Origin of the sequence: Rhodococcus sp. Q, from assembly GCF_005503035.1 — a bacterium.
Classification (GTDB): domain Bacteria; phylum Actinomycetota; class Actinomycetes; order Mycobacteriales; family Mycobacteriaceae; genus Rhodococcus_G.
In genome coordinates, this window is record NZ_SCOY01000002.1 from 288,358 (window position 1) to 346,028 (window position 57,671).

51 protein-coding genes (2 of these 51 only partly in view) are annotated in these 57,671 nt (G+C 69.0%); 11 read left to right on the forward strand and 40 right to left on the reverse strand.

From position 1 onward, the window contains the following. The 5 genes from FFS72_RS03635 to FFS72_RS03655 form a co-directional block, all read right to left on the reverse strand. Nucleotides 1–793 carry the 5' portion of an endolytic transglycosylase MltG gene (locus tag FFS72_RS03635; RefSeq protein WP_137872650.1) on the reverse strand. Its footprint begins 437 nt before the window's first position, so 793 of the gene's 1,230 nt are visible here — the first part of the coding sequence; the start codon lies at nt 791–793; the stop codon falls past the left edge of the window. Beyond that, nucleotides 790–1,317 (reverse strand): Holliday junction resolvase RuvX, encoded by a 528-nt coding sequence (ruvX, locus tag FFS72_RS03640; protein WP_050066021.1) that lies wholly within the window; start codon nt 1,315–1,317, stop codon nt 790–792. The genes FFS72_RS03635 and ruvX overlap by 4 nt, the downstream gene beginning before the upstream one ends. Then, on the reverse strand, nt 1,314–3,980 hold the full coding sequence (gene alaS, locus FFS72_RS03645) for an alanine--tRNA ligase (RefSeq protein WP_137872651.1): 2,667 nt from the start codon (nt 3,978–3,980) through the stop codon (nt 1,314–1,316). The genes ruvX and alaS overlap by 4 nt, the downstream gene beginning before the upstream one ends. Nucleotides 3,981–4,118: 138 nt before the next feature. After that, nucleotides 4,119–5,135, reverse strand: a complete 1,017-nt coding sequence (locus FFS72_RS03650; RefSeq protein WP_249353095.1) for a cytochrome P450 — start codon at nt 5,133–5,135, stop codon at nt 4,119–4,121. Between the two features lie 173 nt (nt 5,136–5,308). Then, complete coding sequence (locus FFS72_RS03655; protein ID WP_137872653.1) at nt 5,309–6,745, reverse strand: replication-associated recombination protein A; 1,437 nt, start codon at nt 6,743–6,745, stop codon at nt 5,309–5,311. Nucleotides 6,746–6,872: 127 nt separating this feature from the next. On the opposite strand from FFS72_RS03655, the gene FFS72_RS03660 reads away from it, so the two are divergent. Next, the gene (locus FFS72_RS03660; RefSeq protein ID WP_249353096.1) at nt 6,873–8,513 is read left to right on the forward strand and encodes an alkaline phosphatase D family protein; all 1,641 of its coding nucleotides are present in this window, start codon (nt 6,873–6,875) and stop codon (nt 8,511–8,513) included. Between the two features lie 53 nt (nt 8,514–8,566). On the opposite strand, the gene FFS72_RS03665 is transcribed toward FFS72_RS03660, so the two are convergent. Together FFS72_RS03665 and aspS are read right to left on the reverse strand one after the other, a co-directional pair. Next, entirely contained in the window at nt 8,567–9,763 is a 1,197-nt protein-coding gene (locus FFS72_RS03665) for a phosphotransferase family protein (protein WP_137872654.1), read from the reverse strand. Nucleotides 9,764–9,950: 187 nt separating this feature from the next. Continuing rightward, complete coding sequence (aspS, locus tag FFS72_RS03670) at nt 9,951–11,804, reverse strand: aspartate--tRNA ligase (protein ID WP_137872655.1); 1,854 nt, start codon at nt 11,802–11,804, stop codon at nt 9,951–9,953. A 163-nt stretch (nt 11,805–11,967) separates the two neighbouring features. Here aspS and ypfJ point away from each other — a divergent pair, with 163 nt between their 5' ends. Then, a complete protein-coding gene (ypfJ, locus tag FFS72_RS03675) occupies nt 11,968–12,894 on the forward strand; it encodes a KPN_02809 family neutral zinc metallopeptidase (protein WP_137872656.1) in 927 nt (308 codons plus the stop codon). Here the strand turns inward: ypfJ and FFS72_RS03680 are convergent, their stop codons facing one another. The 3 genes from FFS72_RS03680 to FFS72_RS03690 all read right to left on the reverse strand — a co-directional run bounded on the left by FFS72_RS03680 (nt 12,895) and on the right by FFS72_RS03690 (nt 17,923). Continuing rightward, nucleotides 12,895–15,516 (reverse strand): multicopper oxidase domain-containing protein, encoded by a 2,622-nt coding sequence (locus FFS72_RS03680; RefSeq protein ID WP_137872657.1) that lies wholly within the window; start codon nt 15,514–15,516, stop codon nt 12,895–12,897. Nucleotides 15,517–15,582: 66 nt separating this feature from the next. After that, on the reverse strand, nt 15,583–16,815 hold the full coding sequence (locus FFS72_RS03685; RefSeq protein ID WP_137872658.1) for an AI-2E family transporter: 1,233 nt from the start codon (nt 16,813–16,815) through the stop codon (nt 15,583–15,585). 70 nt (nt 16,816–16,885) lie between these two features. Beyond that, on the reverse strand, nt 16,886–17,923 hold the full coding sequence (locus tag FFS72_RS03690; RefSeq protein WP_137872659.1) for an Rv2578c family radical SAM protein: 1,038 nt from the start codon (nt 17,921–17,923) through the stop codon (nt 16,886–16,888). Nucleotides 17,924–18,013: 90 nt separating this feature from the next. Here FFS72_RS03690 and FFS72_RS03695 point away from each other — a divergent pair, with 90 nt between their 5' ends. Continuing rightward, nucleotides 18,014–19,630, forward strand: coding sequence for an FAD-dependent oxidoreductase (locus FFS72_RS03695; RefSeq protein WP_137872660.1), 1,617 nt, complete (start codon nt 18,014–18,016; stop codon nt 19,628–19,630). 1 nt (nt 19,631) lies between these two features. Here the strand turns inward: FFS72_RS03695 and FFS72_RS03700 are convergent, their stop codons facing one another. From FFS72_RS03700 to FFS72_RS03725, 6 genes are all read right to left on the reverse strand, one after another. After that, a complete protein-coding gene (locus FFS72_RS03700) occupies nt 19,632–20,198 on the reverse strand; it encodes a TetR/AcrR family transcriptional regulator (protein WP_137872661.1) in 567 nt (188 codons plus the stop codon). Continuing rightward, nucleotides 20,195–21,655, reverse strand: coding sequence for an MFS transporter (locus FFS72_RS03705; protein ID WP_249353097.1), 1,461 nt, complete (start codon nt 21,653–21,655; stop codon nt 20,195–20,197). The genes FFS72_RS03700 and FFS72_RS03705 overlap by 4 nt, the downstream gene beginning before the upstream one ends. A 103-nt stretch (nt 21,656–21,758) precedes the next feature. Next, entirely contained in the window at nt 21,759–23,774 is a 2,016-nt protein-coding gene (locus FFS72_RS03710; protein WP_137872662.1) for a 5-oxoprolinase/urea amidolyase family protein, read from the reverse strand. After that, nucleotides 23,771–24,433: an urea amidolyase associated protein UAAP2 gene (locus tag FFS72_RS03715; RefSeq protein WP_137872663.1), complete on the reverse strand. Its 663-nt coding sequence runs from the start codon at nt 24,431–24,433 to the stop codon at nt 23,771–23,773. The genes FFS72_RS03710 and FFS72_RS03715 overlap by 4 nt, the downstream gene beginning before the upstream one ends. Next, nucleotides 24,433–25,296, reverse strand: a complete 864-nt coding sequence (locus FFS72_RS03720) for an urea amidolyase associated protein UAAP1 (RefSeq protein WP_137872664.1) — start codon at nt 25,294–25,296, stop codon at nt 24,433–24,435. The genes FFS72_RS03715 and FFS72_RS03720 overlap by 1 nt, the downstream gene beginning before the upstream one ends. Nucleotides 25,297–25,299: 3 nt before the next feature. Further along, entirely contained in the window at nt 25,300–26,820 is a 1,521-nt protein-coding gene (locus tag FFS72_RS03725) for an amino acid permease (protein WP_137872665.1), read from the reverse strand. Nucleotides 26,821–27,012: 192 nt separating this feature from the next. Here FFS72_RS03725 and FFS72_RS03730 point away from each other — a divergent pair, with 192 nt between their 5' ends. Both FFS72_RS03730 and FFS72_RS03735 read left to right on the forward strand, forming a co-directional pair. Further along, nucleotides 27,013–28,428 (forward strand): putative nucleotidyltransferase substrate binding domain-containing protein, encoded by a 1,416-nt coding sequence (locus FFS72_RS03730; protein ID WP_137872666.1) that lies wholly within the window; start codon nt 27,013–27,015, stop codon nt 28,426–28,428. After that, a complete protein-coding gene (locus FFS72_RS03735) occupies nt 28,425–29,285 on the forward strand; it encodes a Fic family protein (RefSeq protein WP_249353098.1) in 861 nt (286 codons plus the stop codon). The genes FFS72_RS03730 and FFS72_RS03735 overlap by 4 nt, the downstream gene beginning before the upstream one ends. Here FFS72_RS03735 and FFS72_RS03740 read toward each other — a convergent pair. After that, complete coding sequence (locus FFS72_RS03740) at nt 29,263–30,024, reverse strand: DUF6544 family protein (RefSeq protein ID WP_249353099.1); 762 nt, start codon at nt 30,022–30,024, stop codon at nt 29,263–29,265. The two genes, FFS72_RS03735 and FFS72_RS03740, sit on opposite strands and share 23 nt — an antisense overlap. A gap of 44 nt (nt 30,025–30,068) precedes the next feature. Between FFS72_RS03740 and FFS72_RS26735 the strand changes: the two genes are divergently transcribed. The 4 genes from FFS72_RS26735 to FFS72_RS03760 all read left to right on the forward strand — a co-directional run bounded on the left by FFS72_RS26735 (nt 30,069) and on the right by FFS72_RS03760 (nt 32,407). Beyond that, the gene (locus FFS72_RS26735) at nt 30,069–30,758 is read left to right on the forward strand and encodes a TetR/AcrR family transcriptional regulator (RefSeq protein ID WP_137872667.1); all 690 of its coding nucleotides are present in this window, start codon (nt 30,069–30,071) and stop codon (nt 30,756–30,758) included. Further along, nucleotides 30,748–31,173 (forward strand): HIT family protein, encoded by a 426-nt coding sequence (locus FFS72_RS26740; RefSeq protein ID WP_249353100.1) that lies wholly within the window; start codon nt 30,748–30,750, stop codon nt 31,171–31,173. The genes FFS72_RS26735 and FFS72_RS26740 overlap by 11 nt, the downstream gene beginning before the upstream one ends. A gap of 161 nt (nt 31,174–31,334) precedes the next feature. Beyond that, nucleotides 31,335–31,946, forward strand: coding sequence for a DJ-1/PfpI family protein (locus FFS72_RS03755; RefSeq protein ID WP_137872669.1), 612 nt, complete (start codon nt 31,335–31,337; stop codon nt 31,944–31,946). Continuing rightward, on the forward strand, nt 31,943–32,407 hold the full coding sequence (locus FFS72_RS03760; RefSeq protein ID WP_249353101.1) for a MarR family winged helix-turn-helix transcriptional regulator: 465 nt from the start codon (nt 31,943–31,945) through the stop codon (nt 32,405–32,407). Before FFS72_RS03755 ends, FFS72_RS03760 begins: the two co-directional genes overlap by 4 nt. A gap of 15 nt (nt 32,408–32,422) precedes the next feature. Here the strand turns inward: FFS72_RS03760 and FFS72_RS03765 are convergent, their stop codons facing one another. The 3 genes from FFS72_RS03765 to FFS72_RS03775 are packed head-to-tail and all read right to left on the reverse strand — an operon-like array spanning nt 32,423 to nt 35,017. Then, the gene (locus tag FFS72_RS03765) at nt 32,423–33,055 is read right to left on the reverse strand and encodes a hypothetical protein (RefSeq protein ID WP_502704071.1); all 633 of its coding nucleotides are present in this window, start codon (nt 33,053–33,055) and stop codon (nt 32,423–32,425) included. Beyond that, the gene (gene hisS / locus FFS72_RS03770; RefSeq protein ID WP_137872671.1) at nt 33,042–34,322 is read right to left on the reverse strand and encodes a histidine--tRNA ligase; all 1,281 of its coding nucleotides are present in this window, start codon (nt 34,320–34,322) and stop codon (nt 33,042–33,044) included. The genes FFS72_RS03765 and hisS overlap by 14 nt, the downstream gene beginning before the upstream one ends. 14 nt (nt 34,323–34,336) lie before the next feature. Continuing rightward, complete coding sequence (locus FFS72_RS03775) at nt 34,337–35,017, reverse strand: MBL fold metallo-hydrolase (RefSeq protein WP_137872672.1); 681 nt, start codon at nt 35,015–35,017, stop codon at nt 34,337–34,339. A gap of 188 nt (nt 35,018–35,205) precedes the next feature. On the opposite strand from FFS72_RS03775, the gene FFS72_RS03780 reads away from it, so the two are divergent. Beyond that, on the forward strand, nt 35,206–36,078 hold the full coding sequence (locus FFS72_RS03780) for a peptidylprolyl isomerase (RefSeq protein WP_137872673.1): 873 nt from the start codon (nt 35,206–35,208) through the stop codon (nt 36,076–36,078). Nucleotides 36,079–36,089: 11 nt separating this feature from the next. After that, nucleotides 36,090–36,881 (forward strand): peptidylprolyl isomerase, encoded by a 792-nt coding sequence (locus tag FFS72_RS03785; protein WP_137872764.1) that lies wholly within the window; start codon nt 36,090–36,092, stop codon nt 36,879–36,881. 29 nt (nt 36,882–36,910) lie between these two features. On the opposite strand, the gene FFS72_RS03790 is transcribed toward FFS72_RS03785, so the two are convergent. The 20 genes from FFS72_RS03790 to pdxS all read right to left on the reverse strand — a co-directional run. Beyond that, a complete protein-coding gene (locus tag FFS72_RS03790) occupies nt 36,911–37,714 on the reverse strand; it encodes an enoyl-CoA hydratase/isomerase family protein (protein ID WP_137872674.1) in 804 nt (267 codons plus the stop codon). After that, nucleotides 37,711–39,249, reverse strand: coding sequence for an AMP-binding protein (locus tag FFS72_RS03795; protein WP_137872675.1), 1,539 nt, complete (start codon nt 39,247–39,249; stop codon nt 37,711–37,713). Before FFS72_RS03795 ends, FFS72_RS03790 begins: the two co-directional genes overlap by 4 nt. A 5-nt stretch (nt 39,250–39,254) precedes the next feature. After that, nucleotides 39,255–40,622 (reverse strand): MFS transporter, encoded by a 1,368-nt coding sequence (locus FFS72_RS03800; RefSeq protein ID WP_249353102.1) that lies wholly within the window; start codon nt 40,620–40,622, stop codon nt 39,255–39,257. 44 nt (nt 40,623–40,666) lie between these two features. Continuing rightward, entirely contained in the window at nt 40,667–41,896 is a 1,230-nt protein-coding gene (locus FFS72_RS03805) for an acyl-CoA dehydrogenase family protein (RefSeq protein ID WP_137872676.1), read from the reverse strand. Nucleotides 41,897–41,923: 27 nt separating this feature from the next. Then, nucleotides 41,924–42,985 (reverse strand): phosphotransferase family protein, encoded by a 1,062-nt coding sequence (locus FFS72_RS03810; protein WP_137872677.1) that lies wholly within the window; start codon nt 42,983–42,985, stop codon nt 41,924–41,926. A gap of 187 nt (nt 42,986–43,172) precedes the next feature. Then, a complete protein-coding gene (locus FFS72_RS03815; RefSeq protein ID WP_137872678.1) occupies nt 43,173–43,763 on the reverse strand; it encodes a TetR/AcrR family transcriptional regulator in 591 nt (196 codons plus the stop codon). A gap of 35 nt (nt 43,764–43,798) precedes the next feature. Continuing rightward, nucleotides 43,799–46,111, reverse strand: coding sequence for a RelA/SpoT family protein (locus FFS72_RS03820; RefSeq protein WP_050066051.1), 2,313 nt, complete (start codon nt 46,109–46,111; stop codon nt 43,799–43,801). 78 nt (nt 46,112–46,189) lie between these two features. Continuing rightward, nucleotides 46,190–46,747: an adenine phosphoribosyltransferase gene (locus tag FFS72_RS03825; protein ID WP_137872679.1), complete on the reverse strand. Its 558-nt coding sequence runs from the start codon at nt 46,745–46,747 to the stop codon at nt 46,190–46,192. Then, complete coding sequence (locus tag FFS72_RS03830; RefSeq protein ID WP_137872680.1) at nt 46,744–48,456, reverse strand: ABC transporter substrate-binding protein; 1,713 nt, start codon at nt 48,454–48,456, stop codon at nt 46,744–46,746. Before FFS72_RS03830 ends, FFS72_RS03825 begins: the two co-directional genes overlap by 4 nt. A gap of 3 nt (nt 48,457–48,459) precedes the next feature. Further along, nucleotides 48,460–49,686, reverse strand: a complete 1,227-nt coding sequence (gene secF / locus FFS72_RS03835) for a protein translocase subunit SecF (protein ID WP_171018545.1) — start codon at nt 49,684–49,686, stop codon at nt 48,460–48,462. 2 nt (nt 49,687–49,688) lie between these two features. Further along, entirely contained in the window at nt 49,689–51,395 is a 1,707-nt protein-coding gene (gene secD, locus FFS72_RS03840) for a protein translocase subunit SecD (RefSeq protein WP_137872681.1), read from the reverse strand. A gap of 120 nt (nt 51,396–51,515) precedes the next feature. After that, on the reverse strand, nt 51,516–51,914 hold the full coding sequence (yajC, locus tag FFS72_RS03845; protein ID WP_137872682.1) for a preprotein translocase subunit YajC: 399 nt from the start codon (nt 51,912–51,914) through the stop codon (nt 51,516–51,518). Between the two features lie 70 nt (nt 51,915–51,984). Further along, nucleotides 51,985–53,058 carry a Holliday junction branch migration DNA helicase RuvB gene (gene ruvB, locus FFS72_RS03850; protein WP_502704074.1) on the reverse strand — a complete coding sequence of 358 codons (1,074 nt, stop codon included), beginning with the start codon at nt 53,056–53,058 and terminating at the stop codon, nt 51,985–51,987. Between the two features lie 14 nt (nt 53,059–53,072). Then, nucleotides 53,073–53,672, reverse strand: coding sequence for a Holliday junction branch migration protein RuvA (gene ruvA, locus FFS72_RS03855; RefSeq protein WP_137872684.1), 600 nt, complete (start codon nt 53,670–53,672; stop codon nt 53,073–53,075). Continuing rightward, nucleotides 53,669–54,253, reverse strand: a complete 585-nt coding sequence (gene ruvC / locus FFS72_RS03860; RefSeq protein WP_084734337.1) for a crossover junction endodeoxyribonuclease RuvC — start codon at nt 54,251–54,253, stop codon at nt 53,669–53,671. Before ruvC ends, ruvA begins: the two co-directional genes overlap by 4 nt. Nucleotides 54,254–54,351: 98 nt before the next feature. After that, a complete protein-coding gene (locus FFS72_RS03865; RefSeq protein WP_137872685.1) occupies nt 54,352–54,762 on the reverse strand; it encodes a hypothetical protein in 411 nt (136 codons plus the stop codon). Between the two features lie 10 nt (nt 54,763–54,772). Beyond that, nucleotides 54,773–55,525 carry a YebC/PmpR family DNA-binding transcriptional regulator gene (locus FFS72_RS03870; RefSeq protein ID WP_050066061.1) on the reverse strand — a complete coding sequence of 251 codons (753 nt, stop codon included), beginning with the start codon at nt 55,523–55,525 and terminating at the stop codon, nt 54,773–54,775. A gap of 83 nt (nt 55,526–55,608) precedes the next feature. After that, on the reverse strand, nt 55,609–56,271 hold the full coding sequence (pdxT, locus tag FFS72_RS03875; RefSeq protein WP_050066256.1) for a pyridoxal 5'-phosphate synthase glutaminase subunit PdxT: 663 nt from the start codon (nt 56,269–56,271) through the stop codon (nt 55,609–55,611). A gap of 33 nt (nt 56,272–56,304) precedes the next feature. Continuing rightward, on the reverse strand, nt 56,305–57,132 hold the full coding sequence (locus tag FFS72_RS03880) for an acyl-CoA thioesterase (protein WP_137872686.1): 828 nt from the start codon (nt 57,130–57,132) through the stop codon (nt 56,305–56,307). Between the two features lie 91 nt (nt 57,133–57,223). Further along, nucleotides 57,224–57,671, reverse strand: partial view of a pyridoxal 5'-phosphate synthase lyase subunit PdxS gene (pdxS, locus tag FFS72_RS03885; protein WP_050066063.1) — the final stretch only. It continues 467 nt past the right edge of the window; the window shows 448 of its 915 coding nt (coding positions 468–915); its start codon lies beyond the right edge, outside the window; it ends in the stop codon at nt 57,224–57,226.

Genomic DNA, 57,671 nt, shown 5'->3' on the forward strand with positions numbered 1-57,671 from the left:
TGATGCCGGTCGACTGGTACTTCGCGGCGCTTCCGCCGACGAGGCCGCTGAGGATCTCGGTGGCGTCGGCGGCGGGATCGAAGTCCCAACTGCCCGCGGCGATGAGCCCTTCGAGTTGACGAGACGCATCGGGCACCCTGCGCACCTGTTCGATCGCCCAGGCGGGTACCCCGAGCCCGGCGAGGTCGGGGCTCGCGCCCGCGGCGTCGAGCTCGTCGACGGTGACGCAGTCGAGCCCGCCGGAGGCTCCCGGTAGGCAGCTCGCCTCCGAGATGAGCGTGTAGATGCCGCGTTTGACGGCGCCGGTGTTGACGTCGCGGGTGTCGTGCAGCTGCCTGCCCTCGGAGATCACCAGGGATCCGACTCGCGACGACGGGTCGACGAGTGTGGCGACGGCTTCGGAGGCCGGCAGTCGCGACTGCAGGTGGTAGTAGCCGGGCTGCAGCGATTGCATGTCCGGGTTCGCGATCGCGGCCTCGTAGAACGCGGAACTGCTTGCCACGACGTCCTTCTCTGCCATCTGCGCGCCGATCTGGGTGGCGGTGTCGCCTGCGTTCACGACGACGACCACCTCGGGGCCGGCTTCGCCGGACGCGTAGTCGGGGGCGGCTTTGCCACCGAGCATGTCGAACGCCACGTACCCGACACCGCCGACGACGGCGAGGCCGACGACGACCGCCAGTGCGAGGAAGACCCCGCGACCGCGCTTGCGGCGGGTCACCGCCGCCTCCTGGGCTTCACGTGCGCGACGGGCCTCGGCCCGGCTCACGTACTGCCGCTGGTCGTGCGTCACTCCGCGCCCTCCGGTTCGGTCACGTCCGGTCCCTCCGGTTGTGCGGCCTGCGCCGACCGCAGCGCCGCGCTTCGCTGATCGAGCCACCCCTGGAGGATCGCGACAGCTGCTGCCTGATCGATCACCGACCGCTGGCCCTTGGCCTTGACCCCGCTTTCACGCAGGGATCGCGACGCGGTGACCGTCGTGAAGCGTTCGTCGGTCATCCGGACCGGGATCGGAGCGATCCGTTCCCGGAGCTGGTCGGCGAACTTGACGGCCAGACCTGCTGCGGCGCCGCGTTCCCCACGCAGGGTCTGCGGCAGACCGACGATAACCTCCACCGCCTCGTACTCCTCGACTATCGCGGCGAGTCGCCGGAGGTCGGAGGTGTCGGCCCTGCTCTTGGACCTCGGTACGGTCTCGACCGGCGTGGCGAGGATGCCGTCGGGGTCGCTGGCGGCGACGCCGATGCGGACGCTTCCGACGTCGATCGCGATGCGGCGACCCCGACCGGGGTCGCCGCTTCCGTCCAGGTCCGTCACCCGGCGATCTCGGCGACGCGGGCGCGGACCGCCGCGAGCGCTGCGGGAATGCCGGACGCATCGCTGCCCGACCCCTGCGCCATCTCGGGCTTGCCGCCGCCGCGGCCACCGATCAGCGGCCCGAAGGCGCCGACGAGGTCGCCGGACTTGACGCCCAGATCCAGTGCGGCCTTCGTGGCTGTCACGACGAACGGAACCTTGCCGTCGGCGGAGCCGAGCAGGACGACGACGGCGGCCTCGGTGCCGAACCGGCCGCGGATGTCGGTGGCGAGGGTGCGCAGATCGCCTGCGGGCACGCCGTCGGGTGCCTGCTCGGCGACGAGCAGCAGCCCACCGACGCGCTGCGCCTTCTCGACGAAGCCCGCCGCGGAGGCGAGCACCGCCGCTGCCTTGGTGGCCTCGAGTTCCTTCTCGGCGACCTTGAGCCGCTCGACGAGCTGCTCGACGCGGCCGGGCACCTCGTCCGACGGCACCTTCAGGGCGGTCGCGACGCCCGCGAGCAGTGCGCGTTCCTTGGCGAGGTAGCGGTACGAGTCGAGGCCGACGAACGCCTCGACGCGGCGCGCGCCCGAGCCGACGGACGACTCACCGAGCAGCGTGATCTGACCGATCTGCGCCGACGACTGCACGTGCGTGCCGCCGCAGAGTTCCATCGAGAACGGTCCACCGATCTCGACGACCCGGACCTCGTTGCCGTAGTTCTCGCCGAACAGCGCCATCGCGCCCATCGACCTGGCCTTGTCGAGATCGGTGACGAAGGTGTTGACGGTGTGGTTGGCGGCGACGGCCTCGTTGGCGACGGCTTCGATGTCGGCGAGCTGCTGCGCTGACAGCTGGTTCTGCCACGCGAAGTCGAACCGCAGGTAGCCGGGCTTGTTCAGCGAACCCTTCTGCGTGGTGTTGGGGCCGAGCACCTGCCGCAGCGCGGCGTGCACCATGTGGGTTCCGGAGTGGCCCTGGGTTGCACCGGACCGCCACGCCGGGTCGACCTGCGCGAGGATCGCGTCACCCTCGGTCAGCTGGCCTTCCTCGACGGTGACCTTGTGCACCCAGACCTTCTTGGCGATCTTCTGCACGTCGCGGACCCGGACCCGCAGACCCGGTCCGGTGATGACGCCGATGTCGGCGATCTGGCCACCGGACTCCGCGTAGAGCGGGGTGCGGTCGAGGATGACCTCGACCTCCTGCCCCGCGGTCGCGGTCGGGACCCGGACTCCGCCCGAGATGAGCGCGAGAACCGTTGCCTCGGTGGTCAGTTCGGCGAAACCGGTGAACTCGGTCTCGCCGCGGTCGACGAACTCCTTGTAGATGCTCAGGTCGGCGTGCGCGTGCTTGCGGGACTGGGCGTCCTCCTTCGCGCGCTTGCGCTGCTCGGCCATCAGCGACCGGAACCCGTCCTCGTCGACCGAGAGGCCCGCCTCGGCCGCCATCTCCAGCGTCAGGTCGATCGGGAAGCCGTAGGTGTCGTGCAGGACGAACGCCTCGCTGCCGCCGAAGACCTTCTTGCCCGCCGCCTTGACCTCGCCGGCCTCGGCCTCGAACATCTTCGACCCCGACGCGAGGGTGCGCAGGAACGCGGTCTCCTCGCCGACCGCGACACCGAGGATGCGGTCGAAGTCGGTCGCCAACACCGGGTACGACTCGGACATCGTGTCGCGGACGACCGTGACGAACTCGGCCATGCTCGGCTTCTCCGCGCCCAGCAGTCGAGCGGAACGCACGATGCGGCGCAGCAGGCGGCGCAGCACGTAACCGCGGCCCTCGTTGCCGGGGTTCACGCCGTCCGCGATGAGCATCACGCCGGTCCGGGCATGGTCGGCGATGACGCGGAACCGGACGTCGGACTCGTGGTCGGCGCCGTAGGAGCGACCGGTCAGTTCCTCGGCCTTCGTGATCACGGGACGCACGAGGTCGGTCTCGTAGACGTTGTCGACGTCCTGGAGCAGGAAGGCGACGCGCTCGACGCCCATGCCGGTGTCGATGTTCTGCTTGGGCAGCGGCCCGAGGATCTCGAAGCTGTCCTTGCCGGAGCCCTCGCCGCGCTCGTTCTGCATGAACACGAGGTTCCAGATTTCGAGGTAGCGATCCTCGTCGGCTTCGGGGCCGCCCGGGGCGCCGAACTCGGGTCCGCGGTCGTAGTAGATCTCCGAGCACGGGCCGCACGGTCCGGGGACGCCCATCGACCAGTAGTTGTCGGCCATGCCGCGGCGCTGGATGCGCTCGTCGGGGATGCCGGCCTCTTCTTTCCAGATGTCGCGGGCTTCGTCGTCGTCGAGGTAGACGGTGACCCACAGGCGCTCGGGATCGAAGCCGTAGCCGCCGTCCTCGATGCTGTTCGTCAGCAGCGCCCAGGCGTGCTTGATCGCGCCGCGCTTGAAGTAGTCGCCGAAGCTGAAGTTGCCTGCCATCTGGAAGAACGTGTTGTGCCGCGTGGTGACACCGACGTTCTCGATGTCGCCGGTGCGCACGCACTTCTGGACGCTCGTCGCGGTGTCGTAGGGCGGGGTCTGCTGACCGAGGAAGTACGGCTTGAACTGCACCATGCCCGCGTTGACGAACAGCAGGTTCGGGTCGTCGAAGAGCAGCGAGGCGCTGGCCACCTCGGTGTGACCCGCCTTGACGAAGTGGTCGAGGAATCGCCTGCGGATCTCGTGGGTCTGCACCTTTGTTGCCCTTCGCGAGTGAACTGAACCTTGCCGTCGACGCCGCCGGGTGGGGCGAATCGACCATTCACAAGCTTAACTGTCGAGTCTGCGGGTTTTCTCCCGGCGGGTTTCCACCGGGCGGGCTCGCGCCCCGGTTCAGGTCAGCCGGACCGGCAACCGTGACCAGCCACCTGCCGGATAGCGAGCAGGCACGGGCGCCTGCGCTCCCGGTGCGATCGCGGTCGTGCCGGAGAACAGTTCCTCGAACAGCACCCGCAGTTCCAGTCGCGCCAACCGAGCACCCGGGCAGTAGTGCACGCCGCGTCCGTAGACGAGATTGTCGGCGGGATCGCGGTCGAGACGGAACTCGTCGGGGTCTCCGAACACCCGCGGATCGCGGTTCGCCGATGTCCACACCACGTACACCCGGTCCTCGGCCTCGAGTGGAGTGCCTGCGATCTCGGTGGCGACGGTGACACGTCTGCGACTCGCGACGAACGGCGAGTTCATCCGCTGAATCTCGTCGGTGGCGACGTCGAGCCGTCCGGGGTCGGCGCGCAACTGCTCCTGAACGTCGGGGTGCCGCGCGAGGAAGCCCGCGACGACGCCCGCGCTCGCCGCGATCGTGCCCAGTTCCGCGACCGACCAGTTGCGGATGATCGACACGATCTCCTCGTCGCTCAGCGGCCGACCGTCCAACCGTTCCTCGAGCAGCGCACCGGTCGGGTCGGTGGCGGGCCGTCCCCGTCGGGCGTCGAGTTGGGTCCGGATGTGGCCGTCGAACTCGACGGCGATCTCGGCCATCGCCGTGCGGTCGACGGCGAGGGTCGCGCGCCGGTTCTTCTCCGTCCACTCCCGCATCGGCGCACGCAGCGAATCCGGCCAGCCCATGAACGCGCAGGTCGCGTCGTTCGCGAACGGTTCGGCCAGTTCCGCCATCAGATCCACGTCCACTCCGCGCGGCACGGCGGCGACGAGATCGGCGCAGATGCTGCGCAGCGTCGGTTCGAATCCGGCGATCGCGTCGTCGGTGAAATAGCGGTCGATCATCGTCCGGTAGTCGCGGTGGGCGGCGCCGTCGAATCCGTTGGGAACCTGCAGGTGCCGCGACACGGCGTTGGAGTACGTCGCGGTGTCGTCGGCGACCGCGACGGCGTCGGCGTGCCCGAACACGGTCCAACTGTCGTTGCCGTCATAGGCGATCGGACACCGCTCCCGCATCGCGTCGTACGACGCGATCTGGTCGGATGCACCTCGTCGGACCGAGGCTGCCAGTCCGGTTCACGCTGTCGCGTCATCACGGGGTCCCATCGCCGAGAGGTGAGCCCAGTATCACCCTCCCGAGGTCAGCCGCGCACGATACGACGCAGCTTTCCGACCCGCGTCGCGAGTTCCCGTTCACCACCGTGCGTGGTCGGCTCGTAGTAGTCGACGCCGACCAGTTCGTCGGGCGGATACTGCTGCGCGAGGACACCGTCGGTGGTGTCGTGCGGATACCTGTATCCGATTGCGTTGCCGAGTTTCTGGGCGCCCGCGTAGTGCCCGTCCCGCAGGTGCGCCGGAACGGTGCCCGCCTTACCGGCCCGAATGTCGGCCATCGCGGCGCCGAGCGCGGCCGTGACCGCGCCGGACTTGGGTGCGGTCGCGATGTGAATCGTGGCCTGCGCCAATGCGAGTTGCGCCTCGGGCATGCCCACCAGTTGCACCACCTGGGCGGCCGCGGTCGCGGTCTGCAGCGCGCTCGGATCCGCCATCCCCACGTCCTCGCTGGCGTGGATCATCAGTCGACGCGCGATGAACCGCGGGTCCTCCCCCGCGACGATCATGCGGGCCAGATAGTGCAGTGCGGCGTCCACGTCCGAGCCGCGGAGCGACTTGATGAAGGCACTGGTGACGTCGTAGTGCTGATCGCCGTCGCGGTCGTAGCGCACGGCCGCCCTGTCGACGCTGGACTCGACGGCGGCGAGGTCGACGACGGTGCCGCCGTCGCGATGCGGGACGGCGCCGCCGTCGCGGTCGAGGACGGTCCCGGCTGCGGCCTCCAACGCCGTCAGCGCGCGGCGCGCGTCACCGCCCGCGAGCCGCACCAGGTGGCCCATGGCTTCCTCGGTCAACGTCACCGCTCCGCCGAGCCCGCGCGGATCGGTGACGGCCCGATCGAGCAGCGTCCGGATGTCGTCGTCGGTCAGCGATCTCAGCTGCAGCACCAGCGAGCGTGAGAGCAGCGGCGACACGACCGAGAACGACGGATTCTCGGTGGTCGCGGCGACCAGGAGCACGATGCGGTTCTCGACGGCGGCGAGCAGGGCATCCTGCTGGGTCTTGGAGAACCGGTGTACCTCGTCGATGAAGAGGACGGTCTGTTCCCCTGCCGTGAGTCTGCGGCGGGCTAGGTCGATGACGGCGCGCACATCCTTGACGCCCGCGGACAGCGCGGACAGCGCCTCGAACCGGCGGCCCGTCGCGCGCGAGATCAGTGATGCGAGCGTCGTCTTTCCGGTGCCGGGCGGCCCGTAGAGCATGACCGACGCGGCTCCGGAACCCTCGACGAGACGCCGCAGCGGCGCACCCGGTTCGAGAAGGTGCCCCTGCCCGAGGACCTCGTCGAGGGTTCCGGGTCGCATCCGGACGGCGAGCGGCGCGTCGGGGCGGGTCGGAGCGAGCCCACCGGTGACCCCCGCGGAACCGGGCGGGGATTCGGGACGGGTGGTGTCGAACAGTCCGTCCTCTTCGGACCCGTGCGGTCCGTCCGTGCCGTCGCGGGGCCCCAGCCAATCGCTCACGGGTTCGAATCTACCCGGCGGCATGAACGACCCCGGAGGCGACGAGATGCCGAACACTCGGCGAACATCGGGCGTTCACCGCGAATCTGGATTGAACGGGCGTCCAGATTCATATGTCATCCGAGGTATGCCGCAATTGAACCGTCGCGCGATGCTGCGCGGAACCACCCTGGCGACCGGCGCCGCACTGCTCGCTCGCCCGGCTGCCGCTGCCGCGCAGTCCGGAACCCCGTTCGTTCACGGCGTCGCCTCCGGTGACCCACTCCCCGATCGGGTGATCCTGTGGACCCGAATCACTCCCACTCCCGATGCCGTTCCCGGCTCCGGACTCGGGGGTCCGGTGACCGTGCGCTGGGAGGTGGCGTCCGACGCCGGGTTCGGTTCCGTGGTCCGCTCCGGGTCGGTGACCGCGACGGCGGATGCAGACCACACCGTGAAGGTGGACGCCACCGGATTGCAGGCCGGCCGGTCGTACCACTTCCGGTTCGTCGCCCCCGACGGATCGCGGTCCCCGGTCGGGCGCACCCGCACCGCACCGGCCGAGGATGCCGCGGTGTCGTCGCTGCGCTTCGGTGTCGTGTCCTGTTCCAACTGGGAGGCGGGCTGGTTCGCCGCGTACCGGCACCTGGCCGCCCGTGACGACCTCGACGCGATCGTGCACCTCGGCGACTACCTCTACGAGTACGGCCGCGGCGAGTACGGCACCCGGGGCCGGTCCGTGCGCTGGCACGACCCCGCCCACGAGATCGTCTCCCTGTCCGACTACCGGATCCGGCACGCCCAGTACAAGACCGACCCCGACCTGCAGGCGCTGCACGCGCGGTTCCCGTTCATCGTCACGTGGGACGACCACGAGACCGCGGACAATGCCTGGATCGGCGGCGCGGAGAACCACGACCCGGCGACGGAGGGCGACTGGGCAGCTCGGTTCGCCGCGGGCAAGCGCGCCTACCTGGAGTGGATGCCGATCCGTGTGTCGGGAACCGAGCAGCCGCTGTATCGGCGCCTGCGTTTCGGCACGCTCGCCGAACTGTCGATGCTCGACCTGCGCAGCCACCGCGACCTGCAGGTGTCGGCAACGTCGAAGAACGTCGATTCCCCGGATCGGAGCCTCACCGGTCGCGCCCAGTTCGACTGGCTCCGATCGGGCATCGTGTCGTCGCCGACGCAGTGGAAGCTGGTCGGCAATCCCGTGATGATCGCGCCGATCCTGTTCCCACCCTTGGACACTCGCACGACGCAGGCCCTGACCGACATGGTGGGGCTGCCCGACTCGGGCATCCCGTTCAACGCCGACCAGTGGGACGGGTACACCGCCGACCGGCGTCGTCTGTTCGACGCGATCGCGGGCGACGCGGTCACCGACACCGTCTTCCTCACCGGCGACATCCACTGCTCGTGGGGTGCGGAGTTGCCGCTGAACGCGGCCGCGCAGCCCGCGGGTGCCACCGTCGGAACCGAGTTCGTGGTGCCGTCGGTGACCTCGCCGAACATCGACGACAGTCTCGGTGTTCCGCCGCGTTCGACCTCGCCCGCCGTCGAGGCTGCGTTGCAGACGACGAACCGGCACCTGCGATACGTCGAACTCGACTCGCACGGGTACGGCGTCCTCGACGTCGACGCGTCCCGGGCGCAGATGGACTGGTGCTTCCTCACCGATCCGACCGATCCGGGCGCGGGTGTTCGGGTGGGCGCGAGCTTCGCGACGCCGCGCGGCAGTCAGCGTCTGGTGCCGGCCGCTCCGCTTGCTCCGGGAGCCGCGCGGTGACCCTCGGGTCACGCTGACCTGCACTCGGGGCCGCCTGCAGCGGCCCCGGGTGCTCAGCCCCAGTTCTCGGTGAACCTCGCGGCAACCTCGTGCGCGTGCTCGGCGACCGCGGCGTTGCCGACGTGCTCGGCGAACTCGGCGAGTGCACGCCATCGGGAGATCAGAGCCCTGGAACGCGGCGCCGACAGCTGGTGCTCACGCACCGCGGCGATGCGCGCGTGGTCCTCGGGCAGGAACCAGTAGGTGGACAGCCACACCCACACCAACTGCGCGTCGAGCAGGCGCGAGTGGAGGGTGCGGTCGTCGGCGAGCGCGGGCCAGATCCCGACGACCTCGGCCCGCCACGCCTCGATCATCGCCAGCGAGCGGTCCAAGGACAGTGAGAAGCTGCAGAGGCAGCCGGGGAACGAGACGAGCGCGTACGCGACGTCGAGGGTCGCGTCGCGGAAGCCGCCCCACTCGTAGTCGAGGAACCGAACGCCCTCGTCGTCGACGATGATGTTGTCCGGGCACAGGTCGGACGGGCTGAACGCTCGGTGACGTCCACCCGAGAACAGTGCGACGCCACGCTCGGCGGCCTCGGTGACCTCCGGTCCGGGCGTGACACCGATCTCCTGGCTGAGCATCGTGGGCAGGCGAGGGATGCTGGAGGTGACCTCCGACGACACGAGGTTTCCGTTGTGGGAGACGCCGGAGCGTCGCAGCAGCGCCGAGAAGTCCTCCTCGCGTCCGACGGTCGCCGCATGCATCCGGCCCATCGCCTGCGCCAGTGCCATCAGGGAATTGGTCACCGCGGCCTCGTCCGGTCGCACGAGCAGCCGGGCGATCGGGGCGGCGTCGCCGAGGTCGGTGAGGATGAGCAGCCGGGCTTCGAGGTCGTAGGCGATGAGCGACGGCCCGGGCCGGTTCTCGGTGGCCAGTGCGGTGGCGAACTGGTAGGACACCGCTTCGCGGAGGAACGCGGAGTCGACGCCGTCGCCCTGGATCCCGTCCGGGAACGCGCTGTCGGAGTGCGGGCTCGCGCTGAGGGCGTGTGCCGCCTCGGACAGCTCGCGGACCTGTTTGACCACCAGGGTCCGGGGCAGCGAGAACGGATTCGCCGCGCACCGGACGCGGAGGACGACGGTGCGCCCACTACCTCCGAGGTCGACGGGATCGACGAGGGACACCGGGGCTCCGGTGCGTCGCTCGAGCAGCCGTTCGGCTGCGGCGACCACGTCGGAGACTGGATCTGCCAAGAGTGTGGTCATAGCGCCCAACAACCTACCTGTCCGCTGTGACACTTCGGGTGCCGTCGGCAATGCCGACCGCACCGAATCGAGGATCGATCACCCCCGATTCGCCCCCTTCTCCCGGGCGGACCAGCGACAACAGACCGTACAGTCCTCATTGTTGCGAAACGGTCACGGCCGCCCGGGATCGGGAGGTCAGAGGCGATCAGCTGTCGCTGTCGCCCTCGTCGGACTTCTTCGACTCGGCCTTGGCATCCTTCTCGGCCTTCGGCTCGGGCTTGGCATCCTTCTCGGCCTTCGGCTCGGGCTTGGCATCGATGCCCGACTCCTTGCGCTGGAGCGCGGTGATCGGGGCGGGCGCCTCGGTGAGCGGGTCGACGCCGCCACCGGACTTCGGGAACGCGATGACCTCGCGGATCGAGTCCATTCCCGCGAGCAGTGCGGTGATGCGGTCCCAGCCGAAGGCGATGCCGCCGTGCGGCGGCGCGCCGAACGCGAAGGCGTCGAGGAGGAAGCCGAACTTCTCCTGCGCCTCCTCGTGGGAGATCCCCATGACCTGGAAGACGCGTTCCTGAATGTCCTTGCGGTGGATACGGATCGAGCCGCCGCCGATCTCGTTGCCGTTGCAGACGATGTCGTAGGCGTACGCCAGTGCCGAGCTCGGATCGGTGTCGAAGGTGTCCATCGACTCCGGCTTCGGGGAGGTGAAGGCGTGGTGCACCGCGGTCCAGGCGCTGTAGCCGAGCGCGACGTCGCCGCCCGCGACGGCATCGGAGGTCGGCTCGAACATCGGCGCGTCGACGACCCACACGAACGCCCACTCGTTGGGGTCGATCAGGTCCTGCTTGCGGGCGATCTCGCCGCGTGCCGCGCCGAGCAGTCCACGCATCTGCTTGGTCGGTCCGGCGGCGAAGAAGATGCAGTCGCCGGGCTTGGCACCGACGTGCGCGGCGAGGCCGGCGCGCTCGGTGTCGGTGAGGTTCTTGGCCACCGGACCGGTCAACTCGCCGTCCTCGGCGATGAGCACGTACGCGAGACCCTTGGCGCCGCGCTGCTTGGCCCATTCCTGCCAGCGGTCGAGCTCACGCCGCGGCTGACTCGCACCGCCTGGCATGACGACGGCGCCGACGTACTCGGCCTGGAACACCCGGAAGGTGGTGTCCTTGAAGAACTCCATGCACTCGACCAGTTCGATACCGAACCGCAGGTCAGGCTTGTCGGAGCCGTAGCGGCGCATCGCATCCGCGTAGGTCATCCGGGCGATCGGGGTGGTGATCTCGTGCCCGATCAGCTTCCAGACGTTGGTGAGGATCTCCTCGGCCAGCAGGATGACGTCGTCCTGGTTGACGAAGCTCATCTCGATGTCGAGCTGCGTGAACTCGGGCTGCCGGTCGGCGCGGAAGTCCTCGTCGCGGTAGCAGCGCGCGATCTGGTAGTACCGCTCGATGCCGCCGACCATGAGCAGCTGCTTGAACAGCTGCGGCGACTGCGGCAGCGCGTAGAAGCTGCCGGGCTGCAGGCGGGCGGGGACGAGGAAGTCGCGGGCACCCTCGGGGGTGGAGCGGGTCAGGGTCGGGGTCTCGACCTCGACGAACTCGTGGTGCGCCAGCACCTCGCGGGCCGCGGCGTTGACCTTCGACCGCAGCCGGATCGCATGGCCGGGACCCTCACGTCGCAGGTCGAGGTAGCGGTACTTGAGGCGCGCTTCCTCACCGGCGTTGTCGTCGAGCTGGAACGGCAGCGGGGCGCTCTCGTTGAGCACCTCGAGCACGGTGGCGTTCACCTCGATGGCACCGGTGGGGATCTCGTAGTTCTGGTTGCCCTCGGGGCGGACCTCGACGACACCGGTCACCTTGACGCAGTACTCGGCGCGCAGTCGGTGCGCCTGCTCGAGAACGTCGTCGCTGCGGAAGACCACCTGCGCCACGCCCGAGGCGTCGCGCAGGTCGATGAAGATGACGCCGCCGTGGTCGCGTCGCCGCGCAACCCAGCCGGTGAGGGTGACGGTCTGGGCGGCCTGCTCGGGTCGCAACGAGCCGGCGAGATGGGTGCGCAGCACGGGGTTCCTTTCACACTTCCAGTCACACAGGATCTGGGACTTGTTGTCCTGTGATCCTACGGAGGCGCGGATTCGATGACACATCGCACCGGAACCATCGGCAATGCAGGTCCGCGTGCCAAGCTGTGACGGGACGGAGCCGGCCAACTGACGAGAGGTGCCGATGACCTTCAACGAGGGCGCGCGAATCGACCCGAACCGGGTCAAGGTCGGTGGCGGCGGTGGCCGCGGCGGCAAGGTCGCGATCGGCGGCGGCCTGGGCGGACTGGTCGTGGTGATCCTGGCGCTGCTCCTGGGCGGGGACCCTGGATCGCTGCTCGGAGCCACCTCCGGGACCGACGACGGCACGATCGGCAGCGGCCCGATCGGCGGCCTCGAGAACTGCGAGACGGGCGCAGACGCCAACCGTGACGTCGACTGCCGAGTGGTCGGCACCGTGGCCAGCCTCGACTCCGTGTGGGGCGCCGAACTGGCCGACCAGACGGGCACGCCGTACGTCCAGCCGGAGGTCGTCCTGTTCTCCGGGGCGGTCGCGACGGGCTGCGGCAACGCCACCAGCGAGGTCGGGCCGTTCTACTGCCCGGCGGATTCGACCGCCTACTTCGACACCAGCTTCTTCCAGTTGCTCGTCGACCGGTTCGGATCGTCGGCGGGTCCGCTGGCGCAGGAGTACGTCGTGGCGCACGAGGTCGGTCACCACATCCAGAACCAGCTCGGCGACCTCGGCCGCGCGCAGGCCGATCCGCGGGGCCCCGAGTCGGGCGCGGTCCGCACCGAGTTGCAGGCGGACTGCTACGCAGGCGTCTGGGCGCACTACGCCGACAACCAGGCGGGGCCCGACGGCGGTGCTCCGTTCCTGAAGCCGCTGTCGACGTCCGACGTCGAGGACGCGTTGTCGGCGGCGGCGTCGGTCGGCGACGATCGCATCCAGAAGGCCGCGACCGGCCGCGTCAATCCCGAAGGGTGGACGCACGGTTCGGCGGAGCAGCGGCAGAAGTGGTTCCTGACCGGGTACCAGACCGGGCAGGTGTCGGCCTGTGACACCTACCGAGCCCGCGACCTCGACAACCCGTCCGGGCTGACCCGCTGACTACTCCACGACGATCAGGCCACGGGCACCGCGATCCGCGGCCGCCATCCGGTGGTTGAGGAACGTGTAGGTGCCGGGTTCGACGAACTGCATCTCCACGAATCCGCCCTGCGCGACCGCCAGGTCGAGAGCCTGCGCTCCCCCGCGGTCCGCATTGTCGGGACGTAGCAGGTGGGCGCCCTCCTTGTAGACGGCGTCGAACTGACTGCCGACGACGTGGAAGGACAGGTCCTCGTTGGGCCCTGCGACGAGCACCCAGATCCTGATCCGATCGCCGACGCGGGCCCGGAGCGGCTTGTGGAGGTACTGGTCGGCGAACCCGTTGAAGAGCACCAGGTCCGGGGTCGCGGCGGCGACCTTGTCCGCGTCCACCGCGCCGTCACCGAGGTAGGCCTCGGACTGCACCATCAGGTACTCGGCGTCGACGGGCGTGAGCGACGGCGGGTCGATCACGACCGCACCGAACATGCCTGCGGCGATGTGCACGGCCATCGGCGTGGTGGCGCAGTGGTACAACCAGATTCCGCTGCGGACGGCGGTGAACCGGTAGATCAGCGAGTCGCCGGGGTTGATGGTGCGCATGGGTTCGTCGGGTGAGATCACGCCCGCGTGGAAGTCGATGGAGTGCCCCATGCTGCCGTTGTTGACGAGGGTGATCTCGAAGGTGTCGCCGAGTTTCCCGCGCAGCGTCGGACCCATCGGGGACCCGTTGTAGGTCCACATCGTCTGCGGGGCCCCGACGGCGTACTCGCCGGGCACCTCGGTGACCTCGAAGGTGTAGCGATGCACCGATTCGCTTGGCGCGGGCGGCAATCGAGGGTCCCGTGCGACGAAACCGGCGTCGGGTTTCCGCGAGAGGTCGACGGCCAGTGGTGCGGGACCGGACCCGGCGTGCGCGGAGTGACCACCTCCACCGGTGTCTCCGCCCGTGTCACCGTTGTCCGTCTCACCGTCGACGACGATGTGCAGCACCATCCCCTGCTGACGGTGCCCGACGATCGAGCACCAGCCCTCGACTGGTTCGCCGATCACGCCCACGTCGAGGGTCGCGCCCGCACCAGGAGCGAGGCGCCCGGAGCTCTGCCCGGAGGCCAGGACGAGGTCGTGGACCTGATCGTCGGTGTTGGTGACGTCGATGACGAGTCGGTCGCCCGTGGGCACGGTGATCGTTCCGGGAGTGAAGCGCATGTCCTTCGCCTCGACGCTGACGGTGGTGGTCTGCCCGGTGGGTGTCACCCCGGCCGACGCGTCGGAGCCGACGGAACCGCCGCCACCGAGGCCGGAGGTGACCGCCGCGACCAGCGCAAGGCAGGCGAGCGCGGCAACGGCCTGCGTGCCGCGCTGCTGCGTCGCGGGCGTGAACGTGGGCGGCGTCTGCCCCGCCGCGACCGCACGCCGTCCCGCGACGGAAATCCGGGCGCTGCTGATCATGATCGGAAGGAATGCGGCGAACGCGAGCATCACCGCCGCCGACACTCCGACCTTGGTCCAACTCGGCAGGGGCAGCAGCCACATCAGCAGCCCGAGGTTGATGACGACGAGACGGAACACCCACCAACGGTTCATCGCGTCGAAGGCCGCGGCGGCGGATGGGCCGCCCATCGTTCCGGGAAGTATCTGGCTCATGACGCCGAAGAGCAGTTGGGCGGCGAATCCCGCGAGGAACGGGATGGTCATGAGAGTGGCGCGGTCCGGCGTCATCGGCCCGGTCGCGAGGACGACGGTCAGCGCAGCGAGGCTGCCGAGCAACCACAGCAGTGCGGCGGTGATCGACGACGCGGCGTAGCCCTGCGGCGGATGGGACACCGCCCCGCGAAGCATGGGCAGTGCCACCACGAGCCAACCGACGAGGTAGACGGCGACACCGAGTGCGGCAACGAGGTGCAGGTCCGCGAGCGCACCCCCGGTGAGCACGGCGATACCCACGAGCAGCACCGCGAGCGCGACCGGGCGTCGACGCGCGCTGGTGTTCTCCATGCCGATCAGCCGGGAGTACATGACGGTGAGCACGCCCGCAGCGGCGAGGCCGAGGAAGCCGAGCAGGTTCATCGCCTGATGCGCGAGCAGGAAGCCGGCGTGCGCGGTGTCGGTGAGGCCGTACGCGAGTGTCGCTCCGAACGCCGCGCCGATCGGCAGCAGCGCCGACGACGCGATCAGGAACCAGACGCTCTGCGCCTGTTCGGCCGGTTGCTGCCCGTCGGCGGCACGCCACCGCTGGGCGCGGCGCAGCAGGAGCAGCAGCGCGATCGCGTGCCAGGCAACCATCGAGGCGACGACGACCGCACCGACGAGGACGACCGGGAACCACGCTCCGAGGACCCCGGCGATCGTGAGGACGATGCCGGCGTTGAGCAGGTAGATCCGGACCAGTTGGGGTCCGCGTTCGGTATCCGGCAGGTGGTAGCCGAGGAATCTCTCCGTGAACGTGTACGACCACACGATGATCGAATTCGTCACGGCGCCCAGGGTGAACAGGTGAATCAGCAGCCACCGCGACTCCGGCAGGAACGGGTGGGCGAGGCCCGCGAGGATCAACACCACCAGCCAGATCCGGACGGGCATCCCCGCACGCTGATGCCAACTCCGTGGCCGCTTCGCCGGCCGCTCCGCCGTCGTGCTCATGGGTTGAGCGTAAACGGGAGCGCCACCGAATACTACGAATTGTCGTAGACACCACGGGCGCTGCGACTACTCCTCGGACGGCACCTCCGGCGGCGACTCGGACGCCTCCTCGGACGTCTCCTGTTCGGCGACGAGTTCGTAACGACGACCGTAGGTTTCGACGATCGCCTGGATGACGGCGACGACGGGAACCGACACCAACGCCCCGATCGCGCCGAACAGTGACGCACCCACGATCACGGATCCGAATGCCACCGCCGGATGGATCGAGACGGTCCGCGACGTGATGCGCGGATGGAGCACGTAGTTCTCGAGCTGTTGGTACGCGGTGCCGAAGGCGATCACCCACACGCCGTCCATCGGCTGCTGCGCCGCGGCGATGATCGCGGGCAGGGCGATCGCCAGGTAGGTGCCGAGCGTCGGAATGAACTGCGAGACGACCCCGGTCCAGATCGCCAGCGGCAGCCAGTACGGGACCCCGATCAGCATCAGGAAGATTCCCGTACCGACGGCGCTCACGGCGGCCAGGATCAGCCTGGACACCACGTAGCCGCCCGCCTTCTCGACCGAGATGCTCCAGACCGTCGCGATGACCTCCTGCTGCCGAGCCGGGAACCAACTCGAGATCGTCCGCCGGAACTGCGGTCCCTGCGCCGACATGTAGAACACGAAGAGCAGCATCGTCAGGGCCTGGAACACGACCCCGACGATGGACGAGACCACTCCCAGGACACTGGGTGTGTAGCGCTGCGCGAGGTCCTTGACGGTCTCGGGAGTGATCTTGATCAGGTCCTTGCCGGTGGCGAATTCCGTGCCGAAGGTGCGGTTCGCCCACTCGGTCACCTGGGACAGCGCGTCGGGCAGCGCGGTGAGCAACTGCGCCAACTGCTCGGCCAGCAGGGTGCCGAAGAGGGCAATGAACCCGATCGAGAACAGCGACAACGACACCATGACGATGCCCGTGCCCGCGCCGCGACGCAGGCCCTTCCGTTCGAACCAGTCGACCACCGGTTCGATCGTGACGCTGGCCAGCCAGGCCAGGAACAGCAGGCCGAGGAAGCCGCGCAGATTGTGGAAGAGCCACCCCGACATCTGGTACGCGGCGATCGCGAGCACGATGTACACGGTGACCAGCCGCAGCCATCGCAGGTTCGTTGTCCGGCTGGCGGTCTCGGGTCCGAGGCGACGGACCGACGATCTCGCGGCCGCGGATGTACGCGCACCCGAGGCATCCGGGGTGACTCGGTTCACGCGCTTGGGGGTCGGCGCCGGTGACTCCGCCGGGTCGTCTTCGTTCATCGCACCTCCACGCCGGTCGTGCCGCCCAGTCGGTTCGCGCCCCGGTGCGGAATCTACTCGCGCAGCGGGATCAGAACAGCGTCAACGCGGGCGCCGCGCCTGCGCCGACGAGTTCCCGAGTCGGTGCGACCGGCTCCTGCCGGACGGCGTCACCGGCGAGCCCGTACTTGTCGACCAGGGGCGACACGCGCCGACGCAGCCACGTCTTGTACTCCGGTGTCACGTGTGAGCCACGCCCGTACAGCTGCCGGTATCGGCGAATCAGGGCCGGATGATGTTCGGCGAGCCAGTTCAGGAACCAGCCGCGGGTACTGCCGCGCAGATGCATGGGAAACACCGTCACTCCGGTGGCCCCCGCCTCGGAGATCGCCGACAGCAGTGCGTCGAGATGCGCGTTCGAGTCGGTGAGGTACGGGATGACCGGCGCCACCATGACGTGACAGTCGAATCCCGCATCGGTGATCGCTCGGATCAGGTCGAGCCGGGCACGCGGCGTCGGGGTTCCGGGCTCGATCGCCTGCTGCAACTCGGGATCGCCGATCGCGAGGGACACCGACAGCGACACCGGCACCTGCCGGGAGGCGAGGGTGAGCAGCGGCAGGTCGCGGCGCAGCAGCGTGCCCTTGGTGAGGATCGAGAACGGCGTCCCCGACTCGGCCAGCGCGGTGACGATTCCCGGCATCAGCCGGTACCGCCCCTCGGCCCGCTGATAGGGGTCGGTGTTCGTGCCGAGCGCCACCGGATCGCGCTTCCAGGAGCGCTTGGCCAGTTCGCGGCGCAGCACCGCCGCGACGTTCGTCTTCACTACGACCTGCGTGTCGAAGTCGGTGCCCGCGTCGAGGTCGAGGTACTCGTGCGTCGGCCGGGCGAAGCAGTAGCGGCAGGCATGCGTGCAGCCGCGAAAGGTATTGACGGTGAATCGGAACGGCAGCGTCGACTCCGCGGGCAGCTTGTTGAGCGCCGACTTGCACAGCACCTCGTGGAAGGTGATGCCCTCGAACTCGGGTGTCTGTACGCTTCGGACCAGCCCGGCCCGCGCGAGCCCTGGGAGGGCACCGTCGTCGAGGTCCGACTGCACGGCATCGAGTGTCTGACCCTGCCAACGCATGGCGATAGTCGAACACTTGTTCTAGGTCAAGTCAAGCGCACTCGACCACAAGCCCAGCACATTCGGGCGAGGAGTCGCAGAATTGACGACATGACCTCGGCTGTGGATCCGAAAGTCCCCCACTCGTCCACCGACGTTCTGATCGTGGGAGCGGGGCCGGTCGGACTTACCCTCGCGGTGCAGTTGCTTCGCCGTGGCATCGACGTCGTGGTCGTGGACAGGCGCAGGGAGCGCGCGCCGTACGCGAAGGCGATCGGTGTCTCGCCCCGCACACTCGAGGTCTTCGATGCGATGGGAATCGTCCGCGCGGCCGTGGACGCGTCGATCACGATGCGCGGCCAGATGGTGCATGTCGACGGAGGCCCGCCACAGACGCTCGACCTCGCGCTACCCGACGCGGTCCCGTACCGCGCGATCGCGATGCCACAGTACGAGACCGAGCGCATCCTCGACGAGGCATTCACCGCGCTCGGTGGCCGCGTCACGCGCGGGGTCGAGTTCACCGGATTCACCGAACGCGACGACACCGTCACCTCGACACTGCACGGTACGGGCGGTGGGTCGACCGTCTCGTCCCGCTACCTCGTCGGCTGCGACGGCGCACACTCCCTGGTCCGGAAGGGAATCGGTTCGCCGTTCGAGGGCGACGCGTTCCCCGAGGAGTACATGCTCGCCGACGTCGAGGTGGACTGGAACCAGCCCGCGGGGTACGGGATCCGGGCGATGCACCACACCGACGGCGTCGTCGACGACCTGCTGGTCGCGATCCCGCTGCCGCCGGACAGCGGGTCCGGCAACCCGCGGTACCGGATCTCGATGCTCGTCCCGGACGACCTCGCCACGGCTCCGAAGGAGGGCGAGGTGGCGCACGGCCCCGAGAGCGGCCACGCACCGGAACTACACCACATCCAGGCCGTGCTGGACCGTCTCGCACCCGAACCCACGACGGCCTCGAACATGCGGTGGTCGTCCGTCTTCCGGATCAGTCACCGCCTCGCACAGCGGTATTCGTCGGGCCGGGTGTTCCTCGCGGGCGACGCCGCGCACATCCATCCGCCGACGGGTGCGCAGGGAATGAACACCGGGATCCAGGACTCGACGAACCTGGCGTGGAAGCTCGCGCTCGCCGTCGCGGGCCGCGCCGACCCGGACCTGCTCGACACCTATCACCTGGAACGGCATCCGGTCGGCGAGGAGGTCGTGGGCCGGACGGTCCGCAATGCCCGCCACGGCATCGGTGCGGGCGAATCCGACCTGACGGTGGCCCTGCTGCGGGAGGCACAGTTGCTGGTCGCGTACCCGGACAGTCCGATCTGCGACGGTGACGGCGAGCGGGCGCCCGATGCCCGCGGCCTCGTCCAGGACTGTTCGTCGGTGCCGCTACGGGTGCACGACCTGCTGCGCCACCCGAACCACACCGCGCTGCTGTACGCCGCGGATACGGACGGCGTGACGGCGCAGCGTGCGCTCGCAGCCGACCTGAGGGAGAGGTACGGGCATCTCGTCCGCGCCTACGTGATCACGTCCGACGCGGGCGTGGACGCCTCGGGAATCGTCGTGCGGGACGGTGCGGGTGAATTCGCGGCCGCCTACCCGTCCGGGCCCCGAGGTGGGCACGTGATCCGGCCCGACGGGTACGTCGGCTTGCACGCCGATGCCGTGTCCCTCGATGCGATCACGACACACCTGGCACGCATCCTCGGGTGAATCAGCCGTCGATCACTGCTTGGACCAGCGCGCCGTAGCGGCGGATGAGTTCTTCCCGCTCCACGACGTCGGGCGCGAGCAGGCCCACGTGGCGCATGGCGCCCGCAAGACCCAGCAGGACAGTCAGCACCAGTTGCGATCGCACGTGGTCTGCACCGGTGTCACCGATGCGCTCGGCGACGGCGGCGACGTAGCGGGTGCGGATGCCGTCCCGGACAGTGTCGGGGTCGTCGGACTCGTGGATCAGGGTGGGCGCCATCGACAGTGCGTCCGGTTCGCCGTTGTCGCGCCGGTCGACCACTCGCCGCACGAGCTGGCATCCGACGGATTCCAGAGCGTCTGACCGACCCCCGGCCGGTGGGGCGACGCGCGGTTCCTCGAGCACCACCGCGGACGGGTCCGCGGCGGCGAAGAGTTCGGCCTTGCTTCCCGTCAGCTTCATCACCAGCGCGGGCGAGCACCCGGCTGCGGCGGCTATGTCCTTGATCGTCGTGGCGGTGTAGCCGCGGCGCGCGAACATCTCTCGCGCGACCGCGACGATCGCATCGCGTGTCGACGGTGTGGTCATCCGACACTCACCGATTCCCCCTCGTCTGCGCGGACCGGGACGGGATCGGACACGGGCGCCGTGCGTCGCGGAATGAACACGGCGACCCCGACGGCGACGAACGCTGCGGCGGCAGACATACCGAAGATGATCTGGAATGCCGCGAGTGAGGGCAAGTCCCGACCCGCGACGTCGATGGTGACGGTGGTGAGGAGTGCCGCGATGACCGCGCCCGACACCGACGTTCCCACGGCCCTGAGCAGGGTGTTGAGCCCGTTCGCCGACGCGGTCTGGGTGATCGGAACCGAGCCCATGATCAGTAGCGGCATCGTGGCGTAGGCGATGGCCGTGCCGATGGTGACGAGCATGGCACCGAGGACGATCAGCGGCACCGATCCGGTGAGGAAGATCCGGACGACGTACGCGACCGCGAGGACCGAGCCGCCGACGATCAGGGTGAGCCGAGCCCCGACCCGCGCGATCATCCGCGCGGAGACCGGCGCGAACGCGATCATCATGAGGCTCGCCGGCATCATGCAGAGCCCCGCGACCAGCACGGAGAGCCCGTGCCCGTACCCGGTCTCGTCGGTGATGACGAGTTGCTGCGTGGTGGCGAACATGTTCGCGTACATCGCGAATCCGACGAGCAGCCCGACGACGTTGGTCAGCAGGACGGGCCGCCGCGCCGAGACGCGGAGGTCCACCATCGGCGCGCGAAGGCGCAGCTGGAGCGGGAACCAGACCGCGAAGGACACCACCGAGGTCGCCGCGGCGATCAGGGTGAACTGGGACGTCCAGCCCCACGTTCCGCCCTTCGACACGGCCAGGAGCATCGAACTCAACGCGGCGGAGAGGAGGACCGCGCCGAGGTAGTCGAACCGGCCGGGCGTCCGGATCGGAGATTCCGGAACGACGCGCCACAGCGCGACGAGGAGCGCGAGCCCGGCGGTCGCGGAGAGCCAGAAGATCGACTCCCAGCCGAGGTATTGGTACACGAGACCGGACAGCGGCAGACCGAGCGCCGAACCGATGCCGAGGGTGGCGCTCATGAGTGCGGTGGCGCCCGCGACCTTCTCGCGCGGCAGTTCGTCCCGGAGGACGGCGATCGCCACCGGGATCATCGACGGGGCGAGCCCCTGGAGCGCGCGGCCGATCAGGACCGGCACGAACGAGCCTCCGACCGCGGCGACGACCGAGCCGACGATCATCGTCGACATCGCGATCAGCATCATCCGCTTCTTGCCGTACATGTCGGCGAGTCGGGAGACGATCGGCATCGCCACCGCCGAGACGAGCAGCGTGACGGTGACCAGCCACGTCGCGTCGGCGTAGTCGATGTCCAGGAGCTCCGGCAGGTGCGTCACGAGGGGCGTGACGAGCGTCTGCTGCAGCGCCACCACGGTTCCCGACAGGCACAGGACGGCGGTGAGGACGCCACTCGACACACGCGTCGGTTCGGCAGGGGGCGATGCGATCACGGGTCGACTCCAGAGGTGCGCCAGGGGGTGAACGTCCGTTCACCCACTAGGGGTGTACACCCGTTCACCCCCGGCGCGCAAGGCCCGCGCTCATGCTCCCCGGTCAGGCCGCCTGCTTCGAGAACTCCCCTGCCGCCGCCCACGCCGACCGCTCGGCGGCGAACGCCTCCGCCTGCGTCGCCCGGAAGGCGGCGATCGACTCGGCATTCGCGGCAAGGAACGACTCGTGGTCCGCGAGGGAGAAGCTGCCGTCGGTGATCTGCACACCGCCCGCACCTCCCGCAGCCGTCTCCGCACGCAGGTCGAGCAACTCCTCAGGCTCGACGGGGTACCAGGAGATCCGGTCGAAGAACCGCAGCAGCCAGGGCGTTCCGTCCTCGAACGCCGCCGTGTTCTGCGGGTAGCGGTGGTTCCACACCTGCGTCGTGCGTCCGACGAACTGGTAGCCGCCCGGGCCTTCCATGCCGTAGATGCACAGGTACGCGCCACCGATACCGACGGCGTTCTCCGGGGTCCAGGTGCGAGCCGGGTTGTACTTCGTGGTGACGAGGCGGTGCCGCGGATCGAGCGGGGTCGCCACGGGTGCACCGAGATACACGTCACCGAGCCCGAGCACCAGGTACTCGGCGTCGAAGACGGTGTCGAAAACGTCTGCGACCGTGTCCAATCCGTTCATCCGTCGAATGAACTCGATGTTCCAGGGGCACCATGGCGCATCGGAGCGCACACCGTGCATGTACCGCTTGATCGCCTCCCTCGTCGCCGGGTCGTCCCACGACAGCGGCATCCGGACGTGCCTGCTCGGCACCACCAACTGCGACGACTCCGGAATCTCGTCCTCCACCTCGCCGAGGAGACCCAGGAGCTTCGGCACGGACAGGACGTCGGGGTCGACACGGACCTGCAGCGAGCGGATGCCGGGAGTCAGGTCGAGCAGTCCCGCAGGCTTGTCCGCCTCGAGGCGCTGGTGCAGCGCATGAACCCGCGCCCGCAACGCCAGGTCGAGCGTCAGGTCGCCGTACTCGACGAGCACGTTGTCGTCGCCGGAACGCCGGTACGTGACGGCGGTCGAGCCGTCGCGGCGCGCGATCACGCCGTCGTCCCCGTCGCCGGACGTCGAGAACACGGACGGGAGTGCCGCGCGCCGACCCACCCCGAGGTCGCGAAGGGACGCCGCGTGCGCCGCCTTGACCGGGACGAAACGCACCCGGTCGCCGGGGCTGAGCTGACCGAGCTTCCACCGCTCCGACGAGACGACCGTGACGGGACAGACGAATCCGCCGAGGCTCGGGCCGTCGGGACCGAGCAGGATGGGGGTGTCGCCGGTGAAGTCGAGCGCACCGACGGAGTACGCGTTGTCGTGGATGTTCGACGGGTGCAGGCCGGCCTCGCCTCCGTCCGGGCGCGCCCAGTCGGGTTGCGGACCGATCAGCCGGACGCCGGTGCGGTCGGAGTTGAAGTGCACCTCGTAGTCGGTGCCGTAGAGGGTGCCGATGTCGCCTCGGGTGAAGAACTCCGGCGCGCCGTGCGGACCCTCCGTGACGGCGATCTCCCATCGCGAGGAGATGACGGGGACGTGCTCACCGGGGACCGGTTGCGCCGCAGCGTGATTCTCGGCGGTGACGCCGATCGAGAGGGTGTCACCGACCTGGAGGGCACGGCCCTCGTGCCCTCCGAACCTGCCGAGAGTGAAGGTGGCGCCGCTGCCCATGTAGTCGTCGACCTCGATGCCGCCCCGGATCAGCAGGTAGACCCGGAGGCCGGGACCGGTCACGGCACCGATGTCGAGCACTCCCCCGGCCGGCACCGTGACGGGCTGCCACATCGGCACGACCCGGCCGTCGACCCGCACCGGTACCGGCGCTCCCGCGACGCACACGACGGTGTCCGCGGAGAACCTCAGTGCCGGCCCCGACATCGCGAACTCGAGACCCGCTGCGCCTTCTCCGTTCCCGACGGCGACGTTGCCGAGCCGGAACGACAGGTCGTCCATGGGCCCCGACGGCGGTACGCCGATCTGCCAGTACCCGACGCGCCCGGGCCAGTCCTGGACGGTGGCGAGCATGCCGGGCCGCACCACCTCGACGGTGGCGGCGCCACCGTGATTCACCGTGCTCATCGCGTCTCCTCGGTGGGGCGGGTGACGATCATCCGGACCTCGGTCGGGTCGAAGCCGTTGCAGGGGTTGTTGATCTGCGGGCAGTTCGAGACCAGCACCAGCGAATCGACCTCGGCGCGCAGGGCGAGGCGCTTACCCGGCGCGGACAGTCCGTCCACGATGCCGAGGGTGCCGTCCTCGTCGACGGGGACGTTCATGAAGAAGTTGATGTTGGAGACCATGTCCCGCTTGCCGAGCCCCCACTTCGCGCCCTCGACGAGGAAGTTCTCGACGCAGGCGTGCTGGTGCTTGGTGTGGTGGCCGTAGCGCAGGGTGTTCGACTCCTGGGAGCACGCTCCGCCGACGGTGTCGTGGTTGCCGACCTCGTCGCCGACGATCGTCATCAGGGCGCTGCCGTCGCAGGCGCGGAGTATCGAACCGGTCGTGAGGAACAGGCTCCGCTGAGCGGTGACGGTCGCGGCGGCGTCGTAGCGGACGGCGTGGTCGTCGGCCGCGTAGATCAGCGTGTCAACGGCCTGGTTGCCGTGCAGGTCGACGATGGTGAGAACGTCCCCGGCGCGGACGACGGCGGACCAGGGACCTCGGGCTCCCGCGATCTCGTCGAGGACGACGGTGCCGGGGACGAGGGCGAGGGATTCGGCTGCGAGGGTGGCGGTCATCAGGCGTCCTTCCCGAACCGCGATGCAGTCCAGCTGTCTTCGGTGTTGAGTACCGCGCGGAGGTACTCGGGTTCGTCGTTCGGGAGTGCGTCGAGATCCTCGGGTGCCCGCCAGGCGAGCACCTCGAGCGAGGTGGTCTCGTAGGCAGGAGCCACGTCGAGTGGGTGCGCGGTGTTGGCGACGAGCACGATCACCGGCAGGTGCAGAAGCAGCTCGACGGCGGTGTCTGGTCCTGCGTTGCCGGTAGGCGTCAGGGCGCCGTCCGGTTCCACGCGGACACCGTGGAAGAACGACAGTGCGGGCGGGAGATCACGCGGCGCCAGGTCGTGCTTGGCCGCGGCGAGCGTCAACAGTTCCCGCCCGGCGGGCGATGCCGAGTGCACGGTGCCGTCCCCGTATCTCGCGGTGTTGCCGGCGAGAGTGGTGGTCCCGCAGAACGTGTCGTGACGCCCGGAGCTGTCGGCGACGACGGTGGCGAGGACGCGACCCTGGTCGGAGAGCAGCGGGTGCCCGACGCCGAGGTACGCCTGCCACGGCACCTTCACGGTGTCGGCGACGTTGAGGCGCTCGTGCGGGGCGTCGGCGCGGTACAGCAGGAAGGTGGCGCATGCCCGGCCGTCGATGTCGCGCAATCGGATCCGCGTGCCCCGTGCCAGGACCTTGCTGGTGTAGCGGCCGCCGGGGACCATCTCGGCCCAGGTGAGTCGGGCGGCGTCGACACCTGCGGGCGGGGTGGGCCAGGCGGAGGCGGGCAGGACGGGCATCGAGTCGGTGACCGCCCCGGCCTGGGATCGGGCGTGGTCGCGGGCGGCGCTCGTGGTCGCGGTGCTCGCGGCGCTTGTGGTCGGTGTGTTCACGGACACGGCTCAGGCTCCAATCGTGACGGGGTTCGGGACGGCCTTGCCGCGCGGGTAGCAGAGCGCTCCGAGGAGCACGACGGCGACGATGGTGAGCGGGCCGGCCCACTGCAGGACGGGGTACTCCCCGGTCGGGTTGAAGATCTCGGCGCGCGGCCAGGCCAGGTTGATCACCATGACGACGCCGTAGGTGACGGCGGCGATGTTGACGGGAAGTCCCCAGCGGCCGAGCGTGAACAGCGGCTTGCCCTCGGAGTCGACCTGGGTGCCGCCGTGCGGCCAGCCCCTGAGCCTGCGCAGCAGCAGCGGCGTCGTGACGAGCAGGTAGGCCAGGTAGATGAGGATGATGCACACGCTCGAGAGGGTGGCGAAGATCGCGGAATTGCCGACGTTGACGGCGAGGACGCCGATGCAGAGCACGCCGATGAGGACGGACGGCGCGATCGGGGTTCCGGTGCGCGGGTTGACCTTCGAGAGCACCGCGGAGGCCGGGAGCCGACCGTCGCGGGCCATCGAGAACATCAGCCGCGACGCGGCGGTCTGGATCGCGAGGGTGCAGACGGTCACCGCGATCGCGACGTCGACCAGCAAGAGCGTGCCCCACGGCGACGACAGGATCGAGTTCAGTACGTACGGAAGACCTTCGGTGGCGAGTCGCCCGTCGGTGAGACTGGGTGCCGCCATGAGTGCGCCGACGATCATCAGCCCACCACCAAGCGCGGAGACGGACAGTGCCAGGCGGATGGTGCGGGGTGCGACGCGGCGTGGGTTGCGGGTCTCCTCGGCGAGTTCGCCCGCGGAGCCGAATCCGACCATCACGTACGCGGCCATCAGGCCGGACACGATCCAGGCCCAGATGTAGCCTGGCTGTCCGCCTGCCTCCCCGGTGTCGAACACGGCCTGCGGGCCGCGCTCGGCGTGGGTGAAGAACATGCCGATGACGGCGATGACGCCGATGATCTCGCAGGTGACCCCGATGTTGTTGATGCGCGACATCCAGTTGACGCCGACGCAGTTGATGGTCGTGGTGACGACGAGGAGAACCGAGCCGAGCAGAACGGCGTTCGCCGCGCCGGACTGCGACGTCAGGGACGGATCGTCGCCGATGACCTGGAACCCGCTCCACACGTTCGGGAGAACGACCTGCAGTGCGATGGCGGCAGCGGACGCGGTGACGATCTGCGCGAGGATCATGAACCAGCCGGCGAACCATCCGACGATCTCGCCCGCCATGCGCCTCGACCACTGGTAGATCGCACCCGAGATCGGGTAGCGCGCCGCGAGTTCCGCGAAACACAGCGCGACCATGAACTGACCGACGAAGACGACCGGCCACGTCCAGAAGAAGGCGGGTCCTGCGAAGCCGAATCCCAACCCGAAGAGCTGGAAGATCGTGGTGAGGATGGAGACGAACGAGAAGCCGGCGGCAAAGGATGCGAACTTTCCGAGGGAACGGTGCAGTTGCTGCTCGTACCCGAACTCGGCGAGGTCACCGTCGTCGCCGCCGTTCTTCGAGGCGAGGGTCGTCATGGGCTCTCCTGCGAGGTGCGGCTGTCGGCTGAATTTCTGTCGAGTGACAGTTTTCGTGCCGCCGGTTTTCTCGCGATGACTCCCACGTTTCGCTGTGTAGCCGTTGCGTATCGGGTGCATGTCCGGCGTTACCGCCGTGTTTCTGCGCCCTCACTCGCGGGGTGGCGCCCACTGTAATGCCAGGATGGGCGCATGAACGAACCGCTCGTGATCCGCGATGCGGCGATGCGACCGGTGGGCGAACTACTACGCGGACCTGCCCCGACGTGCGCCCCCGACCGCCCGGTCGCCGACGCCGCTCGCCTCATGACCGAGAGCCGAACCCGGTACGTGCTGGTGCCCCTCGGCGACAGCGATGTCGGCGAGGGACGCTTCGGCATCCTCACCGAAGGCGACCTCCGCCAGAGAGTGGTCGGCGCCGGGCGCGACGCCGCGGTTCCCGTGGCCCAGGTGATGAGCGTGCCCGCGCACACGGTCTCGGCATCCACTCTGGGCGCGGACGCACTGCTCGACATGCTCGCCCACGGCGTCCGTCGGCTCCCAGTCCTCTCCGAGACGGGCACGCTCCTCGGCGTGGTCGAGGACACCGACCTGCTCGCCAACGCCACCCGCGGCGGCTTCCTGTTGCGCGCCGAGATCGCCCGCGCCGACGACGCCGCCGCGCTGGCCGACGCGACCGCGCGTATCCCCGCACTCGTGGCGGGCCTGTCGCGGGCGAGGATCGCCGCGCTCGACGTCAGCGCGATCCTGTCGGTCGTCGTCGAAGCGACCGTGGCGCGGGCCGTCGAACTGGTCGGCGCCGAAAACGGTTGCGGCGCCGCGTGGCTCGGTCTGGGCAGCGTCGCCCGGCGCGAGGCGGTGCTCAGCTCCGACGTCGACAGCGCGACGGTCCTGACCGCCGACTCCGGCCCGGTCGACCAGTCGCTCGCGCGGGCCGCCCGCGCACACGCCCTGCTCTCCGACTGCGGACTGCGGTCCGACGACAAGGGCGCACTGGCGTCCCGCCCGCGGTTCGCCCGAACCCTCACCGACTGGCATTCCGCCGTCGACGGGTGGCTCGCCGACCCCTACTCCGACCAGGCACTGGTCATGCTGGGGATGCTCGTCGACAGCCGCGTCGTCCACGGCAGCGGCGATCTGGACCTTGCCGCGCACACCGCCGATGCGCTGCGCGCCCGGCCCGAGGTGCTCGCGCTTCTGCTCCGGGAAGCGGTGGAGGAGAAGGCGAGAATCAAACGCAAGATCGTCAGCAGGCGCACCGAACCGGTCGACGTGAAGTCCCACGGTCTGACGCCGATCGTGAACATCGCCCGCTGGGCCGGTACCGCTGCGGGCCTCGCCGCGGCGTCCACTCCGACCCGGCTCCGTGTCGCCGTCGAACGCGGACTGCTCTCCGCGGACGACGGCCGGGTCCTGAACGAAACGTTCGACGTCCTCACCCAGATTCGACTGCGTCATCAGGGCGAACAGGTGGAACGGGGCGAGCAACCAGACGACATCGTCGATCCGGATACGCTCAGCCCGCTGCAACGCAGCCTGCTGTCGGGTGCCGTCCGCGAGATCGCCGGAGTGCAGCGCACCCTCGCGTACGCCGGTCCGCCCTCGTGAGCACCGAATCCGCCCGGCATCCAGATCTCTTCACTGGGCTGCCCGCCGCGATCGTGCACGCCGTCGACCAGGCCGTCGCCGCCGAACGACTCGAGGGCTGGCGCCCGGAACGCACCGACGTCGCGGACCTGGTCGCACTCGCCACCGGCGAGCGCACCCGCGAGGAGTTCGTCGCGGACCGTCTCGACCGCGCCGCGTCGCTGCCGCCCACGACCCGACGCCGTTGGTGGGCACTCCCCCGCCCGTATCTCCTCCCGGGGACCGATGTGCTGCGCAACAACTTCGGGCTCCGCGATGCCGACCAGCTGCGGGACGTCGAATTCGCGGCGACCGCGGCGCGGCTCGTGCTGGCCCATCTGGACGAGGTACCCCCGGTCCGCCGCATCGACGCCGATCACATCCTCGGTCTGCACCGGTGGGTGTTCGGGGACGTGTTCGGGTGGGCCGGTCAGCCACGGATCGTGGAGTTGTCGAAGAACGGTGACGGTTTCGCACCCGTCGCGGCGATCGACCGGTACCTGAGGGAGGTGGAGATCGCCGTTGCCACCGTCGACTGGCCGCGCGTCGACCGCGGACGCCTCGCCTACGCGCTCGCGGCGGTGTACGTCACCTACAACCACGCGCATCCGTTCCGGGAAGGCAACGGGCGCACCGGCACGCTACTGCTCCACCACCTGTGCGGAGCGACGGGATTTCGTCTCGACCTGTCCGGCGTCGACCGCCGGGAATGGATCGCCGCGTCACGCGATTCGGCACCGTTCCGGCGCAACGGCGCACCGAGTCCGCGACCGATGATCCCCGTTCTGGGCCGCGCACTCGTCGAGCGACGCCCGGTCACCGGAACAGCGCGCTGCTGACGCGGGCCCGGAAGAACTCCCCTTCGTCCTGCCGGTCGGTGCCCCACCACCACCCGGCGCGGAACGCCGAGGCGATCGAGACACCCCCGAAGTCCCGTTCCTCGTCGATGCTCACACCGAAGGTGTGCAGGCCGAAATCCCCACCCGGCGGCGTGCCCCACCGTTGCAGTTGCGCCCCGCGAAGTCGTCCGTCCTCACCGATCGTGACGTCGACCGTGTTCTCGTGACCGTCGATCACCGAATGCAGACGCAGGCCCTGCTCGTCCTCGGACCAGCGCATGCCGACACAGGCAGTCGGGAGAAGTACCGATTCGATCGCGAGCCGTCCTGCCGCGCTGCGCGTGACGTCGTCATCGGCCGCCGACATCACCGGCACGAGTCCACCGAGGCGCCAGCGCATCTCACCCGAGCCCCCGGTGTAGCGGTCGAAACCGAGCACCGGGACACCGGCGACCCGCGCGGTCGCGGCCCACACGAACCCGACGCCGGGTCTGAGAATCTGGGTGGCGGTGAACCGACGCCACGCCCCGAGCTTGATCTCGCCGCTCATGGTCAGGCACACCGCGGAGGCCAGTGGTGCGCCCGGCGCGATCGACCGGATCAGCCACCGCCGCGCCCGGTCCGGCAGGCTTTCCGCCATTGCGGCGTCGAAGGTGCGATCGGTGCTCGGCGTCGCGAGCGCACGCCACTGCTTGGCGGCCATGCGGGCCGACCTCGGCGGGGACGGGAACTCGGACATCACTCCTCCTCCGGTTCACGGTAACCCGGCTCTGCCCTGGCAGGATGGTGAACGTGACCAACGCCGGCCCCGGACGACCGCGACTGACCAAGCAGCGACGGCCCGGCCCGACCGCTACCGCGCAGATCCTCGATGCCGCGGCCGAACTGTTCACCACACAGGGATTCTCCTCGACGTCGACTCGCAAGATCGCGGACGCCGTCGGAGTGCGGCAGGCGTCCCTGTATCACCACTTCGCAACGAAGGACGACATTCTCGTCGCCCTCCTCGAAGGCACCGTCACCACTGCGTTGGCCGTTGCCGATCAACTCGTGAACCGACCCGAACCGGCCGCGGTACGGCTGTACGCGCTGCTGAACTTCGATGCCGGACAACTGCTGTCGGGACGATGGAATCTCGGTGCGCTGTACCTGCTTCCGGAACTGCGCACCGAGCGGTACGCGCCGTTCCGTGACGAGCGCCAGAAACTGCGCGACCGCTACGCGCAGTTGGCACGGCTCGTCCTCGACGATCTCGGCATCGTCGACGACGCGCGATGCGGGCTCCCGTTCCGCCTCGTCGAGACGGTCATCAACGAGCGCAGCGATTCCGAGGCAGGCACCGGGGACAGTGCACCGATCGGGGCAGCGACGATCGCGGAGGCAGGACTGCGGGTGCTCGGGTGGACCGACCTCGACGCCGTCCGCGCCTCGGCAGCCACGCTCGTGTTGCAGGAGAACAACGGTGGCCGCTGACTGCGTGTTCTGCGACGTGATCGCCGGTCGCGCCGACGCTCACGTCGTCCACGAGGACGAGCACACGGTCGCGTTCCTCGACCGGCGACCGGTCTTCAAGGGGCACCTCCTGCTGGTCCCTCGTCTCCACCTGCCCGTGCTGGCCGATCTGCCCGCCGAACTCGTGTCTCCGGTCTTCTCTGCCGCACAACAGCTGTCGGCAGCCGTCGTCAGCGGTCTCGGAGCGCAGGGTTCGTTCGTCGCGATGAACAACACCGTGTCCCAGTCCGTCCCCCACCTCCACGTTCACATCGTTCCCCGCACGAAGGGCGACGGCCTGCGTGGATTCTTCTGGCCCCGAAGGAAGTACGCGAACGACGCCGAGGCGGCGGACTACGCCGCTCGGATCACCGCCGCACTCGACCGGCCCGCGTAATCGGGACACGCATGCGGCCGGGTCCAGTGTCACGAAAGCGCGCGGGGAGATCGCGCCGATCACGACCGGGCCCGGCGAAGAAAGCACACCACCGACCCGGTCAATGGACATCCACCCGCAACCTCTTGACAGCCTGCTGTCAAACATGACAGGATGCTGTCATGACTGAAACAGTGCACGTAGCCCTGTACGACACGTTCGTCGATTGGGAGATCGGGTACGCGATCGACCACGTCAACGACCCGGAGTGGCAGAAGGCGCCCGGCCGCTACGCCGTCGCCACGGTCGGCGCGACCGCCGATCCGGTCACCTCGACCGGCGGCCTCCGGATGCTGCCCGACACCACGCTCGACGACGTCGATCCGGCCGACAGCGCGATGCTGATCCTCGCGGGCAACAACATCTGGCACACCGACCAGTTCGCCCCGTTCGCCGCGAAAGCCCGCGACTTCCTCGACGCGGGTGTGCCCGTCGCCGCGATCTGCGGCGCAACCGGAGGACTTGCCCTCTCGGGGCTGCTCGACCACCGGGCTCACACCAGCAACGCCGCCGAGTTCCTGGACGGCCTCGGCTACGCGGGCGGAACGCACTACGTGGATGAGCCTGCCGTCACCGACGGCGACCTCATCACCGCGACGGGCATCGCTCCCGTCCACTTCGCCAGGGAGATCTTCCGGCGCCTCGATCTGTACGAGACCGATGTCCTCGACGCCTGGTTCGAGCTGTACGGCCTGCGTGACCCGGCAGGCTTCTACAAACTGGCGAACCGGTGAGCGACAGCGCCGAGCAGGACCTGCCCAGCAACCAAGAACTGCTCAGCGGCCTGGCGCTGGCGTCGTTCCGCCTCAATGGGCAGTTCCTCGACGTCGCCGAGTCGCTGACACGCCCGGTCGAGTTGACCGCGGCATGGTGGCAGGTGCTCGGCGCCGTCCTCCGGACGCCACTGTCCGTCGCCGACATCGCCCGCGAAATGGGCATCACCCGGCAGAGCGTGCAACGCATCGCGAACCTGCTCGTGGACCGCGGACTCGCCGAGTACCAACCGAATCCGGCGCATCGGCGCGCCAAACTCGTTGCACCGACCGATGCCGGACGGCAGGCTGTGCGACGGATCAATCCCGCACACGCGGCGTTCGCGCACCGCCTGGCGAGCGAACTCGACCCCCGAGACCTCGCGCGCACACTCGAGGCGATCCGGACGCTCTCGACAGCACTCGACCGCATCCCGCTGTGACGGACGAGGACGATGTCACTCGCTGATGCGAACGACCTCGTCGTCGGTGAGGACGGTCCGCGGTATGCGGTTCGCGTCACGGGCGAGTCGGACTGCGCGGTACAGGGGTCGTTCCTCCAGGCCGGCGCCTCGCGCCTCGCACCGCAACTGTCCGATGAGCGCGGCCGACATCGCCACTGCGGGGGCGAGTTCGCCGGACACCAGTCCGTCGGCGAGCGCCCGCAGTGGCAGCACCTCCAGTTCGCGTCCACCGTCGTCCGTGTAGAGCGCCAGCGGTACGGCGACCTGACGCTTCCCGTCACCGACCTGCAGCGCCACCTGAGACACCCGACCGCTGCGCACGATCAGTTCGGCGGTGACGGCGTGGGCGACGTCCACAGACTTGGTCCGCACACCCGAGTGCGCGTGGATCACGGTGCCGCACATCCACATTCGGCGCCGTGACGCCAGCAGAGCCGACACTGCCGTCGGCAGCGCGATGATCGCGGCGACGAGCAGCCCCACGCCCGGGCCGGCGAACAGCCCGACGATCAGACCGACGACCACGCCGACGCCGACGGCACCCATCGCGAGCCGGCGTAGTCGCGGCACGATCAGGTGCGCGGGGATCAGGTCCAGTTCGACCGCCCCGGCGTCACCGGTCGCCAAGTGCGGCACCCACTTCCGCGACCACGGACTCCAGCGACACCTGCCGCTGGTCGCCGGTCGCCAGGTCCTTCACCCCGATGACACCGTCGGCGATGTCCCGCTCCCCCAGTACCAGCGCGATCTTGGCGCCGGACCGGTCCGCGGCCTTCATCGCGCCCTTCACGCCGCGCCCGCCGTACGCCATGTCGACGCGGATGCCCGCCGCACGCAACCGGGCCGCGAGGACGACCATCGACGCCTTGGCCTCGTCACCGAGCGGCACACCGAAGACCTCGCAGCGGGCCGGGTTGCCCGCGGCCTTGCCCTCGGCTTCGAGCGCGAGGATGGTGCGGTCGACACCGATACCGAACCCGATACCGGACAGCGGCTGACCACCGAGCTGCGCCATCAGGCCGTCGTAGCGTCCACCGCCACCGATGCCGGACTGCGCGCCGAGGCCGTCGTGCACGAACTCGAACGTCGTCTTCGTGTAGTAGTCCAGGCCGCGCACCATCCGCGGATTCACCACGTACGGCACACCCAGCGCGTCGAGGTGCGCGAGGACCTCGTCGAAGTGGGCCTTCGCCTCCTCCGACAGGTGGTCGAGCATCAGCGGTGCACCCGCCGTCATCTCCTTGATGTGCGGACGCTTGTCGTCGAGCACGCGCAACGGGTTGATCTCCGCGCGGCGACGGGTGTCCTCGTCGAGGTCGAGGCCGAACAGGAACTGCTGCAGCTGCTCCCGGTACTGCGGGCGGCAGGTGTCGTCACCGAGGGAGGTGATCTCGAGACGGAACCCTTCGAGACCGAGCCCGCGGAACCCTGCGTCGGCGATCGCGATCACCTCGGCGTCGAGCGCCGGATCGTCGACACCGATCGCCTCGACGCCCACCTGCTGCAGCTGCCGGTAGCGGCCGGCCTGCGGGCGCTCGTACCGGAAGAACGGACCCGCGTAGCTGAGCTTCACCGGGAGCTGCCCCCGGTCGAGACCGTGCTCGATCACGGCGCGCATCACGCCCGCCGTGCCCTCGGGGCGCAGCGTCACCGACCGGTCACCCCGGTCCGCGAAGGTGTACATCTCCTTGCTGACCACGTCCGTGGACTCGCCGACGCCACGTGCGAACAGGCCGGTGTCCTCGAAGATCGGCAGTTCGATGTGTCCGTACCCGGCCAGGCGGGCTGCTCGGGTCAGGCCGTCGCGAACCGCGACGAACTCCGCCGACACGGGCGGCACGTAGTCGGGGACGCCCTTGGGCGCGGAAAAGGCGGTGTTGGTGGACTTGCTCACGGCTCTACTTTTCCCTACTGCGCGTCGGACAGTCCAACCAGGAACGGGTTCGACGCCCGCTCCTGCCCGATCGACGTTGCGCCGCCGTGCCCCGGAAGGACCGCGGTCGCGTCGTCGAGGACGAGCAGTTTCGCCGCGATCGACGCGAGCAGCTGGTCGTGGTTGCCACCCGGCAGGTCGCTCCGGCCGATCGAGCCGGCGAACAGGGTGTCGCCGGTCAACGCGAGCGGGACGACGCCCTGATCGGTGTCGACGGTCGTGCGCAGCACCACCGAGCCCTGCGTGTGTCCCGGCGTGTGATCGACGGTGATCGTGATCCCCGCCAGGTCCAGCACATCGCCGTCGGCGAGTTCGACGACCTGCGACGGCTCCCTGAACTCGGCGTCGCCGATCATCGCGGACAGCGCAGCGCCCGTTCCGCGCAGCGGGTCGGACAGCATGTACCGATCGTCCGGGTGGATGTAGGCGGGGATACCGAACTTCTCGCAGACCGGCTCGACCGACCAGGTGTGGTCGAGGTGGCCGTGCGTCAGCAGCACGGCGGCAGGAGTCAGCGACTGTTTGTCGAGAAACTCGATCAGCGGCTCCGCCGCGTTCTGGCCCGGGTCGACGACGAGGCACTCGCTCGCGCCGTCCTGCGCGAGGATGTAGCAGTTCGTCTGGAAGGCCCCGGCCGGGAATCCGGTGACGAGCACGGCAATCGCTCCTACGTCGGTGATGTGATGGTCCGCAGTACAGCCTATGTGTACGGCTGCGGGGCGGCCCAAGTGCACGCCTGTGGACCTGTTTCACAGGTTCGGGTGGCACACTCGGTCACCGAGATTTCCCGGCGTCGGGTCCCCGGCGTCGGCGTGTGAGCGCACCGAACCGGAGGTAAGCAGCAGTGCCAAGCAATGAGCAGCGCCGCCAGACCGCGAAACGCAAACTGGAACGGCAGCTCGAACGTCGTGCGGAGCGCGACCGCAAGCGCAAGCAGATGACGATCGGTGCCTCGGTTCTCGGCGTGGTCCTGGTGATCGCCGCAGGCGCCGTGGTGTACGGGTTGACGCGGTCCGACGACACCTCCGATGCCACTGCCGCGGAGTCCACGCCCACGCAGGAGTCGACCGCGGGCGAGATGCCCACGGCCCGCGCCGCGGCGCTGCCCGCGACGGTGGACTGCAGCTACATGCCCGACGGTCAGGCGCCCGCGAAGCCCGTCACCGCACCGAACGCGACCGCGGTGTCCGCCGAGGGTGTCGCCGAGGTCACGCTCGCGACGTCACAGGGCACGATCGGCCTGAACCTGGACCGTGCCGAGTCGCCCTGCACCGTCAACTCGTTCGTCTCCCTGGCGCAGCAGGGCTACTTCGACGACACCCCGTGCCACCGCTTGAGCACCACCGGGCTGATGATTCTGCAGTGCGGCGATCCGACCGGCCAGGGCACCGGCGGGCCCGGCTACGGCTTCGTCAACGAGTTCCCCACCGACCAGTACGACCCCGAGGACTCGAACCTCGAGCAGCCGGTGACGTACCCGCGGGGCACCATCGCGATGGCGAACACCGGCCAACCGGGCAGCAACGGAAGCCAGTTCTTCCTCGTCTACGACGATTCGCCGCTGCCGCCGATGTACACCGTTTTCGGCACCATCTCCGAAGAGGGACTGGCGACGATCGAGAAGGTCGCCGCCGCAGGTGACGACGGCTCCATGCCCGCGGGTGGCGGAAAGCCGAACACCCCGATCCAGATCCAGACCGCTACCGTGGCCGCATGATGCGCACAACGATGTTCCGCACTATGGCTGCCGCTGCAGGCGTCGGCCTGGTCCTGACCGCCACCGCGTGTTCGTCCGACGACGACGGGTCGACCTCGTCGACCACGAGCGCGAAGGCGGCTGCGACGACCGAGCAGCAGGAGCTCGACATGTCCGGCTACGGGACGCTGCCCGCCGTCCCCGCGGCGTCCGGTCCGACGGTCTCCTGCGAGTATCCGTCGACGCCGCAACAGGCCGCGAAGCCGGTCGACGCACCCGCCACCACCGACGTGTCCACCGAGGGCATCGCCGCGGTCACCCTCACGACGACGCAGGGCACGATCGGACTGAACCTGGACCGGGCCGAGGCTCCGTGCACGGTCAACTCGTTCGTCTCGCTCGCCGCGCAGGGCTACTTCGACGACACCGACTGCCATCGCATCGTGACGTCTCCTGGCCTGCAGGTTCTGCAGTGCGGCGACCCGACCGCGCAGGGCACGGGCGGTCCGGGCTACCGCTTCGCCAACGAGTACCCGACGACGGCGTACGCCGCGAACGACCCGGCGGCGCAGCAGCCGATGGTGTACCCGCGCGGCACCATCGCGATGGCGAACTCGGGCCCCGGCGGCACCAACGGCAGCCAGTTCTTCCTGGTCTACGAGGACTCTGTGCTCCCGCCGCAGTACACCATCTTCGGCACGATCTCCGACGAGGGACTGGCCACGATCGAGAAGGTCGCCGCCGCGGGCGACGACGGTTCGATGCCCGCCGGTGGCGGCAAGCCGAACACCCCGATCACGATCGAGACCGCCTCGGTCGCCTGACACTCCCTGCACCACCCACGGCCGCCGCGCTACCTCCTTCGGTAGCTCGGCGGCCGTTTCGCGAGGAACGCGGCGGTGGCCTCGGCGCGATCCTCGGTGAGCGCGGTGAACACCTGCTGCCGGTTCTCGAACTCCACCGAGGCGTCGAACGACGGGGTTTCGAGCGCGATCCACATGCCCTGCTTGGTCAGCTCCACCGACAGCGGCGGATTGAGCATGATCTCGTTGGCCTTCGCGAGTGCGGCGGCGAGCAGACGGGTCGGCTCGACGACGTCGGTGACCAGCCCGATCCGCAGTGCCTCGTCGGCGTCGAACCGGCGCCCGGTGAGCATCAGCTCGTGGGCCCGCCCGGCACCGACGATTCGGGGCAGCAGCCAGGACACCCCGATGTCGCAGGCCGAGAACCCTGCTCGAATGAACGACACCGCGAACACCGCCGGTGTGGCGGCGATGCGGACGTCGCTCGCGCAGACGAATGCGAGTCCCCCGCCCGCCGCCGGACCGTTGACGGCCGCGACGACGGGCTGGGGCAGTTCGTGCAGTTGCTGTGCGAGCCCCGCGATCTCACGCTGACGGCTCAGTGTCCGCGCGAGGTGGCCCTCGTCGGCAACCCGGTCCTCGTCGCCGTAGCCGTTCAGGTCGAGGCCTGCGCTGAACGCGTGGCCTGCCCCGGTGAGCACGACGACGCGGCAGGAACGATCCTGCGCGATGTCGGTGAGCACCTCGTGCAACTCGGCGACCGCGTCCGCGGTCAGCGTGTTGAGTGCGTCCGGCCGATTCAGCGTGACCTGTGTGACGCCGTCCGCCGGGGAGGTGACCAGGACCTCGCTCACCGGGTTGCCGGCTGTGAGTAGCGGTCCCGCAGCAGTCGCTTGTACAGCTTGCCGGTCGCGTGTCGCGGCAGTTCGGCCTCGAAGTCGATGCGCCGGGGGCACTTGTACGCGGCGAGGTGTTCGCGGCAGTACGCGAGCAGCTCGTCGGCCAGTGTGTCGTCCGGTTCCACACCGGCGATCGGTTGCACGACGGCGTGGACGACTTCGCCGAGTTCGTCGTGGGGAATCCCGAACACCGCGGCGTCCGCGACTTTCGGGTGGACGACCAGAACGTCCTCGGCTTCACGGGGATAGATGTTCACCCCACCGGACAGGATGAGATCCGCACGACGGTCCGACAGGTACAGGAAGCCGTCCGGATCGAGGTAGCCGAGGTCACCGACCGTCGTCCACCCCTGCTCGTTGCGCGAACCGGCGGTCTTCTCCGGATCGTTCAGGTACTCGAACAGCAGTCCGCCGTCCGACCAGATCGTGCCCGTCTCCCCCGGCGGCAGCTCCCGGCCGGCTTCGTCGAGAATGTGCGCGGTACCGAGTATCGACCTGCCCACCGACCCCGGATGCGCCAGCCACTGGGCCGAATCCAACGCGGTGAACAGGCTGTTCTCCGTGGACGAGTAGTACTCGTGCACGATCGGGCCGAGCCAGTCGATCATCGCCCGCTTGGTGTCCTGTGGGCACGGTGCGGCCGCATGGATGACCACCTGCAGCGAGGACAGGTCGTACGCCCTACGTTGCGTCTCCGGCAGCTTCAGGATTCGGATGAACATCGTCGGCACCATCTGCGTGTGGGTCACCCGATGACGTTCGACGAGGTCGAGCGCACGCTCGGCGTCGAAGCGTTCCATCACGATCGCGGTCCCGCCGTAACGGTGCACGGTCATCGTGAACCGCAGCGGCGCTGCGTGATACAGCGGCGCGGGCGAGAGGTAGACGCTGTCGCGGTCGATACCCCAGTGGTCGTGTAGCAGTCCCGCGACACCCGGCGGGGTGCCGATCGGGTCGAGGGGCAGCGCCGCCTTCACACCCTTGGGGCGACCCGTCGTCCCCGACGAGTACAGCAGGTCAACGCCTTCACGTTCGTCCACCTCGGTCCCCGCGGGAACGGACGCGACTGCCTCCGCAAGGCTCTCGAAGCCGGATCGGGAGTCACCGGTGGTGAAGCGGTGCTCGACGTCTTCCGTCTGCTCGGCTGCCTCCGCGGCCGCGGCGAGGTGCCGTTCACTCGTGATCAACGCCCGAGCGCCGGAATCACCCAGGATGTAGGCGATCTCGTCCGGAAGCAGCCGCGTCGAGAGGGTGACGTAGCGCAGACCACTGCGCTGCGCCGCCCACGCGATCTTCGGGAAGTCGGCGCTGTTCTCCATCAGGACCGCGATGCAGTCCCCGTGACGCAGTCCGCGCGACGCGAGCAGCGCGGCGATGGACCTCGACGCGTCCACCAGTTCGCGGTACGTCACGACGGTCCCGGTCTCGGCCATGACGTAGGCGGGGCGACCCGGCTCCGCGTCCGCGTGGGTGTCGGGAAAGTCGATCACGGGTGTCACTCCTGTCCCTGAGCCTTGGAGAATTCGGGCGTGGGGTAGCGGCGCACGATGGCGAGCAGGCACAGCAGGCCCACCGCGCCCGCCACCGCGATCAACGCGCCGACCTTCCAGGCGTTGTCCGGATTCCCGCCGATGAGGAGCACCATCACCATCGGCGCGAACCCGCCGATGATGGCCGAGATCTGGTAGCCGAGGGACGCACCGGAGAACCGGATCTCCGGGGGGAACAGCTCGGAGAACAGCGTGCCCTGGGTGCCGGTCTGGAACGACATCGCGATCACACCGACGATGACGGCGATCGCGAACGGCCACACCGAGTCCGGGCCGGAACCACCGATCAGCAGCCACATCGGCAGACCCCACACCATCATCGCGACGGTGCCGAGGCCGAAGATCAGCTTGCGCCCGAACTTGTCGGACAGGTGACCGAACAGCGGCACCAGCGGGATCTGCAGTGCGCAGGCGATCAGGATGTACGTCAGCACGGTCGAGCGCTCGACGCCGAGGTAGGTGGTGACGAACTGAACCGAGCCCGTGATCATCGTGTAGAAGAAGATGATGCCGATCGCGTTCGAACCCGCCGCGAGGAGCACCGTGCCGGGGTTCTTGCGCAGCACCTCGATGATCGGGGACTTCTTCACAGCCGGTGCCGCGTCGAGCTTCTCGGCGATCTTCTTGAACTCCGGGGTCTCCTCCAGGTACCGGTGGATGGCGAACGCCACCGGCAGCATCACGAGGCTGATCCAGAACGGAATGCGCCAGCCCCAGCTGAGGAAGTCGTCCTGCGCGAGTGTCGAGGTGATGACCAGGAACACGACGTTGCCGAGGACCACACCGATCGGCACGCCCAACTGGGCGAAGCTTCCGAAGAACCCGCGCCTGTTGGCCGGCGCGTTCTCCGTGGCCAACAGGACCGCGCCACCCCACTGCGCGCCGACCGCCAGGCCCTGGCAGATGCGCAGCGTCACGAGGATCATCGGTGCGAGCCACACGATCTCGGTGTTCGGAACGAAGCCGATCAGCGACGTGGCGATGGCCATCAGCACGACCGCTGCGACCAGCACCGGCTTACGTCCGACCTTGTCACCGAAGTGTCCGGCGAGGATGCCACCGATCGGCCTCGCGATGAAGCCGACGGCGACCGTCGCGAACGAGTTGACCGCCGCGACGACCTCACTTCCGGTGGCGAAGAAGGTGGAGTTGAACACCAGCGCGGCGGCGGTGGAGTAGATGAAGAAGTCGTACCACTCCAGCGACGTGGAGATCGCCGCGGCGACCGCGGCTCGGCCCGCTCTGGGCGGGGCATCCGTGGTGGAGGTCGTGGAGCCGGGCGGTGGTGTCACGTCCACGGTGTCGGAGCTCATGTGATGTCTCGATTCGCTCGGGGGGAGGTCGGTCGGGGTGGCGGTCATCCTCGTACCTCGGTGAGGACGGGAGTCGCGGCGAATTCGGCGCGGGCGAGGGAGCGTCGGTGCACTTGGTCGGGGCCGTCGGCAATCTGCAGGAACCGGGCCTGGGAGTAGAGCACCGCCAGGGGTGTGTCCTGCGAGAGGCCTGCGCCGCCGAAGATCTGGATGGCGTCGTCGACGATCTTCTTGACGGTGAGCGGCACGAGGACTTTCGCGGCGGCGATGTCGTGGCGGGCGGCTTTCGCGCCGTCGACGTCCATCCGCCAGGCGGCGCGCAGCACGGTCAGGCGGGCGGCGTCGACGGCGATGCGGGCGTCGGCGACGGTGGCCTGCACGACACCTTCGTCGGCGAGGGGTTTACCGAACGCGACGCGGGTGCGGGCCCGGTCGGTCATCAGGGCGATCGCCCGTTCGGCCATCCCGATCAGCCGCATGCAGTGGTGGATGCGTCCGGGGCCGAGCCGGGCCTGCGCGACGGCGAAGCCCTGACCTCGAGGGCCGAGCAGGTTCGCCTTCGGTACCCGCACCTTGTCGTAGACGATTTCGCCGTGGCCACCTTCGTGCCGGTCGTCGAACCCGAGGACCGCGGTGGAGCGCACGACGGTCACTCCGGGGGTGTCCATGGGCACCAGGACGATCGAGTGCCGCGACCCGGTGGGGGCGTCGGGGTCGGTGACGCCCATGACCATCGCGACCCGGTTGTCCTCCCGTAGCGCGGCGGTGGTCCACCACTTGCGTCCGGTCAGCACCCAGTGGTCGCCGTCGTCGGCGATCTCCAACCGGACGTTGTTGGCGTCGGAACTCGCGACGTCGGGCTCGGTCATCGAGAAGCAGGACCGGATCTCACCGTCGAGCAGTGGAATCAGCCACTCCTGCTTCTGTTCCGGCGTACCGTACAGGTGCAGCAGCTCCATGTTTCCCGTGTCCGGCGGGTTGCAGTTCACCGCCTCCGGGGCGATGGTCGGGCTCCACCCGGTCAACTCCGCGAGCGGGGCGTATTCGAGGTTCGTCAACCCCGCGCCCTCGCGGGCGGGCAGGAACAGGTTCCACAGGCCCTGCCGTTTCGCGGCGGCCTTGAGGTCCGCCATGATCGGCGGGGCGCCCCACCAGTCGGGTTTGGACGCCAGTTGCTCGGCGGCGATCGCCTCGGCAGGCAGGACTCGATCCTGCATGAACGCCGTCAGCCGGGACTGCAGGTCCCGCACTTTCGGGCTGTACTCGAAATCCATTGTCGTCAAGTCCTGTTCGGGAGTGGGTCAGTGTCGAAGCGTGGGGACCGAAGAGCGGTCGGCCTGGTCGAGAGCGCGTTGCAGCAACGTGGCGGTCATGTCGGCGACGCCGTCGAATCCGTCGCCGACGGTCTCGCCCTTGGCGTGCCGGGCCGCGATGCCCTCCATGATCACCGCCATCTTGAAGTCGGCGAACACGACGTACCAGTCGACGTCCGGCAGCTCGACTCCCCTTGTGGCGGCGTACCGTTCGAGCATCTCGCTTCGGGTGGGAAACCCGTCCATCGCCGCGATTCCGCGGGTGATCGGGTTCGGCGCCTCACCAGGAACGTCCCAGAAGCCGAGCATGATGCCTACGTCGGCAAGGGTGTCGCCGAGGGTCGCCATCTCCCAGTCCAGGAGCGTCACGATCCGGCCACGATCCGTCCGATCGACGAGCACGTTGTCGAGCTTGACGTCGCCGTGGACAATCCCGGGAAAACGACTGTCCGGCAGACTTTTCCGCAGCCGGGCGAGGATATCGTCGACCTCGGGACGATGAACGGTCCGTGACGCCTCCCACTGACGCTCCCACCGGCCCAACTGACGCTCGAGGTAGCCGTCGGCGCGACCGAACTCGGCCAGTCCGACCGACGCGGGGTCGATGGCGTGCAGCGCGGCGAGCGTGTCCGCGAAGTCGAACCCCAGCCGGCGACGCTCGGCGGCCGTGAGCACCTCGGCCTGCTCGGGAGTTCCGACGGCGACGCCGTCGACCAGTTCCATCAGGTAGAACGGCGCACCCAGCACATCGATGTCCTCGCACAGGTGTACCGCCTGCGGCACCGGAACCGCAGTGCCACCGAGCGCCTCGATCACCGTGAACTCGCGCACCATGTCGTGCGCACTCGGCAGCACGTGACCATACGGAGGACGCCGCAGCACCCAGGACCGCGCGCCGTCGGCCAGACGGTACGTGGGATTCGAGCGGCCACCGCCGATCAGCGACGCCGTCAAGGCACCCACGAGACCACCGTCGATCACGCCACGGAGGTGGGCGTCGAGCGCGGGGAGGTCGAGAACGGGCTGCGTCTCGAGTGGGGATGTGGTCACTGGAGATACCCTTCGTCACCCTCAGCCAAACGATCGTTCGGCTGAACTCATAGTGACTTAGCGCACGTTCAGTGTCAATAGTCGGGGGTAATTTCCCCTCTACCAGGGCATACAAACAGGAGATCGGCGGTGCGTGATGCACCGCCGATCAATCGTTCGCTCGAATCCCGGCTCCCCCGGGTGCGGGTCAGGCCGCGCCCTGCACCATCGCCAAGGCAAGATCCGCGTATCGCTGCGCGAGGTCCTCCGGGGTCAGCGGGCCGTCGGAACGCCACCACGCACACACCGACTGCCCCATGTTGATGATCGCCCGCGCCGCGTCCCGGGGTAGCGGCGTCGCGAACGCACCCTCCTCCACGCCCCGATCGATGACGTCACGGAAGATGCTCTCCTGCTCGTCGCGCAGTGCGACCACGAGACGCCTGCCGTCGGGGTCGAGACTGCGAATCTCGCTGGCGCCGACCAGTGCATCGGACTGCCTCGTGGTGTGGAACATGATCCAGGCCCGCACCACCGCCTGCAGCTGGCCTGCCGGAGTACCGGAGGACCGCACGAGCGCTCCACGAGTCATGGCGATCGCATCGTGCAACGCGCGAACCATGATGTCCTGCAGGATCTCCTGCTTGCCCGCGAAATGGTGATAGATCGACGCGACGGTGATGTCGGCGCCACTGGCGATGTCACGCATCGACGTCCCGTGGTAGCCGCGTTCGGTCATGTTCCGGACCGCCGAGTCCAGAATGACCTGCCGCCCGACCGTCCCCTTCGCAGCACACATGGCCCCGAGCGTACCGAACGACTGTTCGGGATGGGTCAGGCAGCGCTCGTGGTGCGGTAGACGTCGTACACGCCCTCGACGTTGCGAACGACGTTCAGGACGTGACCGAGATGCTTCGGGTCGCCCATCTCGAAGGTGAACCTGCTGATCGCGACCCGGTCTCCGGACGTGGTGACGGACGCGGACAGGATGTTCACCTTCTCGTCGGCGAGCGCCTTGGTCACGTCCGACAGCAGCCGGTGCCGGTCGAGTGCCTCGATCTGGATCGCCACCAGGAACACCGACGACGCGGACGGCGCCCACTGCACCTCGATGATCCGCTCTTCCTGCTCCCGCAACGACTTCGCGTTGGTGCAGTCGGTCCGGTGCACACTGACCGCGCCGCCACGCGTCACGAAGCCCATGATCTCGTCGCCCGGCACCGGTGTGCAGCACTTGGCGAGCTTCGCGACCGTGCCCTCGGCTCCGGGAACGAGCACACCCGCGTCGGTGCCGCGACGGGGACGCATCGGCATCGTCGACGGCGTCGACCGCTCGGCGAGCTCCTCCTCCACTGCGCCGACACCACCGAGCTGTGCAACCAGCCGCTGCACGACGTGCTGCGCAGAGACGTTGTGCTCGCCGACCGCCGTGTACAGCGCCGACACGTCGGCGTAGTGGAGTTCGTGGGCGATCGCCGACATCGACTCCGCGTTGAGCAGCCGCTGCAGCGGCAGACCCCCGCGCCGAACCTCCTTGGCGATGGCCTCCTTGCCCGCTTCGAGCGCCTCCTCGCGGCGCTCCTTCGCGAACCACTGGCGGATCTTCGCCTTGGCCCGCGGCGAGACGACGAACGTCTGCCAGTCACGACTCGGACCTGCGTTGACCGCCTTGGAGGTGAACACCTCCACGACCTCGCCGTTCTCGAGTTTGCGTTCCAGCGCGACGAGCCTGCCGTTGACGCGGGCACCGATGCACCTGTGCCCGACCTCGGTGTGCACCGCGTACGCGAAGTCCACCGGCGTCGATCCCGCGGGCAGGGTGATCACGTCGCCCTTCGGGGTGAAGACGAAGATCTCCTTGACGGCGAGGTCGTACCGCAGCGACTCGAGGAACTCCCCCGGGTCCGCGGCCTCCCGCTGCCAGTCGAGCAGCTGACGCATCCACGCCATGTCGTCGACCTCGGCGGTGTCGGACCCGTGCTTGCCCTTGGTCTCCTTGTACCGCCAGTGCGCGGCGATGCCGAACTCTGCGGTGCGGTGCATGTCGCGGGTGCGGATCTGCACCTCGAGCGGCTTGCCCTCGGGACCGATCACCGTGGTGTGCAACGACTGGTAGACGCCGTACCGCGGCTGCGCGATGTAGTCCTTGAACCGGCCCGCCATCGGCTGCCACAGCGAGTGCACCACACCGACCGCGGCGTAACAGTCGCGGATCTCGTCGCACAGGATCCGCACACCGACCAGGTCGTGGATGTCGTCGAAGTCGCGGCCCTTGACGATCATCTTCTGATAGATCGACCAGTAGTGCTTCGGCCTGCCCTCCACCGTGGCGCTGATCCGCGACGCCGTCAGGGTCGCGTTGATCTCGGCCCGCACCTTGGCGAGGTACGTGTCCCGTGACGGCGCCCGGTCCGCGACCAGGCGCACGATCTCCTCGTACTTCTTCGGATGCAGGATCGCGAAGGCAAGGTCCTCGAGTTCCCACTTGACCGTCGCCATGCCGAGCCGATGAGCAAGCGGCGCAATCACTTCCAGCGTCTCGCGGGCCTTGCGCGCCTGCTTCTCCGGCGGCAGGAACCGCATCGTGCGCATGTTGTGCAGGCGGTCCGCGACCTTGATGACGAGCACGCGCGGGTCACGCGCCATCGCGATGATCATCTTGCGGATGGTCTCGGCCTCGGCCGCGTGACCGAGCACCACCTTGTCGAGCTTCGTCACGCCGTCGACGAGATGCGCAACCTCCTCACCGAACTCGTCGGTGAGCTGCTCGAGCGAATACCCGGTGTCCTCGACCGTGTCGTGGAGCAACGCCGCGATCAGGGTGGTCGTGTCCATGCCGAGCTCGGCGAGAATCGTCGCCACCGCGAGCGGATGGGTGATGTACGGATCGCCGGACTTGCGCTTCTGGTCCGCGTGCCGTTCCTCGGCGACGTCGTAGGCGCGCTGCAGGATCGCCAGATTCGCCTTCGGGTAGAGCTCCCGGTGGATCGCGACGAGCGGCTCGAGGACCGGACGGATCGCCGCGTTGCGCTGAGCGGTGATGCGGCGCGCCAACCGCGCCCGCACCCGACGCGACGCGGACGTCGGCACCGCCGCATCGTTCGGCGTCGCTCCGCCGGACCCGGACCTGTCGAGGTTCTGCGTCATATCCGTCACCTCCCACCGAGTCGTGGCCTCAGGGTTCCACCTTCAGGCTCGAACGAGTACCCGCAACAACCTTAGTCCTCAGATCGTGAGCAGCGACGTCAGCGGGCGATCCGGCAGCCTGCCGCGTCCGCCGAGAGCCTCCAGTTCGAGGACCACCGCGACCGAGACGACCTCGGCACCCGCCGCTTCCAGCAGTTCCACGGCCGCGCCGAGTGTGCCGCCCGTGGCGAGCACGTCGTCGATGACCAGCACGCGACGACCGGTCAGGTCGATCCCGTCGGCGGGAATCTCCAGCGTCGCGGTGCCGTACTCGAGCGAGTAGGAACACGAATGGACCGGCGGCGGCAGCTTGCCTGCCTTGCGCACCGCGAGCACCCCGGCTCCCATCGCCCGCGCCGCGCCCGCGCCGAGCAGGAACCCGCGGGCGTCGATACCGGCGACGAGGTCGGCGTGCCTGCCGACCGCGACCAGTGCATCCACGACGTCACGGAACGCGTCCGCATCCGCGAAGACGGGCGTCAGGTCGGCGAACCGGACGCCCGACTGCGGGAAGTCGTCGGCCCATCGGATCAGGCGTGCGACATCCTCGGATGCCAGGGAAACGGCGCCGGCTGCGCCGGGAAGATCGGTGCTCACCTGAGAAGTATCCACCGATCCATGTTCCAGCCAGAACCGGCGATCGTGGAATTCGGCACCGCCGCGTGCATACCGTGCGCGATCGAGATGCTGCGTGGGGCCGCGAACAGTGGAATCGTCGGCATCTCGGACCACAGGATGTTCTCGGCCTCCGTGGTGAGATTGAGGCGACTCCCGTCCGAGGTGTCGACCGCGAGTTGGTCGGCGATCTCGGTGACGCGGCCGTTGACGAAGCCTCCCAGGTTCGTGCCATTTCCGATCGCGAGCGAATACGCCGGGGTCACGAGCGAATCGACGCCTGCGGACCCCTGCGCCCCTGCCGTGCCTGCGAGGACCGCGTCGAGTGCGCCCGAACCGAGCGCCCCCGGCGTCCAGTCCGGTGAGCCGGCGTCCTCGACGGTGATGTCCGCCGGAGCACACGCCTCCGCGATCGCGGCGACGATGTCGGCCCGACGCCGGTCCGGGGCGAGATAGCCGATGCGAACGGTGACCTCTCCCTGACCGGACGCATCCATCGACCGTCGCGCCGCGTCGACGTCGGGCTCGCGGTAGCGGCCGTCGGCGACACCCGCTGCGGTCGGATAGATCAGCATGTCCTGCTGGGCGAGCCGGGAATCGAGGACCCCCGAGCCCAACCCTGACGACTTGTCGAAGCCCGGATGCCCGTACTCGTCGAACAGTCGCTGACGAGGAACGCAGGACGCGAAGGCGCGGCGGGCATCGGCGGACGCGAAGACACCTGTCGTCGCCAGCACGAGCTGCTCGCTGCTGCGGCCGGGCGCCGTGGTCGTGTCGTAGCCGTCACCCGGCGACAATCCCTCGATCCCACCCGCCGCCGTGTCGACGACATCGAGATCACTCGATTCGAGGTGCGACGGCAGATCGGAGTTCTTGGGCCACACCACGATCCGCTCCGTACCGGGCGAATTGCCCCACCAGCGTTCGTTCGCGACGAGCACCACCTCGCCGTTCTCGCCGACCGAATCGAGCCGGTACGGACCGGACGACGGGAACAACGCCGGATCCGCCTGTCCCGGGACGAGATTCCACCCGTTGTTCCAGAACTCGGCGAGCCTGCCGATCGCGTCCGGGTCACCCGAGGACACCGCGCCCACGACGTCCGGAACGTTCGCGACCCGACCAGCGACATGCGACGGCATCAACGCCGTCGCCCCGAACAGGGCGGGCCACTCGGCGTACGCCCGGCCCGGTTTGAACACCACGGTCGCATCTTTCGACCCGGGCTGGCAGTCGACACGGTCGATGTCCGCGTACCCGGCCCGACTCGCGGACCGGAACTGCCCGAACCTGCCACTGCTCGCCGCCCACGCGAGCACGAGGTCGTCGCACGTGACCGGGACGCCGTCCGAGTAGACGGCGTCCGGGTTGAGCCGGTAGCCGACGGTCAGTGTGTCGCCGGGAACGGTGTTCGCCGTCCCCATGTCACCATCCGACAGCGCCGTACCCTCCGGCCCGATGTAGCTCAGCCCCGGCAGCACCCGGACGAACGCCTGCCTCGCGCCACTCGCCGCACCATCGACGGTGTTGGCGTTGTAGGTGGTGACGACGTTGTCGATCGCGTACCCGATCGACGGAACCTGATCCTCCGGGGAGGAACAGGCCGCGCCGGTCGCGATCAGTGCGAAGGTGGCGGCCACCGCCGAGGCGCGCCTGCCGCGGGAGTGGCCGAAACCCCACCAGGTCACCATGCTCTACTGCCTCTTCTTGTTGCGCTTTCCGGTCGGCCGGGCACCCGGTTTGGGCGCCTCGGCGGTGTGACGCAACACGGGCGCCGACCCACCCGAGCCTGCCAGTGCGACCCCGGAAACCGAATTCGACCCGCCGGACCGTGCAGCACGCTCGGCGCGGCGCGCCGCGACCTTGCGGGTGTGCGCCGCGACCGGACCCCACCGCTCCTTGATCGACACCAGCATCGGCGTCGCGAAGAAGATCGACGAGAACGCGCCGACGATGATGCCCACGAGCTGAACGACCGCCAGGTCCTTCAGGGTGCCGACACCGAGCAGGCCGACGGCGACGACGAGCAGGCCGATGACCGGCAGCACGCTGATCAGCGTGGTGTTGATCGACCGCATCAGCGTCTGGTTCACCGCGAGGTTCGCCTGCTCCGCGTACGTCCGCCTCGTCGTGTGCAGCACGCCTCGCGTGTTCTCCTCGACCTTGTCGAACACGACGACGGTGTCGTACAGCGAGAAACCGAGAATCGTCAGGAAGCCGATCACCGTGGCGGGAGTGACCTCGAGGCCGACCAGCGAGTACGCGCCCGCGGTCACGACCATGTCGAAGAACAGGGCGATGATCGCGGCGATCGCCATGTCCCGCTCGAAGCGGACTCCGATGTAGATGCTGACGATCACCAGGAACACCACGAGGGCGATCAACGCCTTCTTGGTGATCTGGCTGCCCCACGTCTCACTGACGTCCGCGATGCTGATCGCATTCTTGCTCGGCTGGCCGTTCTGATCCTCCGGCTGGAAGGCGTCGAACAGCGCGTTCTGGAGTTCCGCGGTCTGGCGGGCGTCGAGCGCCACCGACCGGATCTGGATGGTCGAGCTGTCACCGGTGCCGACCGTCTGCACCGATACGGGATCCTCACCGAGGGTGTCGGCGTACACGTCCTCGACCTGTTCCGTGGTGGCGCCAGAAGCCGCCGGGAACTGGATGCGCGAACCACCCTCGAAGTCGATGCCGAGCGAGAATCCGCGGAAAACCATGCTGGCGAGCGAGATCAGGACCAGCGCCGCGACGATCCCGTAGTACATCCGGCGCTTGCCCACGATGTCGAAGGCGCCGGTGCCGGTGTAGAGGCGCGAGAACAGCCCGTGCTTGGGCAGCGACGTCTGGTCGACGGTGTCGTCGGCCAGATTCGCGGTGGCCGTGTCGGTTCCCGATCCGGTGGGTCCCTGGGGGTTCGTCATGATCAGGACTCCTTCGCCTGCGCCGCAGCGGCCGCAGTCTTGCGTTCACGTGCCACCTCGGTCACGGCACCGAGGCCGTTGACGCTCGGCTTCGACCAGAAGGCCGACTTGGACGCGAGATGGACCAGCGGATGCGTCACGAGGAACACGACGATCACGTCGAGGATCGTGGTCAAACCGAGGGTGAACGCGAACCCGCGCACCTGACCGACCGCGAGGACGTACAGGACGGCAGCGGCGATGAAGCTCACGGCGTTGCCGGACAGGATGGTCCGTCGCGCCCGCGCCCAACCACGAGGAACCGCGGACCGGAAGCTACGTCCCTCCCGCATCTCGTCCTTGATGCGTTCGAAGTAGACGACGAACGAGTCCGCGGTCATGCCGATACCGATGATCAGACCGGCGATACCCGCGAGGTCGAGGGTGAACCCGATGTAGCGGCCCAGCAGAACCATGATCGCGTACACCAACAGACCCGACAGGATCAGCGACAGTGCGGTGAGGACGCCGAGCATCCGGTAGTAGATCAGGCAGTACAGCAACACCAGCACGAGACCGATCGCGCCCGCGATCAGGCCGGCCTCCAACGACGCGAGACCGAGGGTCGCGGACACCGTTTCCGCCTCCGATGCCTCGAACGAGAGCGGCAGCGAGCCGTACTTGAGGGTGTTGGCCAGTTCCTTCGCGGTCGTGGCCGTGAAGTTGCCGGTGATCGAGGTCGCGCTGCCCGCGGGCGTCGCGCCCTGGATGACCGGAGCGCTGACGACCTTCGAGTCGAGGGTGAACGCGGCCTGCTTGCCGATGTTCGCCGCCGTGAACTGCGCCCAGGTGCTGCTCGCATCCGACTTGAAGGTCAGGGACACCTCATGGCGTGCCTGCTGCGAGTTGAAGGCCGACGAGGCATCGGAGATGTCCTGGCCGTCGATGATGCTCGGCCCGAGCAGGTAAACGGTCGTGCCGTCCGTGGAGCACGCCACGAGAGGGAGCGTCGGGTCGTCGTTGCCCTGCAGCGGATCGGAGGCGTTGCAGTCGAGCGTGGCCATCGCCTGCTGCTGCACGGCCGGATCGGTGCTCTGGCGGGTCGCCTTGGCCTCGGCGATCTCCCCGGCCGCTTCGTCGGTCTGATCGGTTGCCTCGGGAGCAGGCGCCTCGGTCGCGGGAGCCTCGGTGGTCGCAGGAGCCTCGGTGGTCGGTTCCTGTGCCTGTGCCGGGAACGGACGGTTCTGCGGCGCGGGGGCCTCCGTCGCCTCCGGAGCAGCCGGGGGCTCGGTGGCCGCGGGCGCCGTGGTCCCCTCCGGAGTCGTCGCAGGCGCGGGCTGCGCGCCTCCGGCTGCCTGCGATCCGAGCACCGGCCGGATGTACAGACGCGCCGTCTGACCCAGGGTGCGGGCCTGCGCACTGTCGTCACCGGGAACGGTGATCACCAGGTTGTCGCCGTCGATGACGACCTCGGAGCCGGACACGCCGAGACCGTTCACACGCGTCTCGATGATCTCCTGCGCACGGCGCAGGCTGTCCTGGCTGGGAGTGCTGCCGTCCGGCGTCCGCGCCGTCAGGGTGACACGCGTGCCGCCCTGCAGGTCGATGCCGAGCTTCGGGGTCGGTGATTTGTCCCCGGTGAAGAAGACGAGCGCGTACAGCGCGGCGACGATCAGCCCGAAGATCACGAGCGAACGCGCAGGCCGGACGGCTCCGCTGGGTGATGCCACGATCCGTTGTTCTCCTAGTTGCTCGGTACCGCCACGGAAGCCGCAGTGGAGTGCGGACCGTCGGCCCTACACACGACCGCTGCCGAGTGTGTGATCACTCGGCAGCGGGATGCGATCGGTTCATTCCTTGTCGAGGCGCCGCTGCGTCTGCTCGGGAGTTTCCTCGAGAGTGGTCGCCGCGCCGTCGCCGGGGGTGTCGGCATGGCCGTTCACGTCGGCATTGTCGCTTTCGTCGACATCGTCATCGTCGTCGAGATCGTCGGCGTCTTCGGTGACGAGTTCACGGATGACCATGCGGGACCAGGTGGACACCACGCCCGGCGCGATCTCGAGGTCGACGGTGGACTCACCGAGGGCCTCCACCGTGCCGTACAGACCCGCGGTCGTCATGACGCGGTCACCGACACTGAGCGAATCCTGCAGTTCCGCGGTCTTCGCCATCTCCTTCTTCTGACGGCGGATACCGAGGAACATCGGTACCAGCAGGGCGAGAATCAGGAGCGGGAACAGCAATTCCATCGTTGAAGTCAGTCCTTGAGGGTCATCCGTGTCCGGTCCCGTGTGGACCGGCCCGCCACACAGTCTGCCACTACTCCCGCAGCGCCTGCTGCGGTTCATTCACACGCACCTCGATCCCGCCGGACGCGGCCTCCGGCGGTGGCGTCAGCCCGAGCCATTCCCACGCGGCGGCCGTCGCGACGCGACCACGCGGAGTGCGGGCGACCAGGCCTGCCCGCACGAGGAAGGGTTCGCACACTTCCTCGACGGTTCCGGGCTCCTCACCCACCGCGACCGCGAGCGTCGAGACACCGACCGGTCCCCCGCCGAAGCTCCGCACCAATGCGCTGAGCACCGCCCGGTCCAGCCGGTCGAGTCCGAGTTGGTCGACGTCGTACACGGCCAGTGCCGCCCGGGCGACGTCGCGGGTGATGACCCCGTCGGCGCGCACGTCCGCGAAGTCTCGGACGCGACGCAGCAGCCGGTTCGCGATACGCGGGGTGCCGCGGGACCGCCCGGCAATCTCCGCGCTCGCCTCGTCTCCGAGGTGCACACCGAGAATCCCGGCCGAGCGCAACAGGATTCGCTGCAGCTCCGGCGGATCGTAGAAGTCCATGTGCGCGGTGAACCCGAACCGGTCCCGCAGCGGCCCGGTGAGCGCGCCCGACCTGGTCGTCGCGCCCACGAGGGTGAACGGGGCGACCTCCAGCGGAATGGATGTGGCGCCCGGCCCCTTTCCGACGACGACGTCGACGCGGAAGTCCTCCATCGCCAGGTACAGCATCTCCTCCGCCGGACGGGCGATGCGGTGGATCTCGTCGATGAACAGCACGTCGCCCTCGACCAGGTTGCTCAGCATCGCCGCGAGGTCGCCGGCCCGTTCGAGCGCGGGACCGGACGTCAGACGCAACGACGTACCGAGTTCCGTGGCGATGATCATTGCCATCGAGGTCTTGCCGAGGCCGGGAGGCCCCGACAGCAGAATGTGGTCAGGGGTGCCGCCGCGCATCTTGGCACCCGCGAGCACGAGCTGGAGCTGCTCCCGAACGCGGGGCTGGCCGATGAAGTCGTCGAGGGACGACGGACGCAGGCTCGCCTCGATGTCGCCGTCGCCGGCGACCAGCTCGGCCGATACCTGCGATTGCGCGGGATCGCCGAACTCGATCCCGTCGTCGTCGCTCACCGCGTCTTACCCAGCAGTGCGAGCGCGGCTCGCAACGCGCGGGAGGTGTCGGCGTCGGGGTCGGCGGCGAGTACCGAATCCGTCGCAGGCTCGGCCTGCTTCAGCGGGAACCCGAGGCCGACGAGTGCCTCGACGATCTGGTCGCGGATGGGCCCCGCGGCGGGCGCGCCCGTCGGCGACCCCGGCGCCACGGGTACGGCCTCGACCTTGTCCCGCAACTCGACGACCATGCGTTCGGCGCCGCGCTTGCCGATGCCGGGTACGCGGGTCAGCGCGGTGACGTTGCCCTCGGCGAGTGCCTTGCGCAGCGCCTCGGGCTCGAGGACCGCGAGGGTCGCCATCGCCAGCCGAGGGCCGACACCGGACACCGTCTGCAGCAGACCGAACAGGTCGCGGGACTCCGTGTCGTGGAAGCCGTACAGCGTCATCGAGTCCTCGCGGACGATCATCGCGGTGACCAGGCGGGCGTCGGCGCCGCGCTGCAGGGTCGCGATCGTCGCCGGAGTCGCGTTGAGCCGGTATCCGACACCCGCGGCCTCGATCACCACATGGTCGAGTGCGATCTCCAGAACCTCGCCCCGTACGGACGCGATCATCGTGTACCTGCCTTCTTCACCCTGGACCTGTTCAGTTCCGCGAGACGCGCCTCGTACCGTCTCTTCTGGTCGGCCGCCGCAGCCTCGGCGCGCGCCATTCGCTCGATCATCGGTGCTCGCCAACAGTGGCAGATGGCCAGTGCGAGCGCATCGGCGGCGTCCGCGGGCCGAGGCGCCTCCTGCAGGCCGAGAATGCGGGTCACCATCGCGGTGACCTGCGCCTTGTCGGCGCGCCCGTTGCCGGTCACCGCCGCCTTGACCTCCGAAGGCGTGTGGAACCGGACCGGCACACCCCGCTGACTCGCGGCGAGCGCGATGACACCACCCGCCTGGGCGGTCCCCATGGCGGTCGAGACCTGATGCTGCGCGAAGACGCGTTCGATCGCCACGACTTCGGGGCCGTGCACGTCCATCCAGTGGCACGCCGCGTCGTACACGGAGTTCAAGCGCAGCGCCAGATCCATGTCCGCCGGGGTGCGCACCACGTCGACGTCGAGCGCGGTCACCTGCCTGCCGCGCCCGGACTCCACCAGCGCGATACCGCACCGCGTCAGCCCGGGGTCGACACCCATCACCCGCACGTGCCCACCTCTCGCCAAGACTCACAGCCGCTACGAACAGTTGTTCGAGAGTATAGGCGCGTGCGGTGACAAGACCGCGGACCAACACGGTCCGCCGGTCAGCGGTTCGACCGGATGGCTGCCAGGTCGCGGCCGTCCCGGAGTTGGGCGGCGATGGCCTCGATCCGGTCGGCCGACTCCCGCCAGCCGCGAACCGCCTCCTCGTGGACGACCTTCCCGTCCCGCCGTGTCACCACTGTCCACGGCAGCCCGAACAGGGCCCGCATGAACACCCAGACGGGGACCAGCAGCAAGAGCAGCAGGAACTCGAGGCCGACGACCAGCGCCAGCAGCAGAACCGGCAGCATCAGGACCGCCAGCACGATGCCGATGACGGCGCTGATCGGGTCGTCCCCGAGTGAGCTGCCGTCGAAGCCGGGACCCCAGTCCGGCACGGACGCCCGCCGCCGCCACGGCAGCCATCGGCGGCGGACGCTCCACCGAACGTTCCGGTCGTCCCGGAATCGCACCGGCCCGGCCTCAGGCGTCGAGCTCGGCGAGGACCTCGTCGGAGACGTCGACGTTGGTGTAGACGTTCTGCACGTCGTCGGATTCCTCGAGCGCGTCGACGAGCTTGAACACCTTGCGGGCGCCCTCGACGTCGACGGGGACCTCGACCGAAGCACGGAAGTCGGGATCGGCGGCGTCGTAGTCGATACCCGCGTCGACGAGTGCGGTACGCACCGCGATCAGGTCACCGGCCTCGGACACGATCTCGAACTGGTCGCCCAGGTCGTTGATCTCCTCGGCGCCCGCCTCGAGCACGACCTCGAGGATCTCGTCCTCGGAACGGCCTGCCTTGTCGAGGAGCACGACGCCCTTGCGGGTGAACAGGTACGACACCGAACCGGGGTCCGCCATGTTGCCGCCGTTGCGGGTCATCGCGGTCCGGACCTCGCCCGCGGCACGGTTGCGGTTGTCGGTGAGGCACTCGATGAGCACGGCGACACCGTTGGGGCCGTAGCCCTCGTACATGATGGTCTGCCAGTCGGCGCCGCCCGCTTCTTCACCGGCGCCGCGCTTGCGCGCACGCTCGATGTTGTCGTTCGGGACGGACGTCTTCTTCGCCTTCTGGATGGCGTCGTACAGCGTCGGGTTACCGGCCGGGTCACCACCACCGGTCCGCGCCGCCACCTCGATGTTCTTGATCAGCTTCGCGAAGGCCTTGCCGCGCTTGGCGTCGATCGCAGCCTTCTTGTGCTTGGTGGTGGCCCATTTGGAGTGGCCGCTCATGCGTGAATTCCCTCTTCCCGGTGTGTTTGGGTGCGCCCGCAGCAGCGAGGCGGCCACGGCAGGAAGCACACAGTAGCGCCAGTTTACCCGCGCGAGACCAGCGCCTCGCGGACCATGCCGACGAACAGTTCGTGCACGCGTCGATCGCCGGTCACTTCGGGGTGGAACGACGTCGCCAGAACACCGCCCTGACGTACCGCGACGACGCGGCCCGCGGCCGGTCCCTCCGGCACGGTTGCCAGGACCTCGACGCTCTCCCCCACGCGCTCGACCCACGGCGCGCGGATGAACACGGCCCGCATCGGGGCGCCCGCAACACCCGCGAAGTCTAGGTCCTCCTCGAACGAGTCGACCTGCCGTCCGAAGGCATTGCGCCGCACCGTGATGTCCAGACCCGACAGGCACTGTGCGTCCGGGCGGGTGTCGAGGATCTCGGAGGCGAGCAGGATCATCCCCGCGCAGGATCCGTAGGCGGGCATACCCTCGCGGAGACGTTGGCGCAGCGGTTCGAGCAGGTCGAAGACCACCAGCAGTCGGCTCATCGTCGTCGACTCGCCGCCGGGGATCACCAGCCCGTCGACAGCGGCGAGTTCACTGCTCCGCCGGACGGTGACGGCCTCGGCGCCGGACGCGCGCAGTGCCGCGATGTGCTCCCGGACGTCACCCTGCAGGGCGAGCACCCCGATCACGGGTCGGCGGTCGGGTTCGACCGGGGTGGGATCCCCCGGGACGTGCGCGGTGTCGATGACGGATCCAATCACATTGTCGGTAAAGATTGTTCACTCACTCTCTGGGTTGCGCAGCAGGCGGGTCAGACCCTCCTGAACCACCGCGGCGACCAGGTCACCGGACCGGTCGAAGATGCGTCCCTGGGTGAGGGCGCGGCCGAAACCGGCCGAGGGCGACGACTGGTCGTACAGCAACCACTCGTCGGCGCGGAACGGACGAAGGAACCACAGTGCGTGGTCGAGCGACGCCTGCTGCACCCGTACGTCGGCGTGCGGCACCTGCGCCGACCCGAGCAGGGTCATGTCGGACATGTACGCCAGCGTGCAGATGTGGAAGACGGGGTCCTCGGGCAGCGTGCCGCGGTACCGGAACCACACCTGCTGCTGCGCGGGCACGCCCGGCCTGCGGGCGATCTGCTCCTGCGGGACGAACCGCAGGTCCCAGTCCGCCCACTCGCGGTACTCCCACGACAGCTCCTCCACCGAGCGGGCGGTGTCGGGAAGTTCGTCCGGGTCCGGGACGGGAGGCATCCGGTCGGCGTGCTCGATACCGACGTCCCCGACGTGGAACGACGCCGACATCGTGAAGATCGCCTGCCCGTCCTGCACCCCGGTGACGCGGCGGGTGCAGAAGGAACGGCCGTCGCGGATGCGGTCGACGAGGAACACGGTCGGGATCGTGGGGTTCCCCGGGCGAAGGAAATAGCCGTGCAGGGAGTGCACGCGGTACTGCGCGTCAACCGTGCGGACAGCGGAGACGAGCGCCTGTCCGGCCACCTGGCCACCGAACGTGCGGGTGAGCATCGTGTCGGCCACGATCCCCCGGAAGATGTCCTTCTCGAGCTGTTCGAGTTCGAGGATCTCTTCGATCGACGACATGGCGTGTCCCCTCTTCCGGCAGGTGCTCAACCTAGCAATGCGACGGCCCCGCATCAGGTATGCGGGGCCGTCGTCGATCACTGCGTGCGGGTCACCAACCGCGCTCGGCGAGCCGGTGCGGCTGCGGGATCTCGTCGACGTTGATGCCGACCATCGCCTCACCGAGGCCGCGCGAGACCTTCGCGAGGACGTCCGGGTCGTCGAAGAAGGTGGTGGCCTTCACGATCGCCGCGGCACGCTCGGCCGGGTTGCCGGACTTGAAGATGCCCGATCCGACGAAGACGCCCTCGGCGCCGAGCTGCATCATCATCGCGGCGTCGGCCGGGGTCGCGATGCCACCGGCGGTGAACAGCGTGACGGGCAGCTTGCCCTCCTTTGCGACCTCGACGACCAGCTCGTACGGTGCCTGCAGCTCCTTGGCCGCCACGTACAGCTCGTCCTCGCTCATCGACCCGAGGCGACGGATCTCCGCGCCGAGGGTCCGCATGTGGGTGGTGGCGTTGGAGACGTCTCCGGTGCCGGCCTCACCCTTCGAGCGG

What these genes read in the sequence shown, in the direction of transcription:
- FFS72_RS03660 (WP_249353096.1), top strand. Translation starts at nt 6,873, where the DNA reads ATGCCGCAATTGAACCGTCGCGCGATGCTGCGCGGAACCACCCTGGCG.
- FFS72_RS03665 (WP_137872654.1), bottom strand. Translation starts at nt 9,763, where the DNA reads ATGACCACACTCTTGGCAGATCCAGTCTCCGACGTGGTCGCCGCAGCC.
- ypfJ (WP_137872656.1), top strand. Translation starts at nt 11,968, where the DNA reads ATGACCTTCAACGAGGGCGCGCGAATCGACCCGAACCGGGTCAAGGTC.
- FFS72_RS03680 (WP_137872657.1), bottom strand. Translation starts at nt 15,516, where the DNA reads ATGAGCACGACGGCGGAGCGGCCGGCGAAGCGGCCACGGAGTTGGCAT.
- FFS72_RS03685 (WP_137872658.1), bottom strand. Translation starts at nt 16,815, where the DNA reads ATGAACGAAGACGACCCGGCGGAGTCACCGGCGCCGACCCCCAAGCGC.
- FFS72_RS03690 (WP_137872659.1), bottom strand. Translation starts at nt 17,923, where the DNA reads ATGCGTTGGCAGGGTCAGACACTCGATGCCGTGCAGTCGGACCTCGAC.
- FFS72_RS03695 (WP_137872660.1), top strand. Translation starts at nt 18,014, where the DNA reads ATGACCTCGGCTGTGGATCCGAAAGTCCCCCACTCGTCCACCGACGTT.
- FFS72_RS03700 (WP_137872661.1), bottom strand. Translation starts at nt 20,198, where the DNA reads ATGACCACACCGTCGACACGCGATGCGATCGTCGCGGTCGCGCGAGAG.
- FFS72_RS03710 (WP_137872662.1), bottom strand. Translation starts at nt 23,774, where the DNA reads ATGAGCACGGTGAATCACGGTGGCGCCGCCACCGTCGAGGTGGTGCGG.
- FFS72_RS03715 (WP_137872663.1), bottom strand. Translation starts at nt 24,433, where the DNA reads ATGACCGCCACCCTCGCAGCCGAATCCCTCGCCCTCGTCCCCGGCACC.
- FFS72_RS03725 (WP_137872665.1), bottom strand. Translation starts at nt 26,820, where the DNA reads ATGACGACCCTCGCCTCGAAGAACGGCGGCGACGACGGTGACCTCGCC.
- FFS72_RS03730 (WP_137872666.1), top strand. Translation starts at nt 27,013, where the DNA reads ATGAACGAACCGCTCGTGATCCGCGATGCGGCGATGCGACCGGTGGGC.
- FFS72_RS03740 (WP_249353099.1), bottom strand. Translation starts at nt 30,024, where the DNA reads ATGTCCGAGTTCCCGTCCCCGCCGAGGTCGGCCCGCATGGCCGCCAAG.
- FFS72_RS26735 (WP_137872667.1), top strand. Translation starts at nt 30,069, where the DNA reads ATGGTGAACGTGACCAACGCCGGCCCCGGACGACCGCGACTGACCAAG.
- FFS72_RS03755 (WP_137872669.1), top strand. Translation starts at nt 31,335, where the DNA reads ATGACTGAAACAGTGCACGTAGCCCTGTACGACACGTTCGTCGATTGG.
- FFS72_RS03785 (WP_137872764.1), top strand. Translation starts at nt 36,090, where the DNA reads ATGTTCCGCACTATGGCTGCCGCTGCAGGCGTCGGCCTGGTCCTGACC.
- FFS72_RS03800 (WP_249353102.1), bottom strand. Translation starts at nt 40,622, where the DNA reads ATGAGCTCCGACACCGTGGACGTGACACCACCGCCCGGCTCCACGACC.
- FFS72_RS03805 (WP_137872676.1), bottom strand. Translation starts at nt 41,896, where the DNA reads ATGGATTTCGAGTACAGCCCGAAAGTGCGGGACCTGCAGTCCCGGCTG.
- FFS72_RS03815 (WP_137872678.1), bottom strand. Translation starts at nt 43,763, where the DNA reads ATGTGTGCTGCGAAGGGGACGGTCGGGCGGCAGGTCATTCTGGACTCG.
- FFS72_RS03820 (WP_050066051.1), bottom strand. Translation starts at nt 46,111, where the DNA reads ATGACGCAGAACCTCGACAGGTCCGGGTCCGGCGGAGCGACGCCGAAC.
- FFS72_RS03830 (WP_137872680.1), bottom strand. Translation starts at nt 48,456, where the DNA reads ATGGTGACCTGGTGGGGTTTCGGCCACTCCCGCGGCAGGCGCGCCTCG.
- secF (WP_171018545.1), bottom strand. Translation starts at nt 49,686, where the DNA reads ATGACGAACCCCCAGGGACCCACCGGATCGGGAACCGACACGGCCACC.
- yajC (WP_137872682.1), bottom strand. Translation starts at nt 51,914, where the DNA reads ATGGAATTGCTGTTCCCGCTCCTGATTCTCGCCCTGCTGGTACCGATG.
- ruvA (WP_137872684.1), bottom strand. Translation starts at nt 53,672, where the DNA reads ATGATCGCGTCCGTACGGGGCGAGGTTCTGGAGATCGCACTCGACCAT.
- FFS72_RS03870 (WP_050066061.1), bottom strand. Translation starts at nt 55,525, where the DNA reads ATGAGCGGCCACTCCAAATGGGCCACCACCAAGCACAAGAAGGCTGCG.
- FFS72_RS03880 (WP_137872686.1), bottom strand. Translation starts at nt 57,132, where the DNA reads ATGTCGTCGATCGAAGAGATCCTCGAACTCGAACAGCTCGAGAAGGAC.